We start from the raw sequence: 57671 nt of genomic DNA, 5'->3' as shown, positions 1-57671 counted from the left end.
GCGCCCCAGAGCAAACGAATGGGGAGGTGGATGCGCTGCAATGTCTCACTCTGAAGATCTCCCTCTCGATGTCGTAAAAAACGAACGAGCCCAGGAAAAATTTTCGGATGTTTAAAAGGTTCAGCATAGCCTTGAATCATCTCTGCTGTCACCGAGGAGCGGCGATAAACGACGTTGTAGAGATTCCCCTTTACACCAGTTTTGGCAAGTGCATATTTTAAGAGGTGTGAAAAGAAAGGGATATATGAGTAATAAATGAATTTTTTAACTGGTTTTAAGTAGCCGGATGAACCTAGAAGGGCTAAACCAGCCCAGCGATTTGTCTTTTGGGAAGCCGCATTTAATAGCACTTGCCCACCCATCGAATGGCCGATGCCAATACAGTTCATCCAATTCAGTTGAGCGATTAGAGCGTTCACGATCGCACCATAATTTTCATATGAATAAATCAGTCGTCTAGATTTTTCGGATTTTCCAAATGGTGGGAGATCGAGTGTGAGTATATGGTATTCTTGATGCAATAATGGCATTAAGTGACGAAAGCTAAACGAAGACGATAAAAAGCCATGAACGAGCACAGCTTTTGGAGCGTCTGGATTGGGGTGCGGCCAGTGCTCATAGTAGATGTTCGTTCTGTGATAGTCAATAAATCCGCGTATCGGTTTCATGAAACACCTCATCCTTTTTACACCAAGCTTCAAGTCTATTTTATCGTATTCCCCACGTTGTCGTCACGTGACACCATTGGACAAGATAGGCCGAGGATAATGTAAATATGGAATGAATCGATCTAGGGAAGAATAATCCATGTCGTAGCACACGTGTAGGTTTGTTATACTGTTTGTATTAGCTCTTCGTATGAGGTCATCATTAAAAGTGTAGGTGAGACAAAATGAATGAAAAAGAGATTGAAGTGTTAGAAATTATCGAACATAACGGCCGACAGTCAATTGACACGATTGCTAAGATGATTGACCTGTCTGTCGAAGAAACGGCAGAGATTATTAAACACCTAGAAGATAAGAAAGTCATCGTCGAATATGCAGCAGTGATCGACTGGGCTAAGGTTGAAGGGGATTCTACAATCAAAGCGATGATTGATGTCAAAGTGACGCCGAAGCGCGAAGTCGGTTTTGATGAAATCGCTCGCCGCATTTATCGCTACGATGAAGTAAAATCTGTGTACTTAATGTCCGGTGCCTATGATTTATCTGTCACCGTTGAAGGCAAGAGCATGGCTCAAGTGGCACAGTTTGTATCGGAAAAATTGTCTACGCTTGATTCGGTACTATCGACGACAACCCACTTTATTATGAAGCAATATAAGCATGACGGCACCATTTTTGATGAGGGTGATTCAGATAAAAGGATCGTGGTTTCTCCATGAGCGACCGCTTTCTATCCAAAACCGCGTCTGACCTTGAGCCATCAGGAATTCGCCGTTTTTTTGACTTGGCCGCGAGTATGGAAGGCGTGATCTCCCTTGGTGTGGGAGAGCCTGATTTTACGACTTCGTGGAAAATTCGTGAGGCGAGTATCCTATCACTTGAAGAAGGGTATACGTCATATACAGCAAATCCAGGCATTCCCGAATTAAGACAAGAAATCGCTTACTATTATGCATCGAAATATAATACAGCTTATGACCCGTTAGAAGAGGTTCTCGTGACTGTTGGTGCGAGTCAAGCGATTGATTTAGCGATTCGAGCCATCGTGAACCCTGGAGATGAAGTCATTGTTGTCCGCCCGAGTTTTGTGTCTTATCTTCCAGTTGTTCAATTGGTTGGTGGTGTGCCAGTGCCAGTAGATACAACTGATGTCACACACTTTATTCCGACAGTGGAGCAAATTGAGGCAGCCATTACAGAGCGGACAAAAGCCATTTTAATCTGTTCACCTAATAATCCGACTGGCACCGTGATGGATAAAAAGAGTTTAGCTGATCTTGCTGAATTATGTGTCGCACATGATTTGGTCGTCATCTCAGATGAAATATATTCAGAATTGAGTTATGATGAGCCGCACACGTCGATCGCTTCTCTTGATGGCATGAAAGAGCGCACCATTATTATTAATGGCTTTTCTAAAGGGTTTGCAATGACGGGCTGGCGACTCGGATTTGCTCTCGGTCCAGAAGCCATTGTGCAGGCAATGCTGAAAATTCATCAGTATACGACGATGTGTGCTTCGACAACTGCCCAATATGGCGCTTTAGAAGCGTTGAGAAACGGCTGGGATGATGTTGTGCACATGAAAAAAAGCTATCAGCGTCGGCGGAATTACATCGTGCGGTCTTTTGAGGAGATTGGCTTACCTTGTCATAAACCAGGTGGCGCTTTTTACGCTTTTCCATCCATTCGTCCGACAGGGCTATCGAGCGTCGAATTTGCTGAGGCGTTGTTAAACGAAGAAAAGGTTGCAGTTGTGCCGGGAAATGTGTTCGGGCCAAGTGGTGAAGGGCACATTCGTTGCTCTTATGCTTCCTCGATGGATCACTTGCAAGAGGCGATTCGTCGAATGGAGCGGTTTGTTAGCAGCTATCTTGCTTCCTCTCAAGAAGAAGCCTCTGAAGCGGTCTCGACAAAGCCTTAAGCATTCGCTTGTTGATAAACGAAAAAAAGTGAATAGCAAAAATGATGTTGTTATTTACCTTCAAACGTGAGAGGTTGTCAATCTCACGTTTTTTTATGGGGAAAAAATACCTTAAATGTGAAACAATTTCTCTAAATCGTCCGTTTACATGTGTGGAAGGGGGATCAATGAATGGATGAAGCAAATTTGATCCGTCGAGCTAAAAAAGGAAACATGGCAGCATTTCAAAGGCTGGTAGAGATTTATGCTCCGGTCGTTGAGCGTTTTGCTTATCAGCTCGGCAATCGACCTCATGAGGTTGAAGACATCGCACAAGAAGTATTTATTCGCGTATATCGATTTTTAGGGCAGTATCAACAAGCTAAATTTTCCACATGGTTATATAAAATTACATTAAATACAACACGAGATTTGGCACGGAAAAAAACACAATATGATCGTAAGGTCGTCAAGTTAAAGCAAGACCGACAGACTGAAGAAAGCTGTGCAGCTGCTGAAGAATCTGTTTTACAATCCGAACAAGACCGCATTCTGCATCAATGTGTGCAGTCATTAGATGAAAAATATCGTGTTCCGTTGGTGTTGTATTATTTTCAGGATCGAAAATACAACGAAATTGCTGAGATTATGCAAGTATCTTTAGCTACGGTAAAAACGAGAATGTTTAGAGCGAAGGAGCTCTTAAAGCAAGAGATTAAAAAAAGTCAGGAGGGGTCGCATCTTGGATGATCAACAGCTGGAAAAACAACTTCAACAGCTAAAAAATACATACAACCAAATGCCTCGCTTCTCTGATCAAGACAAGATAATGAAGGAGATACAACAGGAGCGGAGGGAGAAACCAGCATTTAAAGTTCGGCGATTTCGAAAGGCACCGCTTATTGCTAGCATCGCAGGGCTTGTCGTCATCGGGGGCATGCTTGGAAATGGTTTATTGCAATCCAATCTGACGTTATCTAATTCATCTGAAAATAGTGTAGAGACGACAAACCCTCAATTTGATGTTGAGCTTGATAACAAATTCGATGCCTTAGTGCAAGAGCTATTCATCGAGAAACTTCAGCTGTCTAAAGTACCAGCTGATCTTGAGTTTATCAAGGAAGCTGAAAAGTTTGCGGCACATAGTAAAGAGAAATTATCCGAGATGGGGGAGGAAGAAGCAGAGGCGCTATATCGAATTAGTGTTGAAGAGTTAGAAAAAAAACTTGAATCACCTGCAGAAACAATCCAAAGGCTGACAAATTCGACCAATCTAGGTGTTGACTTACGCTCAGATGAACTCACTCGTCTCGTGAAAAAGCAAATGGAATTAAGGCCGTTATTAGCAAGTCATATGGGAGAGTGGTCGGAAGAAGCGCTTACCTCTCAAGGCTATACTTTACAACAAACGGATTTACAAATTGATTGGTCATTCCTGGATCAGACATTTAGAAAGATCACAAATGAAAAGATTTCCAGATTTATTCAATTGCAAAATCATGTTGTTACTATACAAGCAGAAAACCTTTCATGGAACGATTTATCCGATCGAATTGTTGATATTGAGTGGTATTTACAAACATTTCCACAAGCTGATTTTATGTTGGTTGAAAAAATGCTACAACAATATCACGAGCACCTTTATCTTTATTTAGGTAAAGGAGAATCGCATTCTTCATTTCAAGAAAATGGATATTTAAAACAGGAAGTGCAATCAAGCTACGAACGCTTTTTGATTAACTACCCGAATACGTTAACCTTTTTTACTGTACAATCGTTCTATTCTCTATTAGAAAACAATGGCTTTCAAACGAGTGAAGAGGTTCAGGCTTTTGTCGTTAATGGATTAGCGCAAAATTTGGAAGTAGAGAGAAGTGCTGAAGATATTCAAGAGCCTATTTTGCCGTTAAAAGAGCCTTTAGATCAGCGTTACGAAAAATGGAAACTAGATCAATCTGCTATGTCGCTTGAAAAATTGCTCCCTATCGAAGTAGCCCAGTTTTTTGCTAAAGCGATTGAAGAAAATGCATTTGACTTAGCTGAGAAATTAGTGGTATCAAGGGAAAGTGAAGAGATAAATATCGAGAAATCTAGCCCTTATTTGTCGCCATATTGGCTCACGTTAACAGAAGGTAAAATAAAGACGCTGCCAGATGACATGGGGAAAATATTGATGTGGGTGACTGATGAAACAGCGATAAGTACGCCTTATTTCGTTCGCTTCCTTAAGGATGAAAACAGCTGGAAAATTGATTGGGATGCTCTTCTCTTTCAAGCAAGACAATAACGAGATGAAAGAAGGTGACCCTTTGGCCTATTGGCTGCAGGAGTCACCTTTTTGTTATGAATAGTTTCGGTCAGGCTCCGTTTCCGTCACTTCTGCTGGTTTAAAAAGTAGTGACAAGGCGATTAAGCCACTAATTCCTACTAAGCCATAGATGATGCGTGCTAAAGCAGCATCTTGTCCACCAAAAATAGCTGCGACGAGATCAAACTGGAAAAATCCGATAAGGCCCCAGTTGATCGCACCGATGATGATTAACAATAAAGCGATGCGCTGAAGTGTACTCACGAACATCCCTCCTTAAGGTGATTTTTTTCTTTTTTAATGTGCGCAAATCGATGGCATCCTATTCACTCGCGAGACGAAATGCTTTTCAAGTTCTATCAAGTTCATGCATAATGAGAAAAAGGCAAAAGGGAGAGATGAATTGCAATGCAAACATTTGTATATCATAATCCGACCCGACTTATTTTTGGCGAAGGGGTTACCGAACAGCTGATTGAACAGCTCGAACCATACGGCTCAAAAATTCTTCTCGTTTATGGAGGCGGAAGCATTAAACGCAGCGGTTTGTATGATCACGTTGTGAAACTTTTACAGGAAGCGAATAAGACCGTTTTTGAATTAGCAGGCGTCGAGCCAAACCCACGCGTAGAAACAGCGCGCAAAGGTGTGCAAATTTGTAAGGAAAACGATGTCGATGTCATCCTTGCAGTGGGCGGGGGAAGTGTGATCGATTGTACAAAGCTTATCGCTGCTGCGTCGCTTCATGATGCCGATGCATGGGACATTGTCCAAAAGAAAGTCACGGTTGAACGTGCAATGCCTTTCGGAACTATTTTGACGCTTGCTGCAACCGGTTCGGAAATGAACTCTGGTTCTGTTATCACGAACTGGGAGACAAAAGAAAAAGATAGTTGGGGCAGCCCACACGTCTTTCCAGCTTTTTCGTTACTTGATCCGCGACATACAGTAACGGTGCCAAAAGACCATACTGTTTATGGCATGGTTGATATAATGTCCCATTGCTTTGAACAATATTTTCATCATGATGAGAATACGCACGTACAGGATCGCTTTAATGAAGGGTTGTTAAAAACAGTCATTGCAACGGCACCTGAGCTATTAAAGGATTTGTCAAACATTACCCACCGAGAAACGATTTTGTATGCCGGTACAATGGCGCTCAATGGTACGTTATCGATGGGTGTTCGTGGTGATTGGGCGTGTCACAATTTAGAGCATGCGATTTCTGCGGTTCATGACATCCCGCACGCAGGAGGGCTGGCTATTATTTTCCCTCATTGGATGCAGCATGTGTTGCAAGAAAATGTTGAGCGCTTCAAACAATTTGCCATCCGTGTATTTGAAGTTCATCCACTTGGAAAAACTGATGAAGAGATTGCTTTAGAGGGGATTGAAAAATTACGTGTGTTTTGGACATCTCTTGGTGCACCAGAACGATTAGCTGATTATGGTATTGAAGAAAATACGCTCCCGACGATCGTTGAACAGGCAATGGAAAACGGACCATTTGGGCAGTTTTCTACGCTAAATGCTTCAGATTGTGAGGCCATTTTACGAGCCTCTTTGTAAGTGTGAGTGAGACAAATGTTTCGTATGGGTGGATTTTTTTGAAAGTATGCTAGGTTTTATGAGTGTAACGTGGTAAAATAAACATAGAGCGACTAGCATAATGGAGGTACATGATGACTAAACCACTACATTTTTCTTATGAAGAAGCACTGTCCTTTTTTCAGCCTCATGAAATTGATTATTTACAACAGACGGTCTCAACATTACATAAAAGTATTCATGAGAAAACAGGCGCAGGCGCTGATTATTTGGGCTGGGTCGATTTACCAGTTGATTATGACAAGGAAGAGTTTGCCCGCATTGAAAAAGCAGCAGCTCAGATTAAAGATCATTCCGATGTTTTGATTGTCATCGGGATTGGTGGTTCGTATCTTGGTGCCCGTGCTGCCTTAGAAATGTTAAACCATAGCTTTTACAATATCATTGACAAAGAAGACCGCAAGGCGCCGCAAATTATCTTCTTAGGTCACCACATTTCTGCACAATATGTAGCGGATTTGCAAGACGTCTTAAAAAACAAAGACGTTTCTGTGAATGTGATTTCGAAATCAGGAACGACAACGGAGCCCGCGATTGCATTTCGCCATATGAAAACGTGGATGGAAGAAAAATATGGCAAAGATGAGGCGAAAAAGCGTATTTTTGCAACGACGGATAAAGAAAAAGGGGCTTTAAAGACATTGGCGTCTGAAGAAGGTTATGAAACTTTCGTCATTCCCGATGATGTCGGTGGGCGTTACTCTGTGCTCACTGCTGTTGGTCTGTTACCAATTGCGGTCAGTGGTATTTCTATTCAAGATATGATGCAAGGAGCGGCAGATGCCCGTGAAGCTTACAGCGCGCCAAACGTTCACGATAACGAAGCGTATCAGTATGCTGCTGTAAGAAACGTTTTGTATAACAAAGGCTATACGATTGAAATGCTTATTAATTACGAGCCTTCTTTGCAATATTTCTCTGAATGGTGGAAGCAGTTATTTGGAGAAAGTGAAGGGAAAGACCTGAAAGGGATCTACCCATCTTCTGCCAATTTCTCAACTGACTTACATTCCTTAGGTCAATATGTCCAAGAAGGACGCAGAGATTTATTTGAAACAGTCCTCTCTGTCGAGGAGCCAGGTGCGCAAATTTTGATTGAGAAAGACGAGAATAATTTAGATGGCTTAAATTACTTAGGTGGTCGAGACCTTGACTTTGTAAATAAAAAAGCGCAAGAAGGTACTCGTCTAGCTCATATTGATGGCGGCGTTCCGAACTTGAACGTGCATATTGCTAAGCGCGACGCCTATCACTTCGGTTATCTCGTCTATTTCTTTGAGAAAGCATGCGCGATGAGTGGTTACTTGTTGGGTGTTAACCCATTCGATCAGCCTGGTGTCGAAGCGTATAAGCAAAACATGTTTGCTCTACTAGGGAAGCCCGGCTTTGAAGAGCGTTTAAACGAGCTAAAAGATCGCTTAACGTAAAATCTTCAAAAAAAGGTTTGACAGATGATTTTATCTAGTGCTAGGATATAACTCATAATTAAATACTCTCTTATTAAGAGCGGTGGAGGGACTGGCCCTGTGAAACCCGGCAACCATTCAGACGAAGATCTGAATAAGGTGCTAAATCCTGCAAAGCGATAGAGCTTTGAGAGATGAGAGCGAAGGAACGTGACCAGACCTCTCCGCTCTTAGGAGAGGTTTTTTTTGTTAAATGAATCAATGACTTACACAGACCGAGGAGGATAAGATGAAAACTGCAAACATTGGCTATCCACGAATTGGCGCTCACCGGGAATGGAAAAAAGCATTAGAGGCTTTTTGGAAAAACGAGACAACTGAAGAGACTCTCAAGGACGCGTTAAAAAACATTCGGATTGAAAATTTAGAAAAGCAACAAAAGAAAAACCTTGATTTTATTCCTGTAGCTGACTCTTCTTGGTATGATCATATTCTTGATACAGCATGGAGCTTAAATATTATCCCTGAAAGATTTCGTTCACTAGAAGACACACCCGGTTTGGACACATATTTTGCCATTGCACGCGGAACAAAAGACGGGGTCGCTTCAGAGATGACGAAATGGTTCAATACCAATTACCATTACATCGTGCCAGAATTTGATGACAAGACAAAGCCGGCACTTGTCCATAATCGTTGGAGTGATGCTTTTAACGAAGCAAAAGAAATTGGCATTGACGGCGGTGTACCGGTGATCGTCGGACCTTATACATTTCTTTCTTTATCCAAAGGTGTTGAGCAATTTTCAGAGCGTTTAAACGAGCTTAAAGCTATTTATATCAACATCTTTAAGCAACTGGAAAAAGACGGTGCTGCTTGGGTGCAAGTCGATGAGCCGATCTTGTCTACTAGCTTAACGACAGAAGAAGTTCAAACAATTGCTGAATTGTATAATGATATTAAAGCAGAGCTTCCGCAACTTAACCTCAAGCTACAAACGTATTTTTCAAATATTGCGCATTGGGAAATCATTAAAAAGTCTAATGTCGATGGCTTTGGACTCGATTTCGTCCACGATGGCGAAACACAGCTAAAAACCCTTACTGAGTCAGGGTTTCCTGAAGGGAAAACGTTATTTGCTGGGGTTTTAAATGGCCGAAATATTTGGCGGTCTGATATTCAAACGGTTGGTGTGCTCGTAAAAGCGCTGAACGCTCTTACGCCAGACATCGTGATTCAGCCTTCATGCAGTCTGCTTCATGTTCCGGTTACGGTTGAATTGGAGAAGGATTTGCCGTCGTGGCTGCGTGATGGACTAGCCTTTGCTGATGAAAAATTAACTGAGCTGTCAATCGTTAGTGATTGGGCGGCTGGGAAAACAACAGGTGCGGACCTCCAGTTAAAAGCACTAGCAACGCTTCAAGAAGCGCCAGGACGGCAAAAAAATGAAGTTCGTCAAGCAGTTGCCGCTTTGACAGATGAAGATTTTCATCGAGCTTCACCTTATGCAGAGCGAAAAGAAAAACAGAAAGAAGCATTTCAATTGCCTTTGCTACCTACAACAACCATCGGTTCGTTGCCACAGACGCAAACTGTTCGTCAAGAACGTCTCAAATGGCGAAGAAAAGAGAAAAGCAACGAAGAGTACGAAGCATTCATTCAAGCTGAGACGAAACGTTGGGTTGATATCCAAGAGGAGCTTGATATCGATGTCCTCGTTCACGGTGAATTTGAACGGACCGACATGGTTGAATACTTCGGCGAAAAGCTCGACGGCTTTGCCTTCACTCGGTACGGCTGGGTACAATCTTATGGTTCGCGTTGCGTAAAGCCACCCGTCATTTACGGAGATGTTGCGTTTAGAGAACCGATGACAGTTGCAGAAAGCAAATATGCTCAGTCATTAACGTCCCGTCCTGTCAAAGGAATGCTGACCGGTCCGATTACGATTTTAAACTGGTCATTCGTCCGTAACGACGTCTCAAGAAGAGACGTTGTCCTGCAAATTGGTCTTGCCTTACGTGAAGAAATTCGTCACTTAGAGGAGAATGGCATCACGATGATCCAAGTTGATGAGCCAGCGCTTCGCGAAGGACTTCCACTGAAGAAGAATTTACATGAAGCTTATTTGAATGATGCCGTAGAATCATTCCGCTTAGCGACGAGTGCTGTCAAGCCGACAACGCAAATTCATACGCATATGTGCTATAGCGAATTTGACAAAATCATTAAGTCGATTGACGCTCTTGACGCTGATGTTATTTCCATTGAAACGTCGAGAAGTCATGGAGAGCTTGTCTCTGCGTTTGAGGATGATCACTATGATAAGGGCATTGGTCTCGGCGTATACGATATTCATTCGCCACGCGTCCCGACGCAAGAAGAAATGGTGCAAAATATTAAGCGTGCACTCACCGTGCTAGACCCTGAACAATTTTGGGTAAATCCAGATTGTGGTTTGAAAACCCGTGCTGAAAAAGAAACCGTCGAAGCGCTTAAAGTGATGGTGAAAGCCGCCCACGACGTCCGCGAAAGCGTCCTTAGTAAACAGCAATAACAATATTAATGAAGAAAGCCGCTCGAGGTCGAGCGGTTTTTTCGTGCGCGAAACATCTATTGTATACATTTTAAGCGACCGGGAAGTTTAATACATAATGTCAATTTGATTAAAAGGGAGTGGGCTTCGGTGAGAACGATTCCGTCTGCACTTGAAGGCAAGCAAATGAAGATGCACCGTTTAGCACAAATGATGGAGAAAAAAGGGTTTGCGTTAGGCGGAAGCTGGGATTATGACCATGGCTTTTTTGATTATCGCCTTCCGGGAGAGGAAACGTATTATTTTGTTCGCATCCCGATCACTTCAGCAGGCGCTCCGTTAGATGAGCCTGAAGCGACTGTAGTGATTGGTCAGCCTTTTGTCCTTGGCCATCAGTACCAGCGGTCGATTGATTACAAAGCATCATCAAGCAACATTACGGCTTCCGTGAACCAATTTCAAAGTCCAGAGGATCCTGATACCGACGTGCCTGACGAGATGTATGAGCTAGGCGCGCAGCTGGTTCAAGAGATGGAGGCAGATTTTGTTTCCTAAAACGAAACTGTTGAAAACGTTGAATGAAGTGATTGCTAAGACTGATAAGGCATTGGTCATGCTATTTAAGCGTGTTTACAAACCAAGCATTGGAACATTCAACAAAATTTTTAGTGAATATTTCCAAACACAGTTGTGAGGAAAAATGAGCTCGTTTTTTATCCGTATATAAGAAAAAAGTGTTGCATTTTACCAGCATTTTCTCTATAATAATTGTTGTCGGATAAAACGAGGGGCCATAGCTCAGCTGGGAGAGCGCTACGCTGGCAGCGTAGAGGTCAGGGGTTCGAGCCCCCTTGGCTCCATACTTAAAGAAGCGCGCACACTTTATCTTTGAAGTGTGCGCGTTTTTTTTATCGCTTTTCCCATGCAGATTTGTAGGGATAGATTGTGCTAAAATGTTACCGCTCACATAAAAACTAAGGTAGTATCTAATTGAAAAGGTTCTTTGTAGGGAAAAAGCTAGTGTGTCTTTGGCAATTTACAGAGACAATATTCTTATGTCTCATGATCAAATTGGCGAAATGGAGAGAAGCTCGTTTACGAATGGTAAGCGCTAAATGAGAAGGACGTGTTTTATGATATAAAAGGCATTACTTTGTACATTCTCATGAGAGTAGGATCAATTGTACTAATACCTAGGAGGAAAACGATGATGGAGCAAAAAATTACAGATTATTTAAAAGACATTGATCGTGTGATTCAAAAAGGACGGTTTAAAGACAATTGGGATTCGCTATCGCAATATGAATTACCAAAATGGTACCGTGATGCGAAGTTTGGTATCTTCATTCACTGGGGGGTGTACGCGGTCCCTGCGTTTGGAAATGAATGGTACCCTAGAAATATGTACATTCAAGGCTCGAAGGAATATGAGCACCACATTCAAACGTATGGAAATCATAAGGATTTTGGCTATAAAGACTTTATCCCAATGTTTAAAGCCGAGCAGTTTAATCCAGATGAATGGGCCGAGCTGTTTAAAAACGCGGGTGCAAAGTATGTCATGCCTGTCGCGGAACATCATGATGGCTTTCAAATGTATAAAAGCGATTTCTCTCGTTTTAATGCCTATGAAATGGGACCAGAGCGCGACATCGTCGGTGAATTAGGCTCGGCATTAGAAAAAAGAAACATTCCGTTAAGTACCTCGTCACATCGGATAGAACATTGGTTCTTTATGGGGCACGGAAAAGAATTTGCTAGTGATATTAACGAGCCGCTTGAAAGAGGGGATTTCTATTGGCCAGCCATGCCTGAGCCGAAACACCATGATTTACATAGTCCGTCCCCGTCGAAAGCGTTTCTTGAGGATTGGCTCATTCGTACGTGCGAAATTGTTGATCGCTATCGACCGAAAATCATGTGGTTCGATTGGTGGATTCAGCATCAGTCAGTTAAACCTTATTTGAAAAAATTTGCGGCGTATTATTATAATCGTGCCGATGAGTGGGGAATTGACGTCGCGATCAACTATAAACACGATGCCTTTATGTTCGGTACGGCTGTGATCGATATAGAAAGAGGACAATTTGCCGAACAGAAGCCTTACTTTTGGCAAACAGATACTTCCGTAGCAAAAAACTCCTGGTGCTACACAGAAAATAATGATTACAAAACGGCGAATGAATTGATTTGTGACCTTGTCGATATTGTCAGTAAAAATGGGAGTTTATTATTAAATATCGGACCGAAGGCAGACGGAACGATCCCTGATGAGGATAAGGAAATTCTGCTCAAGATTGGTGACTGGCTAAACGTGAACGGTGAGGCGATTTATCATAGTCAAGTTTGGCGGAAGTTTGGTGAGGGACCTACAGAAGTCCAAGAGGGACAATTTACAGATGAGAAATCAAAACAGTTTACGGCCGAAGATATTCGCTTTACAGTGAATGGCTCCTACCTTTATGCGACTGTATTGAATTATCCGGAAGATGGAAAAGTCAACATTCAATCGCTAGCTGAGCAGGACGCGTCTAAGCTGCCTCATTTTCATGGCCTAATTAAAGACGTTGCTGTTTTAGGCTTTGATGAAAAACCGAATTGGGAGCGAACCGCTGACGGGTTAAAGGTGACAACGAATCACGTCAAAAGTGAAATGCCTGTGACAATCAAAATCCTCATTGATTAGAAAGATCAGCCATTAAATGTTTTTGGAGTGTATAAGAGCTTGGATTTGGTGACAATTCATTAAAAAGTAACGGAGAGAAACGGTCAAGTTAAATAAAAAGTGTCATAAAACCGCTAATTCTAAAAGAGACTTAGCGGTTTTACTATTATTTCCGATCGCTTTTTGGAGCTTTCGCTTGATCGCCATGATCCGTTCGAGGCAACACGATGACAAACGTCGTCTCAACGTTTCGTTCACTCTTTACATGGATGGTGCCATGGTGCGCTTCGACGATCTCTTGGACGAGGGAAAGACCGATCCCGAAGCCTTCATTTTTCCGCTCTTGGCTACCTTGGAAAAAGCGTTCAAAGATGAGCTTTTGCTGTTCTTCAAGAATGCCAGATCCGCGGTCTGTAATCGCCATGATCACTTGTCCTTTTTGTTCACACAATTGAATGCCAAGGTATTTACCGGAAGCACCATGAAGCATGGCGTTATCTATAACATTGCGGATGGCTCGGTCGATGAGCTGTCCATCAACTTCAGCGATGACGACTTGATCTGGAATGGATATCGACGTTTTAATGCCTTTATGATCAAGCATTGGGATATAATCAGCCAATGTTCTTCTAAGCAAGCCAACGATGTTGGTCGGTTTTTTAGTGACATTCATTCCGAGTGAGTCAAGATTAGAAATATTAAATAGTGTGTTCATTAATCTTTCCATATACTGCGATTGCCTAAAGATGAGTTGAGTGTAGGCGTGGAGCTCTGCTTCATCTTTGTACATTCCTTGATTAATCGTTTCCGCGTAGCCGAGAATGTTCGTTAACGGTGTTTTTAAATCGTGGGATAAATTTGATACTAACGCCTTTCTCTTCGTTTCTTGATCATGAATTTGATTCACTTGCTCGTGAATACGTAAAGCCATCGCATTAAAGTGCTCTGTTAAATCGTGAATTTCATCGTGTGCGGGCTTCATTTTCACTTGAACAGCCTCTGGGTGTTTCTGGGCGCGGTCAAGAGATAAATTTTTTAATCCATTATTTAATGTGGTGAGACGCTTACGTAAGCTATTGAAAAATGATATGAAAACAAGTACGGTGTCAGTAAAAATGCAAAAAAGGTATAAGCAGGGTGAGCCAGTCTTTGTTGTCTTCAACGTATATGAAAAATTGCGTATTTTGCATCGCTTTACTTGGAACATGGATATGGAGGAAAAAACGTCCGTCATCTACATTTGCCGGAAAGAGAAAATGGGCGTCTTGTTCTTTTGTCCATAGGCTGTACGGTTGTTCAACAAACAAGTTACTGTATTCGGAAAAGCTGTAAGGCGTCGTTCGCCCGGTCGACGAATAAAGGATCGTGCCATCATCGTGAAACCACTCAAATTGCAGTGAAGGGTGGTCATTTTCATAGGAAGTGAGAATTCTTTTAAGTGAAGACGTGTCGGTTGGTGTGTGGTTTATCTCATCAATCATTGCATGTGCCAGTGGTTTTACATCATTGTGTGTGTAACCAGGCTGTGATAATTGGCCAAGTGGTAAAGCGATCAATACAAATACGACAACAGCGACCACGCTGCTGATAAAAAAATAGAGCCACAGCTTCAACGACAGCTTCATGACATCGCCTCTTCAAAGCGGTAACCGATGCTGCGGATCGTAATGATATGTTGAGGTTTTTGCGGATCATCTTCTATTTTTTGCGCAAGTAATTCATATACACACTTAAGTTATTGGCATCGAAATGATCGTGCTTCCAAACCGCCTCATACATATCTTCTTTTGTTAAAATGTGTCCAGGATGACGCATTAAAAACAGCAGTAACTTGTATTCTGTCGGCGATAATGATTGGCGAACACCGTGCTTTTCGACCGTTTGGGAAGACATATGTAAGGTGATTTCTCCGACCTGAAGTCGATTGGTTGCCATCATGTTTCGACTTCGGCGAATGTTCGCGGTAATTCGGGCGACAAGCTCTGAAGGAACGAAGGGCTTTGTCATATAGTCGTCAGCACCTAATCCGAGGCTCTCGATTTTTTTGTCGATGTCGTGAAGGGCGCTTACGATGATTATCGGTGTGTTCAATTGTAATGAACGCGCATGACGAAGTACATCCATCCCATCCGCTCCATCCATCATTAAATCAAGCAAAATTAAGTCGAATGTTTCGTGCTGCATCATGTGAAGCGCAGACAGGCCATCCGCTGCTTCACGATATTGAAGACCTGCATTCGTCAAGTGTTTTCCAATTAAATGGCGAATGTTTTTTTCATCATCAACGATTAAAATTCGATCGCCTTCCATCATATCGCCTCCTCTGCAATCACTTCACTTTATTATAATGGAATTTTCATCTCTGTTGTTCTCTTGTGGATAAACCTTTAAGACTTCTCTAAGATTGGCTACTTCTCCCTCTAGTAAAATAATGGCAATGATAAACGAGTGACGCTCGACGATCCGGCGGGGAAAGGTATTGTTGTGAGCGCAGGACAGCGCTTTGACGAAGTCGTAGGTGTTCTATATCAACCAACCACTCAGTCAGTCACGTTTGTCCCAAGTAAACAAACAAAAAGGGCAAACGGTGCACAAGAGCTGATGATGCAAACACGTTATGATGGGTATTACGCATTCGTCAAGAAGGGAAACGTCAGCTTTCTCGATATGGCGGAGCATTGGGCGAAAGCAGACGTTGAAGACATGGCACAGCAGCTCATCATTCAAGGGGTGTCGGAAAAGCGATTTTCCCCAGATGACTTCATCACGCGTGGCGAGTTCACAGCCTTTTTGACAAGCGCCCTAGGTGTACAGCCTCAAGAACAAATCAGTGAGCAATTTATTGACGTTCATCAAGGCATGTTTTATGCCGGGGCAATCGAAGCAGCTGTGCAGGCAGGACTGATGCAAGGTGTGTCTCTTGAACGATTCTCCCCAAATGAGCCCATGACTCGAGAACAAATGGCTGTCATGATCGTAAAATCAATGCATTTTGCCGGTAAACCGCCAGTTGAAAGCGGCTCGCAAAAGCTGCGTTCATATTTGGATCATGAAAAGATTTCTGCATGGGCTAAGGAGGCTATGAGTGATACCGTCCAAACCGGTATATTGAATGGGGTGAGTGAAACTTTCATAGCTCCAAAGGACAATGTGACAAGAGCACAGGCAGCAGTCATGCTGAAACGATTGCTCCTATATGTAGAATACACCCGATAAAACGGTGTGATATAGTGTTTTTCTATAGAGCATTCTTTCATAAGAACCGAGACAGTGTAGATAAAGCTTAATTGACTTTATCTACACTGTTTTTTGCGGAGAAAGATAAGGAAAATCATAGCTGTATTCGTCATTTTACTTCTGCAATGTCGGGATGGCGAAATAGGGCAAACAAACGCTTTCTTTTTTTGTGCAATGTCTCATTCATCATGGTATAGTTAAAGAACCTATTCTTTCATTGGAAATAAAACTTGACGAAACTTTGAAAATGTGCGTTTGCAGGGTTAAATAAAGCGGATTGTGGGAATAGTATAATAAAAACATGATTGTTATATGAAAGGAAGAAAATCAGCATGAGAAAGAAAATTCCCTTGCTGGCGGCAGCCCTATCATTCATTTGGCCGGGCGTCGGTCAAGTGTATAATGACGATGGGCCAAAGGGTGTTTTGTTTGCTTTGCTGTATGGATTGTTATTTATCGCCTATGAACAGGTTCTACCGAATTTAGGTTACTTTCTAATGACCGCAGTATTACTTTATAGCATTTTTCATGCATATAAAATGGCCGATTATATGAATCAGGCAGGTCCTAGTCATTAGCTATACCGTTATAAACTTTGTAACAGGCTGAAAAACAACCGAGTAGTTGCTCAGTGAACACGAATAGACGGTCTTTACACGTGAACACCTTTTCTTTTCTGAAAAGGTGTTTTATCAATGTTGGACTTAAAAACCAAAGAAAAATACGGGTTTATCCTAAAAAAGGATCGGGTATTATTCGCCATGGAAAGGGGTTTGGTTTACGTTGTATAAAGTTGATAAAAAACATCGTCTCATTCACATTCATCGTGAGGGTCAAGCCGTATGCGGATTCGACAATTCGGACTCAACAGTAGCCATGTTAACTTATGTGAGGCAATTGACGACTTACAAAAGATATAAGTTTTGTTCGGAGTGTGTGAAAATCACGACAAACGTTCATTCCGCAGTCAGGTAACGTCAGCGATCGGAGTTTTTGAAGAACGTCCGATCTTTTTTATGCATAAATTTGGAAAGTTTACAGTCGTCACCAGCTTCATTATATAGTATACTGGATGAATTAAATGAAAAGGAGGAAAATTCGTGCAACAAACGTGGGAATTGGATTCCATTTTTTCAGGAGGTAGTGACTCTACGGCATTTCGCGATTTTTTAACGACTTTGGAAACAGACTTACAGCAGTTTAGTGAAAGTGTTCAAAGCTGGGACAGCAAAGATTCAAATGACCTTTTGCAACTGATTGATGAGATGAGTCATGTCGTTTTGTCGTTAAGGGAAGCTTCGGCATATGTCTCTTGCCTTCTCGCCCAAAATACGACAGATCAAGGTGCCAAGCAGCTGCAAGATCGTTTATCTAGCATCGCAGTAAAGGTGAAAAATGCAAACACTGCATTTGAAAGCAAAATCGCAAAAGTCGATGAAACGATGTGGAACACATGGATGGACTCAGAGGCATTTTCTGAGATGTCATTTTATCTAAACGAAAAGCGAGAGCAATCGAGTAGCACGCTGCCAGAAGCTGAAGAGGAGCTCATCAATGCCTTGTCAGTTGATGGGTACCAAGGGTGGGGGCAAATGTATCAGGTGCTCGTCCAATCTATTCGCATTCCTGTTGATGATAACGGACAGGAAAAGCTACTGTCTGCTGGGCAAGCTGCGAACAAAATGGTGTCTGCTGATGCGCACGTAAGAAATCAAGTTTTTTCGGCTTGGGAACAGGCATGGGCAGATAAAGGTCAACTCTTTGCTGAAACGCTGAATCATTTGAGCGGTTTTCGCTTACAAGTGTATAAGGCACGCGGATGGAATGATGTGATGTACGAGTCCTTGCAAAGGAATCGGATGAAAAAAGAAACATTGACGGCAATGTGGTCAGCTATTGCAAAACATAAACAGCCATTTGTCGATTATTTACACCGTAAGGCGAAGTTGCTTGGAAAAGACAAGCTTGAATGGCAAGATGTTGAGGCTCCTTTAGGAGAGAATGACAATCATATCCCTTATGCGCAAGGGGGAAAAATGATTATCACGCAGTTTGAATCGTTCGGCTCGACACTTGCTGCCTTTGCAGAAACAGCTTTTGCAAATTGTTGGATTGAAGCCGAGGATCGCGATAACAAACGTCCAGGTGGTTTTTGTACAACGTTTGGTCTATCTAAGGAATCAAGAATCTTTATGACCTATTCTGGGACGATGTCCAATGTGTCAACGCTGGCGCATGAACTGGGGCATGCCTTTCACAACTATGCTTTACGTGATGTGCACCCGTTCCGACGCTGGTATGCGATGAACGTCGCTGAAACAGCGTCGACGTTTGCGGAGCAGATCGTACATAACGCTGCCATAAAGCATGCGAAAACGAAAGAAGAGCAAATCGCCTTGCTTGATGATAAGCTTCAGCGTAGCGTAGCATTTTTTATGAACATTCATGCCCGCTACCTCTTTGAAACGCGTTTCTATGAGGTGCGTTCTCAAGGAATGGTGCCTTACAAGAAAATCAATGATCTGATGGTCGACGCGCAACAAGAAGCGTTTGCAGGGGCATTGGCTAGCTATCATCCTCATTTTTGGGCATCCAAGCTACATTTTTACATGACAGGTGTTCCGTTTTATAATTACCCATACACATTCGGTTATCTTTTTTCATTAGGTATATATGCACAAGCTCAGCAAGAAGGAAAATCGTTTGAACAAAAGTACATCGCTCTTTTACAGGATACAGCATCAATGAGCGTGGAAGATTTGGCAGCAAAGCATTTAGGTGCAGATATTACAACCGAAGCATTTTGGGAGCAAGGGATCTCACTAACGTTAACCGATGTGGAAGCTTTCATGGAGTTAACAGCAGCAGAACCGAAGCATTCATAAATTTTGAAAGAGGGACACGATTGGGATACGTCACAACAACGATATTTGCAGACGAACAATCCAATTGGGATTTTGGTTTACGGCAGGGCCGTGCGATGAAGTCGCATTTGCTTTTGCAATATTACGAGAAGCAGCTGAAAAAGATCAATAAACGCTCTAAAACAGATGTTGACCGTGCGCGAAAGCTGTTTTTACGCTATGCGCCTGGTGTCTGGGCTGAGATGGAAGGGCTTGCGGAAGGGCTGAAGTGGCCGTTTGTCGATGTTTTGCATCTGTTCGGAGGATACCGGGCGGATTGGAAAGCTTCGGGATGCAGTGCCTATACGAGTGCGGGGATTTATGCTCGTAATTACGATTATCATCCAAAAACATATGAAAACCGGCTCGTTTTTTGGAAGCCAGCAAAGGGATATGCGTCCGTAGGTCCGGCGCAGCGCTTGATCGGACGAATGGACGGGATGAACGAAAAAGGCTTGGCAGTAGGGTATCACTTCATTCATCGGCTACAAGCAGGTGAAGGATTTCTCTGCACGACGATTACCCGGCTTTTATTGGAAAGCTGTGCATCAGTGGAAGAGGCAATTGTCTTTTTAAAAGAAATTCCTCATCGTCATTCGTTTATTTACAGTCTTGCGGACCGTTTTCATCACTCCGCGCTCGTGGAGGCCTCGCCGCGAAAGGTCGCCGTTTTTTCAGGTGAAGCTCTCGTTTGTGCCAATCATTTTGCAGCACCGAGCATGCAGGATGAAAATCGTCGTGTGCTGACCCATTCACAAGAACGTTTGGATGTGTTAAAGGGTTTACCTGCTAGAATGAAGGTTGATGAGGCATATCAAAGATTTACTAACCCGAAGCACGGCATTTTTCAAGACCAATACGCAAATTGGGCGGGAACAATCCATACATCTGTATATGATACGACGAAGCTGACGCTTTCATTTGGCCTTGGGCCCAATCAACCACCGGCTCGGTTGTCGCTTAAAGAATGGTTGAATGGAAGTGTATTGCCTGAAGGTGTTATCTGTGGATGGCTACCAACGGATTTTAGTTTTCCTGCAGATAAAGCGTCCAATACATTTCCAAGTGTTTAATAGAAGTAAAAAAAGGCATCATGTCCAATGTTTTTAACCTCAGAAAAAGGAACATACTTTCTTTTTCCGAGGTTTTTTGTATGGAAAGGAAAGTCAGCTGCTAGGATTTTTATGGTATCATTGGGAATGACGTTGTAAAAGGGTTGGACGTCAATTTGACACTGGTTTTCAAGGCGACTTTTCAAAGTTATGAAGATGTTTTTCGTATAGTATTGGAAAAATGGTTCGTCTATCCAAGTAGTACTACATATTGCGTTAGAGGATGATGGAGGGAAACATAATGAAAAAACGGTATCAGTGGACATGGGTTTTTACCTTTGTCTTGTTGATCTGCAGCTGGTGGGCTGACCCTGTTCAAGCCGAAGAACCATTGCATATCGAGGTAGAGGCAGGAATCGACGGGTACGTTAAAAGGGATACAGGATTTCCAGTACATATCTCGATTTCAAATCAAAGTGACGAGGATGTGTCTGGTGATCTCGTTATTAAAGCCGCCGCTAATTACGACCAATTAGGAAATGTTGTTCAGGCGGTTGATTTACCTGCGGGGAGTACTAAGCATGTCACACTCTCTCTTCCAGGGGATCATCTGTGGTATAACGGATCACCGTCATTGCAGCAACAAGACATGATTCTTTTTTATGAAGGTGGGTGGGAAGAAGGAGCGCGGCTCGAATTATCAGGGGATAAGCAAGTACAAACGAGCCCGATTGAACCCTCAACGATCATGCTCGGATTGCTTTCATCATCATCAAAAACGTATGAAGGCATTGACACTCAAGAAGCAATGTCACGAAGAGCGTTGACGATGGAGCCGGAAGATGTGCCAGAAGATCATTTAGGGTTTGAAATGTTTGACGCCTTGCTTATTGATCGCTTTTCTTTACCAACGTTGTCTGACTCACAGCAGGAAGCGTTGGAGCAATGGCTGTATAACGGTGGTTTAATCATTATCGGAGCAGATGCAACTTTGGCTGAAAAAATGCAGCCGATTGCGAAACACTTGCCCTTATCTGACATGCAGTTGAGTGATGCCAAATTACAAGTTTTAGAGAACGGCATGCCTCTTGATCGTATGGATGTGTATCAAAGCACGTTAGCCGACGGTGCAGAGATTATTCAGAAAACTGGGGCGACAGGCGAGCTCATTTTAAGTGCGAAAAAAACGGTCGGTCAAGGGAGTGTTATACAGCTCGCTTTTTCCCCATCCGACCCAGCCTTTGTAAGTTGGAGCGACAAAACGGCATTTTATGATGCTTTGCTACAACAGAATCCTACGGACCCTTATCGAAATCATGCGGATATGCAATGGAGCATGAAAAATGCTTCAAGCGAATTTCAAGCGAACCTTATTCCCATTTGGGGCTTCGTTCTTATTATTCTCGCATACGTTGCTCTAATATATCCAATTGGTTATTTTATCTTAAAACGTCTCGATCGTCGTGGATATTTATGGTGGATCATTCCTTCTGTCGGCATTGCATTTAGCTTAACGATTTTCTTCCTTGGGGTACAAAATCATTGGAAGGGTGCCAAAATCAATGAGGTGTCGTTATTAACACTTCATGAAGACGGCGTAGCGACAGGGAATATGGGAGTTTCCTTTTTGTCGAGCCGTGACGGCGCTTATACGGTCGAATTAAATGATCGAGTACATGGTGCGTTTTCGTTTGAAAGCAACAATTCAATCACGATGTCTAGCCAGCCAACGAATCAGTCAATGGTTCGATATGGACCTGGGGAGTCGACAATGACTTTCCCAAAAACCAATTACTACTCGATATACAGCACAGTTGGCGATGTTTATCTGCCTGATGCTGGATCATTTTCTGCCGATTTGACCTTTGAAGATGGACAGCTTACAGGAAGCCTGCAAAACAATACAGCATTTTCAGTAGAAGATAGTTACATATTTGCTGGTCAAGAATTGGTTCAGCTTGGTGCAATCGGTCAGGGAGAGACGAAAGACATCGGTACACCGATGGCTGAGCAGCTTATTTGGAATCCGCCGAGCCGGGTCAGTCAAATGATTCCAGATAAAACAGCCTTAAATGAGCTAGATCAAGAAACGCTATCTAATTTGATGGATTTTTATGAGAGTAGTCATTTTATTGATAATAGACCAGTGCTTGTTTCTTTTGTGCGCGACCCACTATTTAGCGAGATGGAGAATGGGCGTGTTGAACGAGCATTACACGTACTTTTGCAGCCCATTGATATCGACATTAAAACGGATGGACAGGTCACGCTAAATCAAGAAGCTTTTTACATCAACACGTTGTCATTGGACGGGGGGCCACCTGGTGGCACGATTGACCAATTTGGTGCAGGGAAAAGAATTGTGCTGCATCGAGATCGAGTTCAGTTCTTTTATGAATTGCCGAATAGAGAAGCACTCGACTCGGTGCAATGGGAGACGTTGCAAATTTGGCCTGGTGAACATCCTCAGGCGTTTAAGATTTATAATGTATCAACGGACACTTGGGAAGCACTTCCTGAGGGAGAATTGAATCCGGAAGACTATTTGTCATCTGAATCTCAGCAAATATTGATGATGATCGAAAATCAACACGTAATGGATATCGGTGTTCCTGAAGTCCAATTGAAAGGAGTCACCTCAGATGATTGAAATCAATGAACTTACGAAGCGATATGGTCGTTTTACCGCTTTAAACGAATTAAATCTACACGTCGAGGAAGGCTCGGTTTTTGGTTTTGTCGGACAGAATGGTGCGGGAAAATCAACGACATTTTCAATTTTAGCCACGCTGCTAACCCCGACGTCAGGACACGCCCATATCGATGGTCATGACGTCGTCCAATCTCCAAATAAAGTTCGTCAAGTCATTGGCTATATGCCGGACTTCTTCGGCGTCTACGATCAATTAAAAGCCGACGAATATTTAGATTTTTACGGTGCAATGTACAATCTTTCTGTATCCGAACGAAAAGCGATGATACCGCAGCTATTAGAGCTTGTGAATTTGACGCATAAAAAAGATGAGTACGTTGATTTGCTGTCACGTGGGATGAAGCAGAGGCTTTGTCTAGCGAGAGCGTTAATCCATGATCCAAAGGTGTTAATTTTGGACGAACCGGCTTCCGGGCTGGATCCGCGGGCACGTGTTGAAATGAGAGAGATTTTGAAAGAATTAAAGTCGATGAATAAAACGATCATTATTTCCTCTCACATTCTTCCTGAGCTCGCTGAAATGTGTGATTCGATCGGGGTCATTGATCAAGGAGAGTTAAAAGCGGAAGGTTCCATTAACGACATCCGTCAGCAGTTAAATTCAAAACGTATTCTCAAAGTACGCGTCATTAGGGAACAAGAGAAAGCCATGCGCTTTTTTGAAGATCAACCGCTCACTTCTGCTGTCGATGTTGAGCATGACACCTTAATATTTGGGTTTCAAGGCTCGTTAGAAGATCAAGAGAAGCTTTTGCGTGATGCGGTTGCCTCAGAGATTAGTGTCGTCCAATTTGAGGAAGCGGAAACAGGTCTTGAAGAAATCTTTATGGAAATTACGAAGGAGGTGGACCTGTCCTCATGAAGCAGCTATGGATGAATCCAGTCCTTCAAAAAGAATTAAAGTTGCGCTTTCGTTCAGGAAAAAGTGCGATTGGCATGGGTTTGTATACAGGTATTTTATCATTGTCAATGCTATCCATTTTAGCTTTAATGAATGAGGGACAATCTTCGCTCGTTTATCAACCAGACAATGGTCGCGTGTTGTTTGTTATGATGTCGATGTTTCAGCTTGGGCTCATATTGTTTGTCGTCCCAGCGCTGACCGCAGGTGTCATTAGTGGTGAAAGAGAGCGGCAGACGTTACAAATGCTGCTCGTCACAAACCAATCTTCTATGAGCATTGTGATCGGAAAATTGTTTGCGTCTTTAGCTTATATGATTCTTCTTGTGCTCTCGACCGCACCAATTTATGCCATTATCTTTTTATATGGTGGTTTATCACTCGGTGAGGTGGCGCAAACCTTTTTAATGTATTTATTTATCATGCTGACCATCGGGGCAGTTGGTCTCGCTGTATCTGCGCTTATTCGCCGGACGATCGTAGCCATTATAACGACGTACGCCATTACGTTTGCTTTTTCAGTTGGAACTGTTTTTCTGACGTATGTCAGCATGGCGTTTGCTGAGGTCTCACAGCAGCAGACGGTGTGGGCGCCTTTTATTTTTTCGTCACTTAGCTTTCCGTTAATGTTGTTGGAAGTGATGGGGGTAGGCTTTATTGACGACATTATAATAACATTTGGTCACCAATCGCCTGGAATCTCTAGCTGGTTGTTGTTCTTCTCGGTTTATTTTATGGTCATTATAACAGGGATGATCATCGCCATAAGAAAGCTTCGCCCAAATATGAAACAAGGAAAAAGACGAGTGAGGAAGGGGGAGAGCGGTGGAAGAGAAAAAAGCATTTCATGATTTACTTAAGGAGATAGAGAAGCGTTTATGGCTGCGACATAGTGTACACTTCGTTCAATGGGCTCTTGGTTTACTGGCCGGTATGTTTTTCTTAAGTGCTGTCGTTTATCGAATATTTCCTGATTGGCCGTGGACATGGCTATGGCTCATTGGCACAGTCGTCGTATTTTTTGTGGTTGGGTGGTTTTCTTGGAAGCGACGCCCACACCGAAAGCAAGCGGCGAGGGTGTATGACGGTGAAACGAGTGATCGTCCGGTGACGACAGCTGTTGATTACCTTGAAGACGATGCATTTATCGCAGTGCTACAGAGACGAGAAGCGATCCGTTCGATGAAGCAGGTCAAGCCGCAAGTGCTGCAAAAAGCTCGACCACGCTTTGATTGGCGTCCGCTAACCATGCTTTTCGTATCTACGATCGGTACGGCGCTCAGCTTTTATTTTCCGAGCGACGGGATGCGTGAGGCTGCTTTAGCTAGTGATCATCAGCGCTTGGCTGCGGCTGCAAAGGAGCAAGTATCTACTTTGGAAGAGGAGCTGCCCGATGAGCGGTTAAAAGAGGCGCTAGAACGCTTAAACGAACGAATTGGAAAAGAACAGACCGCTAAAGAGACGCTGTCTGATGTCATGGAAGCTGAAAAAGAGCTTAATGCGCTTCGTGAGGAACAAGAACAACTCGCCGAAGAGGCAAAAAAGCAACAGCAGGACTTGGCTGAAGCCGGTTTATCTGAGCTTGTTGACAAGGCTAAGCAACAGCAGGTGAACGAATTAACGAAAGAATTACAGTCTTTGCAAGATGCTTTTTCGGAGTTGACAGATGCACAAAAAGCACAGTTGGCGCAAATGGCTAACGAGGCTGCCAATGACGCCTTTGCCTCTTTAAGTGAAGATCAGTTGAAGGCGATCGCAGAGCAGCTTGCTGAGCAAATGGCATCTCTTCAGCTTGCCAAACAGGTAGGACAGCTACAAGCAGATGTCCAAGCGCTTGCGCAATCGTTGTCACAGCAAATGGCAGCTGCAGGACTCGAGGGTGCGGAATCGCTCGCTTTTTCAGGAGATCCGACGCCATCATCTTCCGTTGATCCTTCGCAAGGCACCGGAGACGGTGACAGTCAAGGATCGAATGGTACGAGCGGAGGTCAGAGCGGATCATCAGGTGAAGGTGGGGAAGGTAGCGGTTCAGGAAGCGGAAGTGGTCAAGGCTCAGGAAGCGGTGGATCTGGCGCAGGCAGTGGTGCCGGTCAAGGCTCAGGTCAAGGTGCCGGTCAGGGGACGACTGAGATCGGTGAGCTCACCTTTCCTGAAAGGTTGGACGGACCTTCACAAACGGAGGTCGATACAGGAGAGCTTGGTGAGGGCGGCAGCGAAGTCCAACAGACGCCAGGAGCCCCAGCAACGAAAGGGTCTGTTCGACCGTACGAAGAAATGTACGAGACATATGAACAGGTGTATAGAGATAGTATGAACCGTCAAGCACTTCCTCCTCAGTTGGAGGAAGCGGTGAAAGGGTATTTTTCTGAAATACGACCAGAAGGAGACGAATAATTGATGACGATGGAGCAGGAAGAGCAACGGTTTAATGCTGTGCGGCAGCAGCTGATAAAGACAAAGGAAGCGATTCAAACCGTCATGGTCGGTCAAGAGAATGTCATTGATCAAGTGCTTTGGACAATTCTTTCGCAAGGACATGCCTTGCTAGAAGGAATGCCTGGACAAGGGAAAACCGTACTGATAAAAACCATTTCGGAAGTCATGGATTTAAGCTTCTCGCGCATTCAATTTACACCAGATTTAATGCCTTCTGATATTACCGGTACGATGATGATTCAACCGGATGATGCAGGGAGGCAGTCATTTACTTTTCATCAAGGTCCAGTGTTTTCGCAGTTACTGCTCGCCGATGAAATTAACCGTGCAACACCGAAAACACAGAGCGCGTTACTAGAAGCAATGGCAGAAAGAACCGTCACAGTCATGGGAACGACGCATCAATTGCCTGTGCCGTTTTTTGTTCTTGCTACACAAAACCCAGTCGACCTTGAGGGAACATACCCTTTACCGGAGGCGCAAATGGACCGCTTTCTTTGTAAAGTATTGATGGAGTCCCCGTCAAAAGCGCACTTGAAGGAAATGGTTAAACGTACTGTTCTGCATGAGCGTTCCGAGATTTCTAAGATGATGAATGGTGAGCAACTATTGGAGGCGCAACGTTGTGTACGGCAAGTCCTTGTCGGTGATGATGTGCTCGACTATGCCATTCATTTAATCGCCGCAACACAAGTGGATGAAGAAACAGCACCTTCGAGCGTGAAAAAGTATATTCAGTTCGGTGCGGGTCCGCGCGGGCTACAGAGCTTAATTCAAATTGCTAAAGCGAGGGCATTCATGGAAGGACGGTATCATATGTCAACAGGAGACATTGATATGGTCGCGCATCCAGTCTTGCGTCATCGTCTACTGTTAAATTTTGAAGGAGAAACTGAAAGCCTGACAATTGATGACATGATTGATGACGTTTTAAGAGCGACGAAAGAGGTTGTGCTGGCGCGATGAGAGATCAGAGTAAAACGCTGATCTCCGCGGCGTTTCAAAAAAAGCTGCGACGCAAAGTAATCCAACCAAATGCAGTGAAAACAGGCTTTCATTCTGGGAAAAGAAAGTCACGCTCAGCCGGACAATCTTTAGATTTTGCCGATTTTCGCGAGTATCATCCAGGCGACGACGTGAGACAAATGGATTGGAATGTCTACGCACGTACGAACAAGCATTATATTAAGCAGTTTCTCGATCAGCGAGAGCTGTCTGTCGTCCTCTACCTTGATGCGAGCTTATCAATGGCGCATGACGCAGAAAAATGGCTACGCCTCAAGCAGATTGCTGGTGCCTTAGGGTGTGTCAGTTTATTAGGCGAGGATCGGTTTAGTCTGATTCCTGTCGGCTCTTCGACGCGGCCGTGGCTTTTAAAAAAAGGCGGTGGGCATGCGGCGAATTTATTAAGCTATTTGGAGGGCGTCGAAAGTAGTCAGCAAACGTTTGCCGAAGGTTTAGCAAAGACAACGCTCCCGAAAACGTCGTTAAGCATCGTCTGTAGTGATTTCCTTGAGCCGGTTGAGCCAATGCTTCATGCTCTCCGCAAACTTCACCATCGCTCTGATGTGTGGCTGCTTCAGCTCCTCTCGAGCTCGGAGGTAACTCCGGCCTATGATGGCGATGTCCGGCTTATCGACGTAGAAACGTCTAACGATGTTCAAGTGAGTATGCATGAACGCATCATTCGGAAATATGAACAAAAGCTTAAGGATCACAGTGGAACATTACAGCAGTTTGCTTTGCAACGAGGGATGGGATGGCTCAGTGTGTCGACAGATATGTCGGTTGAGCAAATCGTTCTTGAAGCGATGGTTAAGCAAGGCTGGGTCAAGTAAGGGGGGATTAGATGGGTATCACTGCACCTTGGTTTTTATCATTAAGTATTTTTCTCATAGGTGTCATCCTTCTCTACTTTTTTCGTCGCCAGTATGTGCCTTTAACGATATCGAGCAATTTATTATGGGAACAAGTGATGGAGGAGTATCAGGCAACGCGTTGGTACAAAAGAATGCAGCGGCATTGGCTTCTCTTGCTGCAGCTGATTATTTTGAGTCTTCTCATTGGGGCAATGATACAACCGTATTTGTATACAGAAGGCATAAAGGGTGAGCAAATTATTGTTGTACTCGATACGTCTGGATCTATGGCGGCTAGTCATGGTGACGATGCAAATACGTTTCATGAAGCGATTCAGCAGGCAAAGGATGTCGTTTCGAAAAAAAACGCAACCCAGCAAGTGACTTTGCTTCTTACTGGACCGCAGCCAGCAATCGCTTTACAGGGAGAGACTGCGAAAGGAAAAATAAATAAAGCTTTAGATGAAGCCAAGCTGACGTATACCGGGGATCACATTCAAGAAGCATTGAAGCTGGCTGAAGCGCTATCGTCACGCATGCCGTCCTCCATTCACGTCTTTAGTGATGTAGCTCAAAGCGGCGACAGTGAGACGGTTGTATTTCATTCTGTCGAAAACCAAGCCCAAGCCAATGCTTATGTATCAGCATTTGGTGTTCGTAGGGAAGGTCAAGACATCGGTGGTGTCGTCAATCTACGTCAAACGGGTCGGCAAGAATTGAACGGCCAGTTGCGCGTATTTGCCGAGGACGAGCTATTTTATGATCAACCGGTGTCTGTGTCTGGTGAGAAGCCGACAACAGTCACACTGTCTACGGTGCCGCAAGCCTTATATTATAAAGCGGAAATCGTTTTTGAAGGCGATATGCTTCCTGAAGATAATGCCCGTTTTGCTTTTTTAGGAGATGAAGGTGCTGGTCCGGTCTATTTTATGGGCGACGTTCCTTATTTTGTAGAGAAGGTTTATCAACAGCTAGGACATGAGGTTATTCAATTACAGTCCGCAAATGAAGCGACCTCGATGGTCGACAGACGAGGCTTAACTGTCGTTGCGGAAGCGGATGAAAGCTCATGGCCTGACGGACCCAAAATTATTTTTGCTCAGGAAGGTGGGCCATTTCAGCTCGAAGAACCTGAATCATTAGAAGGACCACTTACACGTAGTGATACGAATGCACTCATGTCGTACCTGTCGACAGAGAACATTTACATTGATCAGGCGAGCCGTTCGGAGGCTGACGCTGAGTTGACACCCGTTTTGGAGAGTGGCGAGATTCCTTTAATTTTGTCCGGACAGTATCAAGGAGACCCGGTTGTCGTCCTTACCTTTGACATCCACGACAGCAACTGGCCCTTGCTACCGAGTTTTCCGATCTTTTTCTATAATGCCTACGAAACACTTCAAGTGCAGGAAACGCATCTTGGCTATACAACACCAGGTGAGGCAATGTCGTTGCCATCATTTGTTACCCAAGCAAAATCGATCGTCGATGAAGCTGGCGATGAGCGAGTATCTTTAGAAGGTGAGTCTGAACAAATCATTGCGCCTGAACAGCCCGGTTTATACAAGCTCCAAAGTGGCGATGAGCTCATTCACTTTGCTGTACATATGCCGCTGGAGGAGTCGCAGTTTACTACAGAAGAGATGAGTGCAGCTTCTGATGGGATGCAGGAGAAAGCTGAGGCTGAAGGGCGTTATGCATTATGGCCATGGCTCATCGCTTTAGGTTTAATTGTCTTAGTGATCGAAGGGGAGGTGTATCGTCGTGGCATTTGATGTGAATCACCTGTGGGTGTTGCTACTGCTCGTCCCTTGCACGATCTTACTCGCTCATTGGGGGAAGTCACTTGGTGGACGTCAAGCATCGCTCGAGCACCGAATCGCGATGATCATTAGACCCGTCGTGTACGTGCTTCTTATTCTCGCACTCGCAGGATCTTCTGTACTTTGGCCGATATCGCACAAAAACGTTATTTTTGTCGCTGATACTTCTGCTTCGATGGCTCAAACGAAAGAAGCTATACAGGAGCATATTGCTCAAGCTGTTGAGCATAAACAGCCTGAGGATCGTTTTGGTATTGTGACGACGGCGTTGAATGCAGTGATTGAACGATCTGCGCAAACGTTACCGAGTTTTGGCACGGACTGGTCGGACATGACTGGTACAGCAACAAATTTAGCAGAAGGCATTCAGCTTGCATCCTCACTTCTCGCTGAAGAAGGTGGAGGGCGTATCGTCGTCATGACTGACGGGCAGGAGAACATTGGCACTGCTTCACAACAGGCAGCCTTGGCGAACAAACAGAACATTACGACCGATGTTTGGGCGTATGAGCCAACGCAAGGGAAAGATGCCATGATTCAATCATTGAACTCACCAGCTTACGCATTTCAAGGGGAAATGATGCCACTTGACCTTTCGATTGTGAGTAATGTCAATGCTGAAGCCCGGCTGCTTATTTATAAAAACAGCACAATTATTGTTGATGATACAGTTTCACTTCAAGAAGGTAGCACAGAGCTGACGTATTCGACGAAAGCAGAAGAAGCAGGCAGCGCCTTATTTCGGGCAGAGATTGCCCTTCCTGAAGATTCTATGCCTGAAAACAATGAATCCTATGCGGTCACAGAGGTGGATGGACCACCGCGGATTTTAGTCGTTGAAGGGGAGAAAGGTGAAGCGAGCAATGTGACGCAAGCTTTAGCTTCGTCAGGAATTCGGGTCGACGTCCGCTCTGTATCAGGACTTCCGAAGGAGCTGAATGCACTGCTAGCATTTGATGCACTCATTTTTGCTAACGTGTCGGCTACGGATGTATCTGAACAGCAAATGACGTTAATTCAAACCGCCGTGCAAGATACCGGCATGGGTTTTTTAATGACTGGAGGCGATGAAAGCTTCGGTTTAGGTGGCTATTTTGATACGCCGATCGAAGATCTCTTGCCTGTGAAAATGGAGTTAACCGGCAAGAAAGAAATACCTTCGCTCGGCATCGTTTTTGTCATAGACCGCTCCGGAAGTATGGCAGGAATGAAATTGCAGCTGGCAAAAGAAGCTGCCGTTCGTTCCATCGAAATGCTTCGTGAAAAAGATCAGCTCGGGGTCATCGCCTTTGATGAACAACCACATACTGTGCTTGATCTTGCGCCGCTGTCTAATAAAGAAAAAGCGGTTGACGATGTGCTTTCTATGACGCAAGGTGGCGGCACCGATATTTTTCCAGCTGTCCGCGAAGCTTATGAACAGCTGTTGCCTTTAAATGTGAAGCGAAAGCATATTGTCCTTTTAACAGATGGACATTCAAGCGGTGGTGGGAGTTACTCCGCACTTCTTGCTGAAGGAGCTCAGGAGAATATTACGCTTTCGTCCGTCGCAATTGGTTCTGGAGCGGATGCATCTCTGCTGCAAAGGTTGGCAGATGAAGGAAGTGGCCGATTCTACAATGTACAAGATATTAGCACCATTCCTAGCATTCTATCTCGTGAAACGGCAATGACGAGTCGTACATATATTGTAGATGACCCGTTTTTTCCGGCGCCTCATCAAGTAGAACCGTTGGGACAGTGGTTTCAGCAAGGTGTTCCGGAAATGAATGCCTATATTGCAACGACATTGAAAAATCGCTCCTCACTTTTGCTAGAGAGCAATCGCGAGGATCCTGTACTTGCGACGTGGACGTATGGTCTCGGACGCACAGCTGCCTGGACGTCCGATGTCACGGGAGAATGGTCTGGCGCATGGCCGGGCTGGTCATCTTGGGCTTCCATGTGGAATGGACTAGCTACTTGGTTGCTCCCTTCACAAACGAAAGAGCCATTTTATACTGAGGTTTATCGCGATGAAGGTGATGTACTCGTTGAATTAACAGCCGAATCTTTTGAGGCACGTGCTTTATCAAGTGAGATTGTGACAGCATCGGGCGAGTCGGTCGCTTCTTCTTTTTCTGTCACAGGTCCAGGCACATATGAAACACGTTTTGCTGGAGAAGCAGGCTTATATTATGTACTACTGTATGAAGGAGACGGAGAAGAGCGTCGCCTCGTTTACCGAAAAGGATTCGCCGCACCTTACTCCAATGAGTATCAATGGGCTAAAACGGACCAAACGGTGACACATGACATCATTCGCTCTGGAGAAGGACAACGAATAAAAAATGCGTCCGATTCGTTCAGACCATTGGCCAATCCCCCTGTTCAACGCACTGAATTAGCACCTTGGCTTGTGTTGCTTGCGTTTCTGCTATTTTTTGCAGAAATTGCTGTTCGGCGCCTTGGTTGGCCTTCGTTCTTAACGATCAAGCGTCAAGACCGAACGGATCGCAATGAGCCTTCACCAAATGAAAGTCGCTCTCCATTCTCAAATAAGGTGAAAGAAAACAAACCTACAGGTAAGCAAAAGCCTGCTGTGCCTACAGATAAGCCACCGCAAAAAGCGGCTTTAGGGGAAAATAAAAAAACCGGCGCGTCCTCTTCCAATGACGTAGACCGTATGAAGAGATTACTTGATGCAAAAAAAAGACGTTCACGATGAAAAGAAGCCCGCCAGATTTCTGGCGGGTCAGCCTGTTGACAAACGCATTCATCCGTCGTTACTCGTCTCCCTCGTCCTCTCATGAACTGAAGGTTCTATTCGAGTCTTCGCTTGCCTTCGCGCCTAGGCTGCGAAGCGTTTTCAAGTCAGGCTGAGGCTGAAAAAGTTGACAAACGCATTCATCCGTCGTTACTCGTCTCTCTCGTCCTCTCATGAACTGAAGGTTCTATTCGAGTCTTCGCTTGCCTTCGCGCCTAGGCTGCGAAGCGTTTTCAAGCCAGGCACTGAGAAAATTTGTTAAGTGGACGCTAAAAAATGAACAACCGTCTAGAAAGACTTTAATTACATTCTAAACCCCGCCAAATTTCTGGCGGGGTTCGTGAGTTAAATGGGCGGTCATGATTGAAACGTAGCAAAGATGAGTTTACGCACACCTTCATTTTTCCTTCAAGTCAGAACAACTAAATCGCTTAAATTATCGCTCGTTCGTGACAGCTGCTTGCTGACTCGCTTCTTTTGTAAGCGGCAATGACTCTGACTGGACAGAGCCTTTTTTTGTCGGATCATTCACATTTTGTTTGGCGTCCGCAAGCGTATCTAATGTTTGCGACAGTTTATTTTCTAGCGTAGAAGATAGGGTAAATGTAGAATGAATGCTCTCATTCGTTTGATCAAAGATATCACTTGTAGCAGTAATTTCCGCAAGCACTTCTTCATTAGCCGCTTTTTGCTCATGAATGGTCGTCAACACGTGCGTGACATCTGTTTTCGTACGTTCTACTGAAGTGAGCACATGATCAAAAATCTTCGTCACCTCTTCAGACAAATTCATCCCATTCTGAATCATATCTAAGTTGTTTTCGGCATCCTTCAGTGCGCCATTGATTTCTTGTTGAATTCGTTTTGTTAATTCGTCAATATTTTTCGTGCTTTTTGACGTGCTTTCTGCTAGTTTCCGAACTTCATCAGCAACGACTGCAAAGCCGCGCCCGTGTTCGCCAGCCCGAGCCGCTTCAATGGAAGCATTTAAAGCAAGAAGGTTTGTTTGCTCGGCAATATCATGAATGACTTTAACAATATTTTCGATTTCTTTTGAGCGCACACCTAACTGAGTCATGCTTTCAGACGTTTGTCTCGATTGATTTACTAGCTGGCTCATTAACGCCTGGACTTCATTCACGGACGTTTTTCCTTCTTTAGAAATGGAATCCATTTGTTCTGTAGACTGTATCAGTGTTTCACTTTTATCAACCATTTGTGACGTATTCTCATTACATTGAGACATGAGCGCTTGGATCGTTGCAACACGATCCTTAATATTTTGCATGAGTTGATCAACTTCATGATGTTGTTGCGTCGTTGTTTCGTATTGTGTGAGTGTGGACGTAATATCTTCATAAAGCTCCTCAAGCCATTGGGCGGATTGCTTTTTATAGTTTTCATGCTCCGCAAGGACTCGTTGATGTTCTTTTAAAAGGCTTTCATATTGCAGTGATAAATCATTGTTTTTCCGCTTAAACAAAGCGTCCACTCCCTTTGTGTAATAATTATCTACGCCTTATATCGTCTAAACGATACGGCTTGTAAAGAGGGAGTCGTTGATTTTTGTATAAATGAAAGAAACGTAACTGTTATTCGAGAAACATAACATCAATCGGGCGATTACGGTGTTGGCGTCTAAATAGGCTAGGAGATGTTCCAACGATCTTTTTAAACACTTTATTAAAATAATTCGCTTCAGGATAGCCACATTTTTTTGCAATGCTATGCGTTTGAAGCGAGGTGGACGAGAGAAGAGCCATCGCTTTTTCAATTCGTATTTTTGTGACGTACTGCATTGGAGACATTCCTGTTGTCTGTTTAAAGCGTCTCGTAAAGTGGTACCGGGAGAGCTGTGAGACTTTTACGAGATCATCGAGCGCAATGTCTTGAGCAAAATGTTTATGAATAAAGCTTGTCGTTTGAACAATGGACAACGGCCAGTCTGTCGCATTTTTCTCTAAAGTCAGCACATGGCGGTAGAGCTCAGTCACAAATTGATACGCAAGTGAGGAGGCTCTAAACGAATCTTTAATATGGTTTTCAGAAGCCATCTGCCACATGGAAAATAACAGCTGAATGGGCGAGTGCTCTGGATGTAATGTGAGCACAGGCCCTTCCGCTTCAAGGATTTGTTTTTGATAAAACATGGCTTCTTCTCCCTGCAATGTAATATAGAGAAATTCCCAAGCAGGGCTGTCTTCTGGCAGATAATAAGCATGAGGGCTGGGAAACTCAACGAAAAAAGCTTGTCCTGCGTCTAGGGAATAGACTTTGTCATTGTATAAAATCTCTCCGCGTCCAGATAACGTATATTGAAAAGCAACATTTTTAACCTCAGCACGCTTTTCGCCGTCCCAGTAATACGAAGTTGATTGTTGTGTCTCCCAACCGATATTAGTGATATTTGCAAAGGCATTGGCTCGTGTTTCTTTAAAATGAAATCCAAATGAACGTTTCAGCGGAGAATTGAGCAATATTTTACCCTTCTTTCATCCGTATTTACCCTTGTGATACCGTTTTCTTTTTTCTATTCTTAGTATATCACCCGTTGAAAATGAAGTCACTGATCGCGGTGAAATGTGGATGAAGGAGGGCAATAGAATGCCTAAAATTACGTATCTCGGTGCTGGTAGTACCGCGTTTGCTAAGAACGTTCTTGGAGATTGCATGCTGACACCAGCATTAGCAGATGCTGAATTTGCTCTATTTGATATTGACCACCAGCGGCTGAAAGATTCGGAACAAATGCTATTAAATTTAGCAAAAACGCTTGGAAATACGACTGTGAAAATTAAGTCCTATCATGACCGTAAAGAAGCCTTACGTGGGGCAACATATGTTGTCAACTCCATTCAAGTCGGCAGATATGACCCTTGTACAATTACAGACTTTGACATACCGAAAAAATATGGACTTCGGCAAACGATTGCGGACACGATTGGGATCGGCGGCTTGTTTAGAGCCTTACGAACAATTCCAGTTATGCTTGATTTTGCGAAAGATATGAACGAAGTGTGTCCGGATGCTTGGTTTTTAAATTACACGAATCCGATGGCGGCTTTGACAGGGGCGATGATTCGTCACGGCGGCGTTAAGACGGTCGGTTTATGCCACTCTGTTCAAGTATGCGTGCCACACCTTTTGCGAGATCTTGGCATTGAAAATAAAGGAGTCAAATCAACGATCGCAGGCATTAACCATATGGCATGGCTTCTTTCGATCACAAAAGATGGAAAAGATTTATATCCCGAAATTAAACAGCGTGCATTTGCGAAAAATCGCACTGAAAAACATGACGATATGGTGCGCTATGAAATCATGAAACGTTTCGGTCATTACGTGACAGAGTCTTCTGAACATAATGCGGAGTATACACCGTATTTTATTAAACGACATTACCCTGAACTCATTGATCGTTTTAATATTCCGCTGGATGAATACATTAGACGCTGTATTGAGCAGATTGAACGGTGGGAAAGCATGCGTGAGGACATTGTCGAAAACAAAGGGCTGACGCATGAACGGACGAATGAATATGCTTCGTACATTATGGAAGCCATGGAGACGAATGTTCCGTATCAGATCGGTGGAAACGTATTAAACGAAGGTGGATTGATCTCAAATCTTCCTCGAAAAGCAGTCGTTGAAGTCCCATGTCTCATCGATCAAAACGGTGTGCAGCCGACGTATGTCGGAGAGCTTCCTGAACAATTAGCGGCATTAAATCGGACAAATATAAACACGCAACTACTAACCATTGAAGCAGCGATCACAGGAGATCGGGAGAAGGTGTATCAAGCTGCGCTCCTTGACCCGCACACCGCCGCTGAATTATCTATGGATGACATCGTTGCGATGTGTGATGAAATGATTGAAGTGCATGGCGACTGGGTACCTCAGTTTCAAGGGAAGCGGGTCCTTACTTAAGTATGAAATTTTAGCACATGCGTTATGCCCCCGATCATTTGGGGGCTTTGTTAAGTTAAGCGTGACCTTTTTCTTCCCCTTACAGTGGACTTCTGGTATGGTGAAGAAAAAAGGAGGCGGTCTATGATGAGAGACAAATTTATATATAGAAATGGTGTCGTGACGGAAGATGGAAAGGTAGATTTAGAAGAGCGAGGCTTTCAATTTGGTGATGGCATCTATGAGGTTATTGAAGTAAGGGAAGGCAAGCTGCTTTTCTTTGCCCAGCATTTTGCTCGTTTAAAACGCTCTTGTGCAGCTATTCAAATTGAGCACGGGCTTCAAGAGGAAACCTTTAAAGCTCAGTTAAAGGAGCTATTAACGAAAAATTCGTGTGATGACGGGATGGTCTACATTCAATTGACGCGGGGAACATATCCACGTGACCATGCTTTTCCACAACCAAGCGGTGCGCCTGGGGTGTATGCATACACGGTTCAAAAAGATTTTGCAAACATGTGGAGCTTACCTGCAACGGCTGTTCTAGCAGATGACATTCGCTGGCTACGATGCGATATTAAATCGTTAAACTTGCTTGGAAGCGTCTTAGCGAAGCAAAAAGCAGCTGAGGCAGGAGCGGACGAAGCGATTTTACATCGCGAGGGCATCGTTACAGAAGGAAGCTCGACAAATGTTTTTATCGTGAAAAACGGCTATTTGCAGACGCATCCAGCCAGTCACCTGATTTTAAGCGGTGTCACACGATCGCTCGTCTTAAAAATTGCCGCCGATGAAGGTATTCCCGTTCTCGAAAAAGCATTTACGACAGAGGAATTGTTCAGTGCGGATGAAGTATTTTTCACAGCAACGACCCAACGCATTCGCCCAATTTTATCTATAGATGGAACAACGATTTCGACAGAACCAGGTCCAGTCACAGAGGTTTTGCAAAAAGGAATGCAGACTTTATTGCAAAAGGAACTACAGGAAAGATAAAACTTAAAGCGCTTCGTAAGGAGGATTTTATCCTCCTCTGGCGAAGAAATACTTATGAAATCGTTTGCAATTTTCTTAAGACGACAATCTATTAAAAATATAGAGGTGAGCTAATGAGGACAATATCTCTTGCAAACATTGAAAAGCCAGTGACGCAATTGATTATGGGGTCTGATTATTTTCATTCAGATCGTGTCGAAGAAGTGAAAGAAATTATCCAATCTTATATTGATATCGGTGGTAACACGATTGATACGGCATTTATATATGCCGGAGGCGAAAGCGAAAAGGCGATAGGATTAGCTCTTGAACAAACGCCTGAATGGAAAGGTCGCCTAAATATATGGACAAAAGGCGGACACCCGAATCAGCAGGGGCCAACCATTAACCGCCAGGCCATATACGATCAGCTCCAGACGAGCCTTGAACGTCTTCGGATGGACTACGTTCCTTTGTATGCATTACATAGAGACGATCCATCGGTTCCTGTTGGAGCAATCCTCGAATGGTTGAATGAACATGTTGAGGCAGGGCGGATCGGAGCGTTTGGAGGTTCAAACTGGACGACACGTCGTTTAGAGGAAGCAAACGCGTATGCGGAAAAGCTTGGTTTACAAGGGTTCTCATTTTCCAGTCCCAATTTAAGCCTGGCGAAGGCGCAGGAGCCATATTGGGCTGATTGTATTAGTGCTGACAATGAAACGCTACGCTGGCACAACCAATCTCATCTGCCGATTTTCTCTTGGTCATCGCAAGCACGCGGCTTCTTTACCGGTCGTTTTACGAGGGATAACTTTGAAAATAAAGACCTCGTTCGCGTGTTTTATAATGACGAAAACTGGGAGCGTTATGACCGTGCTGAGGCGTTAGCGAAAGAAAAAGGTTATTCGACGATTCAAATCGCTTTAGCGTATGTGTTAAATCAAGCGTTTCCAACGGCAGCGATTATCGGACCGCAAAATGATGAAGAAATGAAGTCGTGTGGAGAAGGTGCGGGAATACAATTGTCACAGGAAGAGATTCTCTGGCTAAATCTAGACACGAATCAGCGACCGTTTTAAAAGGCAAGTGAACAGGCTTGAGCTTACAATAAGCTCAAGCCGTCAATGGTGAGTCAATGCATCGTCCTTGTATAAACGGACCTACGCATTGTTGTGAGGCTGTTTTAATGGTTTGTCATCAGCTGACATCGCAAAGAAGTTGAGAATGAGAATATAAAATGGATAAACAAACAATCCACCGAGAAGGATTAGGCCACTGGCAGGATTGGGCGCATCGCCGGGATTTGTAATAGGAAATAATGACACGAACACCCTCATGAAAAGTAATACATAGGGAATCCACAGGAGGGCTGTCCAATAGTTTGCTTTCCGTCGGTCTAGCCATTTTCTCGTTAAGAAAAAGAGGAATACCGTCCCAACAATGATGGTTAACCAGAGCAAAAGATTTACCGTCCCAAACCCTATATTTGTGAGCCTAGTGATTCTATAGACGTTTCCAGTCAGTTCAATGGGAATAAATATCATAAGGGCGTATAGCACACTCATGACATTCAACTTAAAGACATATTTCACGTTTCAATCCCCCCGATCATCTTCTGTTTGTTCCGCTTAGGCTCAATCGCTCCATGATTTTTGTTTTGACCACGCCATACGCTTTAGTGACATCCTTTTGTCTCATTTTTTTCTAATCCACTATCATTTAAATGTGGTGGTCACTCATGATCGTTTATCCTTCCACTCAAATGAGCTCTTTGAATTTTAACATAACTGACTGTTTAAATTGTTTCAGTCTGAGTTTAAAATGAAGTGAAGCAAAGAAAAAATGGGGGCAAAGACATGAGCGATCTGACATCATTGATCATTAAGGAATTAACGACGGAAAGAGAATTGACAGACGCATTTCCGATCATGAAACAATTACGTCCTCAGCATGATCTACAGGCCTATCTTGAATTAGTTATTGAGGCACAAGAAAAAGAGAATTATCAAATGAAGGCGCTATATGATCAAGGAGACATCGTTGCGGTGATCGGGTTCATGCCGATGACGACGTTATATTATGGTCGTTTTATCTGGGTGTGCGATTTCGTCACAGCCTCGACGAAACGTTCAAAAGGGTATGGAGACAAACTTCTTACATACGTTCATGAGCTGGCAAAGGAACATGGTTATGCATGTGTAGCCTTATCATCTGGACTACAACGAGCAGACGCTCATCGCTTTTACGAAGAGAAAATGGGTTATGATCGAGCGAGTTATGTGTTTAAAAAGGAGCTTCAAGAATAATGAAATGAGAATGACTTTATAGCTTGAAGTGAAGCGAGTAAGCGAAAGTGAGGTTGTATACTTTTGCTTACTCGTTTTTTAGTTATACTACACCATCTTTTTACTGCTCACTGCGATAGAAAAGAAGAAAGCTTATGGATAAAGACAAAGCAAAGAGGATATGTGCTCACTGAATGAACATCATATCCTCTGATTAATTATCGCTCTTCGATTAACGCTCTTCTAAACGCTGGATACGTTCAGCCAATGGAGGATGGCTAGAGAAGAGGGATACTTTATTTTTGCTATTAATCTTTAATGTCGCTAAAGATGTATCTTCTTCACGAACACGATCTGTGTAAGCTTGCAACGCACGTAAAGCGTGAATCATCTTATCTTTACCGGCAAGGTCTGCACCGCCACGATCGGCATGGTACTCTCGATAGCGTGAGTAAGCTAGAACGACGATGCTTCCGAGGATCGAGAACAAAATTTGAAACACGATAATCGCAATAAAATGAATGATTGGTGAAAATTCTTCGCGAATTTGTGATACTGCCCAGGCAGCTACACGAGCGAGGAATACGACAAAGGTGTTGACTACTCCTTGAAGGAGGGTCATCGTTACCATATCACCGTTAGAAATGTGAGCAACTTCGTGTGCTAGTACACCTTCAACGGCGTCGTCATCCATCTCTTGCAGCAATCCGGCTGAAACAGCAACGAGTGAACGGTTGCGTGACGGGCCTGTAGCAAAGGCGTTTACCTCAGGTGAATTGTAAATGCCGACCTCGGGCATTTTTGTTAACCCAGCCGCGCGTGCTAAACGATGAACTCGTTCAACGAGATCGCGTTCTGCATATGATAGTGATGGGTCATCTGGTTTCAGCACTTGGACACCCATCATCATCTTAGCCATCCAGCGTGAAATTGCGAGTGAGATAAATGCTCCGGAGAAGCCAACCACTGCACTAAAGATAAGGAGTGTCGTGAGGTTCAGGCTACCATCCATGTTGATGTAGCTGCCGACTCCAAGGACACTAAGTACAATGGAGATGGTCAAAATGACTAAGATGTTTGTCAGCACAAAAAGCATAATTCGCTTAAACATTTGGCGTTGTAATCCTCCCTAGTTTATAATAACAGTGCAATTTCAGGTTCATATGAACTTTTATGAGTCTTAGCGTTATTATATTCATTTTTTCCATCGATTTCAACACATAAACATTATGAAAGAAGGTTTTTCTTTTGCATGTGTGGTCAAGAATGGCAGTTGCTTCGCTTTTTTTAGGAGACGATGCATTGTTCCTTGAGCATGTCGAACCGGCTAGCAGAAAATCACAAATGGCTAGGCAGCTTGTGGGAAAGATGCTATCGGATGATTCAGCAGAAATTGGCTTGTCCATCACAGAGATTGTCTTGATCGGCAATATGATACGCGATGCAGAAATGAAAGAAACGTCCGTTAGAAACTGGCTCAAGCGTGACGCTAAAGCGCTCGTTGGAGCACCTGTACATGGGCGAAAATACGCTATTGATCAGGCTGTCCTCTTGTTGATGATTGAGGATATGCACGGCGTATTGGATTTGGCGACCGTGTGCCAAATTTTAGAGAATGTGTTTAACCAGCTAGACGATCGGAACGATGATTTACTCTCACCGAAATTGTTTTATCAGCGGTATGCGCAAACCTTTTTGCAAGCTGCCGACATTCAAAAAGAGACAAATTTGCTTGACAAGGAATACAACAGTGCGATTTATCAAGCCGTGCAGCGGACGTGTTACACACTGCCAGAGGATGTCCGTAAAACGAGCGAGCAGACGTTGGAAGTAATGGTGCATGCGGCTTTAGCAAATCACTTTCAGTATACAGCCAGATCGTTGGCCGAACGGCTGGAGTTTTAGAAGCGATCAAAGCAAAAATGAGCAGCAGCCAAGAGCCTTTAGCTGCTGCGTTAGCCAACTTTGCTTAGATGTACAGCTTTGGAGTGGATGGTCGTTCCGTGAGGTCGATGACCTTGTCAATGCTTTCTTCGCTGCCAGTCAATTCTGTAGGTATCGATTCATCTGGTGTAGAAGTGATATCACTCGCTGACTCTTTTACGTCATCGTCAATCGACGTTTCGTTATTTTCGGTGTCGTCTGCTGAATCTTCCGCGTTAATTTCGTTAAAAGATTGTAACATTTTAAACATTTGCGGAAGGTTTTTTAACATTGGCCCGTATTGTTGAACTTGTTGAAGAATGGGGGCGGCAGATTCAGCTAACTTTAACATGTTTTGTACGTTCCCAATCATTCCATCGATGCCGCCACTTCCTATGTTTTGTACCAAACCTTTTAATAAACCACCGCCTCCAGCAGTTGGAGGAGTGGCTGGTGGCATTGGCATTCCCCTCATAGCTGGCGGCATCATTGAGCCAGGGTTAATACCCGGACCCATACGCATGCCTCCGTGCATAGGGAAAGAAGGGGGCGGCCGAAAGGATGGAGGCTGGGGCGGGCCTGGAAACATAAGCGCCTCTCCTTTCAATGCTTTACGTTAAATGTCACGGCAACTATTTTTTATCCATCATTTTAGACAATGAAGAAAAATCGGTCGGTACGTTGTTTTTTAAGATGGACTGTACGAGTTTATCTTCTTTTTGCTTGCTTACTGGTTTATTTGCAATTTGAGATACTTGACGAATGACTTGGCGGACGGTTTTTTCGTCTTTAAAATTGGCATTTTGTAATTGATCAGCTAATTTAAGCACGTCATTCATGTTCACGCCAGTTTTTTTCTCGACGGAATCAAAAAATGGATTTTGTCCCATAGATGCTCCTCCTGTTTAATGAATTCACAATCATGTGATTAATCTCGTAAGTGGTCTTTAAGCTTTAACACTGATATCTTATTCATGAAGCTAAAAGGTGTGCATAGCAGTCTATTGCTGCTTTCTTTCCCAAAAAAGTGACGGCAATTGAATGAAGCCGTCACTACGTTTTAGGTTATGGTTTAACACTTACGTCGGGTTGTTTCTGGATAAGATCCTGGGGAACTTGTATTTGGATTTTAATTTGATTATCAGGGAGATTAAAGTCTTCCACTTGAAAAGAAACGCCTCCGGTTGAGGTGAATTCGGTTAGATTAATCGAAACGACGCGGCTATCCGGGCGCACATTGACCCATGAAGGAAGAGCATAATGTCTGTCGATGTACTCCAGCACCATTTTCACAGAGATGGATAAGTCCCCAACTTGTAAAACGGATTGATGTAGCTCGAGATCTCCATTCGGTAAAACACGAGGTGTAAAAGCCAACAGCAGGTCGACGTCGCGGCCAAATGCTTTAAAAGTGCCATATAAGCGAACGTCATTCTCCTCTAAACGTATTGTATATGGAATGACAGCTTCACGTGTTTGTTCTTCTAAAAACGTATCTATAACTTCATTTAAATCTGCTTTGGACGCTTCAATTGTAAAGGGGTAAAACTCACGTTGTACAACAGGAGATGGCTCCCTTTCTTGAGGTGCTGTAATTGGTCCGAAAAAAAGCCAAAGGCAGAAAACAATCACACCGGCATTTAGTGTGCATAAGACGATAAATAATCTTTTCCAGGGTGGTTTTTTTCGAGACGCTTTAGTTGGCATGTTGTCCATCGGTGTCAAGCCCTCCTGTAGGTAATCGATCGATATGATTGGCACTAAGCTCTTGTTGAATGTAATCATAAATGCGGCTGGCCATTTTTTTATATCCGAGTGTATTTGGATGAAAATAATCGGCGGAGAGCAGATTGTCTTCCGAATCTAAAAACAGATCACGTATCGGTATAAAAGTAACGTTTTGAAACTGTTGTGCGACGAATTGGTTTTCTTCGTCCCATTTGGAAACAATTGTATTCATTTCTTCAATGTCGCTAAATGATTTTGAGAAAGGGTTGTATAAACCGATTAAAAAAATGTGTGCCTCTGGATTGAGTGCTCTCGTTTTTTCTACAATCTCTTGAATTCGTTCGCCAAAAGTATCTTTTTCTAGTAAGAAAGGGGCTAAAGTTAACGACGTCAGGTTGTCAGAAAAAATACGGACGAGATCGTTGCCGCCAATGGTGATATAAATATGATCTGCTTTAGGAAGCTCATCTGTATAAGGCTCTTCGTCTAATCGAACGAGGAGTTCATCGGATCGTAAGCCAGTAACACCTAGATTGATCACGTTGATGTCGCTATAAATCTCCTCATTCCGCAAAGCCTGTTCAACATAATATAAATAACCTCCACGTTTCAGATGATCACCAACACCTTTCGTAAGCGAATCACCAATGGCCACAATCTCTAGCTCTTTTTGGAAAAAAGAAGGTGTCGGTACAGCGAAATAGGCATTTAACTCGTATTTTTCTGGTGCTTGTTTAGCCTGAAGTGCAGTTGGAGAGGTTAAAGTAATTCTGAGGGCAAGACTGCCTAAAGCAATAACAAAAAGCAGAAGCACGAAAAGGGATACCTTCTTTTTGTTTTTCAATGTAGATGACCTGCCTTCATACGAATTTCATAATACAGTTTATACGATGGAGCAGCCTGTTGCCATCGTAAATAAAGCTGCTTCAACTTTTTGGCAACCATCGAGGCTGTCATTTTTGATCTTTTACAGGGATTTTATGTACAAGTCCGCTTTGCAAATGATTATTTATCAACTAAAAAAGAGTGTAGACGAAGTCATTCTGGACTTTGTCTACACTCCGAACTTACCCTGAATGTATTTAGCTTAAAACCTCTCTCAGTTCGGAAACACTGTCTTGCGAGCCGGTAACAATTAACCGGTCTCCAGTCTTGAGTGTTGTGTCACCGTGAGGGACGATGGATTCGCCTCCCCGAAAAATACGAACGACGATCGCATCCCCAAAGAAAGGAAATTTTCGCAGCTCCACACCATCAAATTCATGGTTTTCAAGCTCAATTTCGTTAAAACCTTCTTCTGATGTTGAGAATATGCTAGCGACAGAAGGTGTGACAATAAGTGCCCGTAACATCGATTGTGTAGAGAAAAAGGATGAGAACGTGTGAACGCCTTGCTCAACTAAATTTTCTCCTTTTGATGGGTTTTCAACACGGGCGACAACATGCTCTACTTGACCCTCTAACGCTTTTTTAGCAATAAAGCTGTTTACCTCATCGTTGCCAGTGGCGGCTACAACGATGTCGCTCTCATGAATATCAAGTGCTTGCAGGGTATCGAGCTCATAATCTCTAATATAGTGGACGGTAAAATGTGAGCTACGTACCTTTTCAATCTCTTCTCTTTGTTTATTTTGCTCAGTATGGTAAAGGCTGACATCGTATTGCTCCCCGTCAAGGTCAGACGACAATGGAAGGGTGAGCTGATTTGCTCCAAATACCATGACTTTCTGTTTCTCGATTACAGAAGGTTGCTCTGGGAAAACCTTTTTAAACAAAATCGGCGAAATGATACATGCGACAACGGCAAGTAAAATCAATGATGAACCTGTTTGTGTTGAAATGACACCAATATCTTGACCAATTGTTGAAGCCGCAATAACGAGCGACAGCGTAGAGGTCAGCAGATAGCCTGATCCAAGGACTGTCTTCATGTCATACCAGCGCTTTAACACAAGAACAGGTACGACTTTTGATATTAAGAGAGCGAGTAATAATAAAGGAATTAAGATAAATACCATTGGATCAGAAAACAGCTCAATTAAATTCAGATCGACCCCAACCATGACGAAGAAAATGGGAATTAAAAACCCGTACCCAAAAGAATCTAATTGACTGACCAATTCTCGGTTCGGTGATAATAGTGAGACGAGAACCCCTGCTAAAAATGCACCAAGAATGTTTTCTGCACCGACACTTTCAGAAAGGCCGACGAGCAAGATAATTAATGTAAAAATCGCTCGTGTGCCAATTTGGATGGTCCCCGTAGACATTGTTTCGAAAAAAGTACGGCTTTTGAAAAACTTACCAATGAAGTAGAGAAGGATTCCAGCGACAAAAAGAATTAAGAGTAGCCAGATGTTTCCACCTTCTTGGTAAAATGACACAAATACAGCAAGTAGAATCATCGTCACAAGATCAGCAATGACAGCGACAAGTAAAATAATTTGCCCGATGCTTTGTTTCATAATGCCTGTTTCTTTTAACGTTGGCACGACAACGCCAAGTGAAATCGTTGAAATGACCAACGTCATGAAAAAGGCATTGTCCGTAAATCCTGCCCACACGAGAAGTAACGAAAGCAGATAGGAAATGAGGAAGATGCCAATAAAAATGATTGAAGCTACACGAAACGTATTCGGTTCATTTTGTCCATCCGAGAGTCGTTTTTGTTTCTTCTTGTTGAGAAATACCGAGAAGTCAATCTCCAGTCCACTTAGAAACATGAGAAAAATAAATCCGAGCGTGGATAAAGTTTCAAGCCATTGATCTTCTTGGACAAGGTCAAAAACACTTGGGCCTAGGATGAGACCAACAAGAATTTCTGCGACGACAACTGGAATAATTGTTAAGCGAAATTTTTTCAATAAAATGGGAGTTAAAAATGCAGCAAGCAGTACGACGACTAATGATGTAACAGAAGGTCCGTGTTCCATAATCCTTCACTGTGTATGATAAGAGCCGGTTTGGCCTCATCATTGCACAAGCGAGGCTCACCTCTCTTTCCTTACTATATGTTAAAAATTGTCTTTCAGCTATTTGTGGTCAAGATAAAAAAAGTATAAGGAGGATAAGGAAAGATTGCAATCAAAATAAATTAATCTTTATATATTGTTTAAGAAAAAGGGGATTCTCTTCATGCTGAAGAATACAGAAGAAACGACAAGAAATACATAAAGGGGTTGGCGACATGGCTATTTTTCACTTAGAGGATGTACATTGGAAACGCGAAGGGCGTCCAATTTTACAAAACATCAATTGGTCGGTTGAAAAAGGAGAGAAATGGGTCGTATTTGGGAAAAATGGATCGGGGAAAACAGCGTTACTAAACATCATTAGCGGGAATATGTTTCCTTCATCGGGGCATATTGATGTTTTTGGGGAAACGTTTGGATCATATCCGCTTTGGGAAATTCGGAAACGGGTTGGCTGGGTGAGCACCGCTCTACAAGAACGACTACGGAAGCATGACAGCGTTTTAAATACAGTAATTAGCGGGAAATTTGCCTCGATCGGGATTTATGAAGAGATATATGAAGAAGACCGGGCAAAGGCAAAAGAGATCTTACGTACGCTTAAAATGGAATCGTTTGCTGATCATCCGTACGTCACACTATCCCAAGGTGAAAAGCAACGGATCTTATTAGCTCGAGCCTTAATGGCAGATCCCGAATTACTCATCCTTGACGAACCTTGCACAGGTTTAGATCTTCCTTCACGTGAAGGGCTTCTTCAGTCGATAGAAGACATGGCTAGAGCGCGCGAGATCACTATCATTTACGTCACTCATCATACAGAAGAGGTCTTACCGTTGTTTAACAAAACATTGCTCTTACGAAATGGGATGGTCATGGAGAAAGGTGCAACGGCAGAGCTGATGACATCCGAGATGTTGACTAAAGCTTTAGACTTACCGATTGAAGTAGAAAAAATCAATGGCCGATATTATACGATGGTGGAAAATGCAGCAGCGTTTTCAAATACATATGAAGGCTGGTGATCATCAATCAGAAAGGGCGTTGCACATACGCATTCATTTTTAATAAAATCGTCCACGAACGAAGGTCATTGTCATGACCTTAAAGCGTACCTTTTTGCTGTAAATGGCAGCAACGAAGACGAGCACATTCATACGTTTAAAGGCGTAACAAGTTTTACTAAAGGACATGAACACATTTTTAATGGGCAAACCGGTCCGCCGATCCCATTGCCAAATGGAGGGCATGTGCATGAAGTAAAAGGTGTCGTTGAAAAAAATGGTACCAATGAAGATGTAAGTGTAGCGTACGATTTCTTCAAAAAAGCCAATCATCAGCATTCATACAAAGGCTTTACCGGTCTAACAATCGGTACATGGAGATAACACATACGTTTAAATATCGTTAGACACAGTTTACACTTAGCTTTGTCTATACGCTGACTGCATAGCATTTGCTGTGCAGTTTTTGCGTTCATTCTCGTTTGAAAAAAATGTCAGACATAGCCTCAAGGTCACGAGACAACCTAAGGTAAAGAATGCACCTGCTAAAAAGGAGGTTTTAAAAGTGAAATCTACATTTGTTCGGTTGTTGCTTATTAGCAGTATGATTATGATCGTCAGTGCTTGTCAAAATCAACAATCTGCTCAAGAGAGCGAACAGTTGCTTCATTTATCGAATAACTCGACGGCGATCGATCAAAGCCGCTCACATGAATATGAAGAAATCATTAAGCGTAACCCGGAGATTCAAGAAGCAGAGGCAGTAAATGGGGATAAGGAAATGCTTCTTGCCTATGCAGTGAAGCAAGCCAATCGCTTTCGGATGGAAGAAATCGATAAAAAGCTAAAAAGCCAACTGTCACATATGGATCCTCCACCAATACATGAAGTGACTTTGTCCAGTGATCAAAAGCTTCTGAACGAAGTGAAAAAGTTGAAGAAAGAGCTTGCTGAAAAAGACTTATCGAAAAAAGAGATGAATGATCGGATCAAAAAATTAATTATGCTCAGCTACGAAACAACTTAACAGAGAAAGGGAGGTCTTAACTTGGCAAAGGATTCAACTTTACCGCAGCAAAAAGCATATCAAGATTTTGCGAAAGAGCGTGAATTTAAGCGTCCAGTCGTGGCGAATTGTATACGAGCCTTTTTATTTGGTGGCACCATCTGTCTCATTGGTCAAGGCATTAGCTTATTTTTTATCACCTACTTTAATTTTACAGAACAAACGGTAGGAAACCCTACAGTGGCGGTCTTGATCTTTATTTCTATGCTGCTTACCGGTTTTGGGGTTTATGACAAAATAGCTCAGCATGCTGGAGCAGGGACGGCTGTCCCCGTCACAGGTTTCGGCAATGCAATGATCTCTGCAGCGATCGAGCATCGAACAGAAGGGTATGTCCTTGGTGTGGGCGGTAATATGTTTAAACTGGCTGGCTCAGTCATTGTTTTTGGGACATTTTCAGCGTTCGTCATCGCCATCATTAAGACGATATTGATTCAGCTAGGAGTGGTTGGATGAGAAAGGGTCAATTTACAGTGACATTTCCTACTGCTCCTACGATCGTTTCAACAGGTGTGACAGGCGGTCCTTTTGAAGGAAAAGGAAACCTATCACACAGCTTCGATAAGGTGTATGATGACTTTTATGTCGGGCAGGCTTCATTTGAAAAAGCGCAAAAAAAGTTACTTGAATCTGCGTTTAATATCGCTTTAGAAAAAGGAAATATCGTGAAGGAAGACATCCAATTCGTGATTAGTGGGGATTTGCTTAATCAGATTACGTCTAGCAGCTTCGCTTCAGCAGCAGTCGATGCACCATATTTAGGTGTATTTGGTGCATGTTCAACATCCATGGAAGGACTCGGACTTGCAGCCTTGATCGTTGATGGGGGCCATGCAGATTGTGTACTCACTGGAACAGTAAGCCACAATGGTGCAATGGAAAAACAGTTCCGTTATCCGACTGAGTATGGGAGTCAGAAGCCACCAACGGCGCAATGGACGGTGACAGGAGCAGGAGCAGCTATACTAAAAGCAAATGAAACCGGGCCAAAGGTCACCGCGGCCACGTTTGGTCGTGTTGTTGATATGGGGTTAACAGATCCTTTTAACATGGGAGGAGCAATGGCGCCCGCCGCGGTTGATACGATCTTGCGCCACTTAGAAGATACTGGCCGTACGCCAGCCGATTATGATGTCATCATTACTGGTGATCTCGGTAAGTTAGGTCATAGTCTTTCTTTAGAAATGCTACGAGATCGCGGCCTTGATATTCCCGATGATGCCTTTCAAGATTGCGGTGTGCTCATGTACAGAGAAAACCAAGGGGTACAATCTGGAGGAAGTGGCTGTGCTTGTTCGGCAGTGGGTATGTATGGTCACTTTTTACAGCAGATGAAAGAGGGGCATATTAAACGGATGCTTTGCGTAGCAACAGGTGCGTTGTTATCGCCTTTATCTTACCAACAAAATGAGTCAATCCCGTGCATAGCCCATGCGGTTGTCATTGAACAGGAAGGAGGCACAGTGTGATGGAAGCATTTTTCTGGGCCTTTCTCATAGGAGGACTGATCTGTGTCGTCGGCCAATTGTTAATGGATATAGGAGGACTAACACCAGCACATACACTTAGTTTACTTGTCGTCGTTGGAGCCGTGTTATCTGCTTTCGGTCTGTACGACCGCCTCATCGACTTTGCAGGTGCAGGTGCGACCGTTCCTATTGTTAGTTTTGGTAATTCTCTCGTCAAAGGAGCGATGGAAGAAGCTGCCCAAAACGGCTTGATCGGCGTCGTTTCTGGGATGTTTGAGGTCACTTCGGCAGGTATATCTTCCGCGATCATTTTCGCCTTTATTGGCTCTTTGCTTTTTAAAGCCAGAGGATAGAATGATTTATCCCTGGCTGTATTTACTATTGTCAAAAAAATCCATTGTCCGCTTACCAAATTTGGTAGCGGTTTTTTTACGTTTTGGGGGTATAAGCATATATAAAAAAGTGGATGTGTGTGTAATGCAAAGATTCTTTCTGCCTAAGACTGAAGCTGTATTTATCACGCACGTCGATGTACGTAGTATACAGATTTTATTTTAAAACCATTAATTACCACGGTGATGGTAACTATTACCGTGCATAAAAACGTCAACATTTCCCCTCCAAATGCCGAAATAAATAGTGAAAACAAATGGAGGTGGACGATGATGAAAGGAATTATTATTGGGTCGGTTCTTTGTACATCAGTCTTTGCAGGAGGACAAGCCACAGGAGAGCATCAGAATGTTGACGTTCCAAAATCACTCGATCGAGAAAAGATTGAATCAATTTTGGAAAATCATGATCTGAAACTTGCCGATTTGGAAGGAAAAACCATCAAGGAAATTTTGGCAGAGTTAAAAGAGCAAAAAAAGAAACCAGAACCTGAGCCAGAAAAAGAAACAAATAAGCCAGAAAAACCTAAGCAACCAGAAAAAGATACAGAAAAACCAGAAGAATCTGAAGTTGAAAATAAGCCTGAAGCTGATAAAGAAGGAAAAGAAGAATCTGAGCAAGTTACACAAAAACCAGATCCTGTTACACCTCCTCAAGGGAATGGAAATACAAACCCTTCTGAAGATCAAGGTGAAACAGTCAATGCAGAGCTTACTGCTGAAGAACAGCAAATGCTGTCTCTCGTCAACGAAGCGCGTCAAGCTCAAGGGCTTCAGCCATTAAAAGCTGATGCAGAATTGACAAAGGTAGCCCGTGTTAAAGCTCAAGATATGATTGATAATAACTATTTTGCTCACCAGTCACCAACTTACGGCTCCCCTTTTGATATGATGAAGCAATTTGGGGTTACGTATCGGACTGCTGGCGAGAATTTAGCAGGAAATCAAACTGTTGAAAAAGCGCATACAGCGTTGATGAATTCGCAAGGGCATCGTGAAAACATCCTGAAAAGCGAATATACAAATGTAGGTATCGGTATTGTTGATGGCGGACCTTACGGCAAAATGTTTGTACAATTATTCAAAGGATAATATGTATTATTCATAGCAAATCTCCTAACGAGACAGCGTTGTCTTGTTAGGAGATTTTTTTTAATGTAGATTTTATTAATTTCGGCACCTAATGTCTTCATTGTTTTATTTCGATATTTTGAAAAGGACCGTTGCCTTTACAATATCAACGGCTGAATCTTTTTTTTATAGGACTAAAACATGACATTTGTTTTAGAAAAAAGAAAAAGCGTGACTTTATGCTTAAAGCTATTTCATATATACTAAAGGTAATGCATATTAGAAAATGAGGTGCGCAAAATGATGAATCAAGATTTGGTCGTGCTTCAAGAAATATTAGATAGTGTCTTATTTCAGAAAACCAATCAAGGTATGGTGATTACGACGTTGGAAGGGCGCATCCTCGCGGTTAATCATCAATATGAAAAGCTTTCAGGTTATAAAGAAGATGAATTGATTGGACAAATGCACAACATACTGCAAGCCGATTCTGATGACCCGATTTGGAAAGAGTTATGGGAAAAAGGGAATTGGAATGGTGAGCACGTTAGCTTTAAGAAGGACCAAACGAGATATCATGAAGGACTTAATATTAGAACCATCTATAAAAAAAGAGACGAGCCAATATTCTTTCTTCTAATGTGCTCGGATGTTACAGAAGTACGAAGGAAAGAGCAGTTACTGGAGCTGGCCGTAAAAGTGTTTGAAAATATGCTTGAAGGGATCATCATTATTGATAAAGAGCATAAAGTTCATCACGTGAATCCGGCATTTACAAAAATTACAGGGTATGATCAATCTGACGTCTTAGGAAAAGGCTTAAATTTTATGTATACCGAAAAGAATGGCATCGACTTTTTTAAAAAAGTGCAGAGTATACTTAAGGAAAAAGGTGAATGGAAAGGTGAAGTATGGAGTAGACGAAAAGACGGGGGATTGTATGCGAATCGGGTTTCTGCAACAGGTGTCTTAAATGAAGAAGGGGAAATCGCTTATTACGTAGCAGCGTTTTCAGATTGCACGACACAAAAAAACAAAGAGGATTATTTATATAAGCTTGCGCATGTTGATGTAGTAACACAGCTTCCGAATCGTCGCTCTTTTGAAGAACGTTTAGAGATGGCGATACATACAGCCAGAGAATACAACAAAAAAGTGGCGCTGATCTTTATCGACTTAGACTGTTTTAAAAAGGTCAATGATGAATATGGGCACACTGTTGGAGACAAGCTGCTTCGAATGGTCGGTGAGCGATTGGAGAAATTGCTTGGTGATCACGCTACTGTTGGCCGCTGGGGTGGCGACGAGTTTACGTTAATTTTAGAGAACTGTCATGATCTCTCTGAAGTAACGGCTACGGCAAAAAGCATCCATGATGCGCTGGCTAAACCTTTTTTGTTAGATGAGGGCTTGCAGCATATTAAGCCGAACATCGGTATATCTGTGTATCCGGAAGACGGGCTTCAGGCAGATGAATTAATCGAAAAAGCAGATAAAGCGATGTATATTGCCAAAAAAGAAGAACACCGTTTTCGGTATTACTCAAAAAGTGTCGTCGACGTTCATTCGTCAGTGAATCAATTATCTGATCGAATTAAGCAAGGAATGGCAGACAATGAATTTTTCCTTCTCTATCAACCGCAACTATCTTTAGCCACGGGAAAGCTTGTCGGAATGGAAGCATTATTGAGGTGGAACAAGAAAGGTGAAGGGCTTGTATCTCCAGCTGAGTTTATCCCACTTGCCGAAGAAACGGGGCAAATTGTTGAGCTTGGTGCTTGGGTCATTCAAATGGTTTGCGAACAAATTCAATGTTGGGCTGAGGAAACGCGCTTAACCTATCCGGTGTCAATTAATATCTCAGCATTGCAATTGGAGGATCCACATTTTGTTGAGAAAGTAAAGCATATCATTTCTTCGACAGGCATTGAAGCAGCGTATTTACGTTTTGAGCTGACAGAGAGCGTGTTTATTAAAGACCAGGAGCGGATGATCCAACGTCTAAATGAATGTAAGGAATTAGGCATTCAATTTGCTTTAGATGATTTTGGAACAGGGTACTCTTCACTATCCTATTTGAAAAGGCTGCCAGTTAATGAGTTAAAAATTGATCAGTCATTTTTAAAAGATATGCTCCTTGATGGAAGCAATGCGACGATTGTTTCTGCAGTCATAGACATTGCTCATTCTCTAGGCATTCGTGTTGTTGCTGAAGGAATCGAATTAGAGGATCAGGAACTCTTTCTCAAAAAACAAAATTGTGATGTCGGACAAGGATATTTGTACAGCCGACCTATCCCTGGTGAAGAAATTAAAAACAAGTGGTTACGATCTTCTTCAAGAAAAACGCGTGTAACATCTGTGACTGTGAAGTAGCTAGCAGAAAACTTAAAAGTAAAGGGATCTCTCTGTCATTTAATTGAAATAAAACTGTAACACAAATGAATGATATTTTCTTCCTCTTCCTGGGTATGTATGTAATAAGCGGGACCGAAACAAGCACCCGACTTTTTTATGGATGGATTAAAGGAGGATGAACGTTTTGAGTCGAAAAAAATGGTTAATGTCAATGGCATCATCAGCACTAGCGCTAGTACTAATTACAGGTTGCGGCGGAGCAGGTGGCGATACTCCAGCAGATGAAGGTCCTGCTGAAGAAGAAACAGGTACAGATACGGAAGGTGAAGGTACGGATACCGACACAACTGAATAATAAACATACAAAAATCCTAGTGGTGACCACTAGGATTTTTTATATGACTAGCCAGTGCTTAGGTGGTAGCTCGACCTTCCGTCATTAAATGTTACCATCGGTACGTACTGAGGAGGGCAAAAAGCTAAGGTAAGTGGAGGTCGATAAAAAGCGTAGCCATGCCTGAGATCGCATGGCTACTAAGAAATATGACGGTTATTAAGATCAACCTGTATTACGTAATCCTGCAGCTAGACCATTGATCGTAAGAAGTACTTCGCGAAGAAGCTCTTCGTTTTCTCCTTCATTGGATCGAAGTTGGGCGATCAGTTCAACTTGTAAGAAGTTTAGTGGGTCTACATATGGGTTACGAAGAATGATCGACGACTTAATATTAGGGCTGTTATCTAATAACGCTTCCTGTCCAGTAATTTGAAGTAGCACTGAACGCGTTAATTCATATTCGTCACTGATGATCTTAAATATACGCTCCGCCATTTCTTTATTTTCAACGAGGCTCGTATATTCTGTTGCCGCCATGACATCTGCCTTTTTTAGCGCCATTTGTAAGTTTTCAATCGTTGATCTAAAGAAAGGCCAATGTCTGTACATCTCTTGAAGTAAATCTAAATGTCCTTGATCAATGTACGATCTTAAACCGGAGCCGGCCGCGAACCAGGCTGGTAGTAATTGTCTGCTTTGTGTCCAGGCAAACACCCATGGAATTGCACGAAGGTCTTCAAATCGATTACTGTTTTTTCTTCGTGAAGGACGCGAACCAATATTTAGCTCACTTATCTCTGGCAACGGCGTAGATTGGCTAAAATATTCAAGAAAGTCTTCGTCACCAAAGACGAGAGATTGGTACGTTTTTAAGGATACTTCAGACATCTCATCCATGGCTTGTTCCCATTCAGGTTTACGATTATGCTGATCTTCTGATTCGGACGAAATGTGAGCAGATGCGGCTAAAAGTGCAGAAGCAGCTTGTTCTAAGCTACGGTGGGCAATGTCAAATAATAGATAACGTGATGAGAGAACTTCGCCCTGTTCAGTAATTTTCACACCGTCACCGAGCGTTTCTGCCGGCTGAGACAAAATGCTTCGGTTTAATGGTCCGCCTCCTCGTCCGAGAGAGCCACCGCGTCCATGGAAGAACTTCAAGCCAATGCCGTAGTTTTTAGCCAAGTCGTGAATTTCCTGTTGAGCTTTATAGAGCTTCCAATTCGCTGTAAGTGTACCGCCATCCTTGCTGCCGTCTGAATAGCCGAGCATAATTTCTTGAGTATCTTTACGGCATTTTAAGTGTTGACGATAAAAGTCCAAATCAAATACGGTTTTCATAATGCTTGGACCGGCAATCAGGTCATCAATTGTTTCTAGTAAAGGCGCAATCGTTAAATGACTTTCGATTTTGCCATCTGGATGCTTTCGGAAAATACCAGCTTCCTTCGCCAGTACCATGACTTCGAGTAAGTCACTCGCTGCACATGTCATACTAATCAAATACGTTACAATTGAACGGTGACCAAATTCTTTATGGGCGGCACGAATCATATCGAAAACACCGACTACTTTCTGTGTTTCCTTTGATAAGTCCTCTTTAAACGAGATGAGCGGACGCGGGTCATGGATGACAGCTGTCAAAAGCTTAAGTTTCTCATCTTCAGATAACTCAGAGTATCGATCTGTCAATTGTGCATGCTTAAAGATTTCGTTCAAGGCCGCCTCATGCTCACCGCTGTGGTTCCGAATGTCCAAAGAGGCTAAATGAAATCCAAATATTTCCACTTGTTGAATAAGAAGGCGCAGCTTGTTCGATTCGTGTGCTCGCATTTGATGTTTTTCAAAGCTGCGGCGTATGAGCTGCAGATCTTCGAGAAACGCATCTGCATTGTCATAGCCAATACTGCTATAGCCTGTTTCCCGCAGTTTCTTCAAAATAATAGCTAGTTTATTACGGTACACTTCATATTCAACGACCCATTTTTCATCTGCATTCAGAAGGTGCATCTCATCGTTTACTGAATCAATGAGCTCTTGACTGATACACACATACTTAGAAGAGTGACTGAAGTGACGGTGCAGGCCTTGAATTGCATCGATATATTTTCCAATAGCTAGTTCTCTATGTTTTTCAAGTGTTTGCCATGTGATCTGAGGCGTCACATTCGGGTTGCCGTCTCGGTCTCCTCCAATCCAAGATCCGAAGGTTAAAAAGTTAGGGACGGTCCACGTTTGGTCAGGATAATGCTTATTGAGGCAGTCCTCGAGCTCTTGGTGAATCAATGGAAGAATGTCAAAAAGTGTTTCATCGAAATAGTAAAGGCCATTTGCTACTTCATCCATGACAGTAGGCTTACGGTGGCGTAGCTCGTCCGTTTGCCAGAGGGTCATAACTTCATTAAATAAATCTTCATCAAGCTCCTGAATCTCACGGCTTGTTAAGCTTGGCTCATTTCGTTTAATTAGTATGTCAGCAATGCGACGGTGAATTTGTAATACTGTACGCCGCGTCGCTTCCGTTGGGTGAGCGGTAATAATAAGCTCGAGACTCAAGTTTTGTAACACATCGGAAATGACAGTGTTACTCATATTATTTTCTTTCAACCGGACAACTGTATTTTCGAGTGATCCCGGCTGCATTACGTTATCTTCCTGTTTTTGGTATTCCTTTCGACGCCGAATTCGGTGGGTTTGTTCAGCAATATTCACGAGGTGGAAGTAAATCGTAAAGGCACGAATCACGTGTGTTCGTTGCGGGGGCTCAAGCTTCCTAATGTCATCTTTTAAGCTATGTACATCTGGCTTCATGTCTGCGTTATTGCGCAGCTCTTTTGTCTGCTCACGAATTTTTTCTACTGTGTTTAAGAGGTTTTGTCCTCCTTGCAATAACAGGACATCTCCTAAAGTCTTTCCTAACATCTTGACATCCCGGCGGAGGGGTGCACTGTTATCTTGACTAGTTGCATTAGAGCGAGTCGTCATAAAATCACCTTTCTATAAAAGTCGTTATTTAAAACAAGATTCCAAGCGAAGTGGTTCTTTCATGCTCATGACGACATGCGTGTATAGTTTCACAAGCCGTTAAATATTTATAATATTTTTATAGTACCATAGCTCCGTCAAAATTTCACGTCTGAAAAGGCGGTGGTATGTTTTGGCTACATGTATGCTAGAATGAAAATAAAACATCAAATATTCAATTCAGCTTATAGGAAGATGGTGTGAAAATAGTGGAATGGTATCAAAAATCGTGGTTTAAGTATATGGTCGTCGCGACTCTTGCATTAGTCATTATTTGGTTTTATGGGCATGTGCAATTTTTTATTCAGCCATTGCAAACTTTTTTAATGACAATGCTGATACCGATTATTCTAGCTGGCATTCTATATTATCTGTTAAGACCAGTTGT

Annotated in this window: 51 protein-coding genes, 1 tRNA gene and 1 riboswitch (2 of these 53 running past the window's edge); of the genes, 37 read left to right on the top strand and 15 right to left on the bottom strand. The window is 43.1% G+C overall.

Features of this window, described 5'->3' with window-relative positions; translation table 11 throughout:
* Positions 1 to 668, bottom strand: partial view of an alpha/beta fold hydrolase gene (locus tag G4V62_RS04745; RefSeq protein WP_165199731.1) — the 5' portion only. Its footprint begins 181 nt before the window's first position; the window shows 668 of its 849 coding nt (coding positions 1–668); the start codon lies at positions 666 to 668; the stop codon falls past the left edge of the window.
* Positions 669 to 892: 224 nt separating this feature from the next.
* Here G4V62_RS04745 and G4V62_RS04740 point away from each other — a divergent pair, with 224 nt between their 5' ends.
* From G4V62_RS04740 to G4V62_RS04725, 4 genes are all read left to right on the top strand, one after another.
* The gene (locus G4V62_RS04740; RefSeq protein ID WP_165199729.1) at positions 893 to 1387 is read left to right on the top strand and encodes an Lrp/AsnC family transcriptional regulator; all 495 of its coding nucleotides are present in this window, start codon (positions 893 to 895) and stop codon (positions 1385 to 1387) included.
* Positions 1384 to 2592 carry an aminotransferase gene (locus tag G4V62_RS04735; RefSeq protein WP_165199727.1) on the top strand — a complete coding sequence of 403 codons (1209 nt, stop codon included), beginning with the start codon at positions 1384 to 1386 and terminating at the stop codon, positions 2590 to 2592. The genes G4V62_RS04740 and G4V62_RS04735 overlap by 4 nt, the downstream gene beginning before the upstream one ends.
* A gap of 171 nt (positions 2593 to 2763) precedes the next feature.
* Complete coding sequence (locus G4V62_RS04730) at positions 2764 to 3321, top strand: RNA polymerase sigma factor (protein ID WP_165199725.1); 558 nt, start codon at positions 2764 to 2766, stop codon at positions 3319 to 3321.
* Entirely contained in the window at positions 3314 to 4858 is a 1545-nt protein-coding gene (locus tag G4V62_RS04725; RefSeq protein ID WP_165199723.1) for a hypothetical protein, read from the top strand. Before G4V62_RS04730 ends, G4V62_RS04725 begins: the two co-directional genes overlap by 8 nt.
* Positions 4859 to 4912: 54 nt before the next feature.
* Here the strand turns inward: G4V62_RS04725 and G4V62_RS04720 are convergent, their stop codons facing one another.
* Positions 4913 to 5143 carry a DUF378 domain-containing protein gene (locus tag G4V62_RS04720; RefSeq protein ID WP_165199721.1) on the bottom strand — a complete coding sequence of 77 codons (231 nt, stop codon included), beginning with the start codon at positions 5141 to 5143 and terminating at the stop codon, positions 4913 to 4915.
* Positions 5144 to 5287: 144 nt separating this feature from the next.
* Between G4V62_RS04720 and G4V62_RS04715 the strand changes: the two genes are divergently transcribed.
* The 6 genes from G4V62_RS04715 (at position 5288) to G4V62_RS04690 (ending at position 13118) form a co-directional block, all read left to right on the top strand.
* On the top strand, positions 5288 to 6451 hold the full coding sequence (locus G4V62_RS04715) for an iron-containing alcohol dehydrogenase (protein ID WP_165199719.1): 1164 nt from the start codon (positions 5288 to 5290) through the stop codon (positions 6449 to 6451).
* Between the two features lie 113 nt (positions 6452 to 6564).
* A complete protein-coding gene (locus G4V62_RS04710) occupies positions 6565 to 7917 on the top strand; it encodes a glucose-6-phosphate isomerase (protein ID WP_165199717.1) in 1353 nt (450 codons plus the stop codon).
* A gap of 67 nt (positions 7918 to 7984) precedes the next feature.
* Positions 7985 to 8097: riboswitch (SAM riboswitch) on the top strand.
* An 88-nt stretch (positions 8098 to 8185) separates the two neighbouring features.
* The gene (gene metE, locus G4V62_RS04705) at positions 8186 to 10453 is read left to right on the top strand and encodes a 5-methyltetrahydropteroyltriglutamate--homocysteine S-methyltransferase (RefSeq protein ID WP_165199715.1); all 2268 of its coding nucleotides are present in this window, start codon (positions 8186 to 8188) and stop codon (positions 10451 to 10453) included.
* A 129-nt stretch (positions 10454 to 10582) separates the two neighbouring features.
* Positions 10583 to 10987 (top strand): YugN family protein, encoded by a 405-nt coding sequence (locus G4V62_RS04700; RefSeq protein WP_165199713.1) that lies wholly within the window; start codon positions 10583 to 10585, stop codon positions 10985 to 10987.
* A 232-nt stretch (positions 10988 to 11219) separates the two neighbouring features.
* Positions 11220 to 11292 (top strand) — tRNA-Ala (locus tag G4V62_RS04695).
* A gap of 347 nt (positions 11293 to 11639) precedes the next feature.
* Positions 11640 to 13118 carry an alpha-L-fucosidase gene (locus G4V62_RS04690; RefSeq protein ID WP_212508661.1) on the top strand — a complete coding sequence of 493 codons (1479 nt, stop codon included), beginning with the start codon at positions 11640 to 11642 and terminating at the stop codon, positions 13116 to 13118.
* Positions 13119 to 13263: 145 nt separating this feature from the next.
* Here the strand turns inward: G4V62_RS04690 and G4V62_RS04685 are convergent, their stop codons facing one another.
* The 3 genes from G4V62_RS04685 to G4V62_RS04675 form a co-directional block, all read right to left on the bottom strand.
* A complete protein-coding gene (locus tag G4V62_RS04685; protein ID WP_246218264.1) occupies positions 13264 to 14079 on the bottom strand; it encodes a sensor histidine kinase in 816 nt (271 codons plus the stop codon).
* A gap of 124 nt (positions 14080 to 14203) precedes the next feature.
* Positions 14204 to 14722, bottom strand: coding sequence for a hypothetical protein (locus tag G4V62_RS04680; protein ID WP_165199709.1), 519 nt, complete (start codon positions 14720 to 14722; stop codon positions 14204 to 14206).
* A gap of 73 nt (positions 14723 to 14795) precedes the next feature.
* Complete coding sequence (locus G4V62_RS04675) at positions 14796 to 15407, bottom strand: response regulator transcription factor (RefSeq protein ID WP_165199707.1); 612 nt, start codon at positions 15405 to 15407, stop codon at positions 14796 to 14798.
* Positions 15408 to 15581: 174 nt separating this feature from the next.
* Between G4V62_RS04675 and G4V62_RS04670 the strand changes: the two genes are divergently transcribed.
* The 12 genes from G4V62_RS04670 (at position 15582) to G4V62_RS04615 (ending at position 32728) form a co-directional block, all read left to right on the top strand.
* Positions 15582 to 16313, top strand: coding sequence for an S-layer homology domain-containing protein (locus tag G4V62_RS04670; protein ID WP_165199705.1), 732 nt, complete (start codon positions 15582 to 15584; stop codon positions 16311 to 16313).
* Positions 16314 to 16666: 353 nt separating this feature from the next.
* Positions 16667 to 16912 carry a hypothetical protein gene (locus G4V62_RS04665; RefSeq protein ID WP_165199703.1) on the top strand — a complete coding sequence of 82 codons (246 nt, stop codon included), beginning with the start codon at positions 16667 to 16669 and terminating at the stop codon, positions 16910 to 16912.
* A 522-nt stretch (positions 16913 to 17434) separates the two neighbouring features.
* Positions 17435 to 19219 carry a M3 family oligoendopeptidase gene (locus tag G4V62_RS04660; RefSeq protein ID WP_165199701.1) on the top strand — a complete coding sequence of 595 codons (1785 nt, stop codon included), beginning with the start codon at positions 17435 to 17437 and terminating at the stop codon, positions 19217 to 19219.
* A 20-nt stretch (positions 19220 to 19239) separates the two neighbouring features.
* The gene (locus G4V62_RS04655) at positions 19240 to 20310 is read left to right on the top strand and encodes a C45 family autoproteolytic acyltransferase/hydrolase (protein ID WP_165199699.1); all 1071 of its coding nucleotides are present in this window, start codon (positions 19240 to 19242) and stop codon (positions 20308 to 20310) included.
* A 280-nt stretch (positions 20311 to 20590) separates the two neighbouring features.
* A complete protein-coding gene (locus G4V62_RS04650) occupies positions 20591 to 22939 on the top strand; it encodes a tripartite tricarboxylate transporter TctB family protein (RefSeq protein ID WP_165199697.1) in 2349 nt (782 codons plus the stop codon).
* Positions 22932 to 23864, top strand: coding sequence for an ABC transporter ATP-binding protein (locus G4V62_RS04645; protein WP_165199695.1), 933 nt, complete (start codon positions 22932 to 22934; stop codon positions 23862 to 23864). Before G4V62_RS04650 ends, G4V62_RS04645 begins: the two co-directional genes overlap by 8 nt.
* Positions 23861 to 24754: an ABC transporter permease gene (locus tag G4V62_RS04640; protein WP_165199693.1), complete on the top strand. Its 894-nt coding sequence runs from the start codon at positions 23861 to 23863 to the stop codon at positions 24752 to 24754. The genes G4V62_RS04645 and G4V62_RS04640 overlap by 4 nt, the downstream gene beginning before the upstream one ends.
* Positions 24729 to 26297 (top strand): DUF8809 domain-containing protein, encoded by a 1569-nt coding sequence (locus tag G4V62_RS04635; RefSeq protein WP_165199691.1) that lies wholly within the window; start codon positions 24729 to 24731, stop codon positions 26295 to 26297. The genes G4V62_RS04640 and G4V62_RS04635 overlap by 26 nt, the downstream gene beginning before the upstream one ends.
* A 3-nt stretch (positions 26298 to 26300) precedes the next feature.
* Entirely contained in the window at positions 26301 to 27305 is a 1005-nt protein-coding gene (locus tag G4V62_RS04630; protein ID WP_376768268.1) for an AAA family ATPase, read from the top strand.
* Positions 27302 to 28177: a DUF58 domain-containing protein gene (locus G4V62_RS04625; protein WP_165199689.1), complete on the top strand. Its 876-nt coding sequence runs from the start codon at positions 27302 to 27304 to the stop codon at positions 28175 to 28177. The genes G4V62_RS04630 and G4V62_RS04625 overlap by 4 nt, the downstream gene beginning before the upstream one ends.
* Positions 28178 to 28188: 11 nt before the next feature.
* Positions 28189 to 29973 carry a vWA domain-containing protein gene (locus tag G4V62_RS04620; RefSeq protein ID WP_165199687.1) on the top strand — a complete coding sequence of 595 codons (1785 nt, stop codon included), beginning with the start codon at positions 28189 to 28191 and terminating at the stop codon, positions 29971 to 29973.
* Positions 29963 to 32728, top strand: coding sequence for a VWA domain-containing protein (locus G4V62_RS04615; protein ID WP_165199685.1), 2766 nt, complete (start codon positions 29963 to 29965; stop codon positions 32726 to 32728). The genes G4V62_RS04620 and G4V62_RS04615 overlap by 11 nt, the downstream gene beginning before the upstream one ends.
* A gap of 475 nt (positions 32729 to 33203) precedes the next feature.
* On the opposite strand, the gene G4V62_RS04610 is transcribed toward G4V62_RS04615, so the two are convergent.
* Positions 33204 to 34250, bottom strand: a complete 1047-nt coding sequence (locus tag G4V62_RS04610) for a methyl-accepting chemotaxis protein (protein WP_165199683.1) — start codon at positions 34248 to 34250, stop codon at positions 33204 to 33206.
* A 109-nt stretch (positions 34251 to 34359) separates the two neighbouring features.
* On the bottom strand, positions 34360 to 35244 hold the full coding sequence (locus tag G4V62_RS04605; protein ID WP_165199681.1) for a helix-turn-helix domain-containing protein: 885 nt from the start codon (positions 35242 to 35244) through the stop codon (positions 34360 to 34362).
* Between the two features lie 127 nt (positions 35245 to 35371).
* Here G4V62_RS04605 and G4V62_RS04600 point away from each other — a divergent pair, with 127 nt between their 5' ends.
* From G4V62_RS04600 to G4V62_RS04590, 3 genes are all read left to right on the top strand, one after another.
* The gene (locus G4V62_RS04600; RefSeq protein ID WP_165199679.1) at positions 35372 to 36697 is read left to right on the top strand and encodes an alpha-glucosidase/alpha-galactosidase; all 1326 of its coding nucleotides are present in this window, start codon (positions 35372 to 35374) and stop codon (positions 36695 to 36697) included.
* Positions 36698 to 36823: 126 nt separating this feature from the next.
* A complete protein-coding gene (gene dat, locus G4V62_RS04595) occupies positions 36824 to 37672 on the top strand; it encodes a D-amino-acid transaminase (protein WP_165199677.1) in 849 nt (282 codons plus the stop codon).
* Between the two features lie 113 nt (positions 37673 to 37785).
* Complete coding sequence (locus G4V62_RS04590) at positions 37786 to 38733, top strand: aldo/keto reductase (RefSeq protein WP_165199675.1); 948 nt, start codon at positions 37786 to 37788, stop codon at positions 38731 to 38733.
* Between the two features lie 81 nt (positions 38734 to 38814).
* Here G4V62_RS04590 and G4V62_RS04585 read toward each other — a convergent pair whose 3' ends face one another.
* On the bottom strand, positions 38815 to 39246 hold the full coding sequence (locus G4V62_RS04585; protein ID WP_165199673.1) for a hypothetical protein: 432 nt from the start codon (positions 39244 to 39246) through the stop codon (positions 38815 to 38817).
* Positions 39247 to 39510: 264 nt separating this feature from the next.
* Here G4V62_RS04585 and G4V62_RS04580 point away from each other — a divergent pair, with 264 nt between their 5' ends.
* Positions 39511 to 39960 (top strand): GNAT family N-acetyltransferase, encoded by a 450-nt coding sequence (locus G4V62_RS04580; RefSeq protein ID WP_165199671.1) that lies wholly within the window; start codon positions 39511 to 39513, stop codon positions 39958 to 39960.
* A gap of 211 nt (positions 39961 to 40171) precedes the next feature.
* On the opposite strand, the gene htpX is transcribed toward G4V62_RS04580, so the two are convergent.
* Positions 40172 to 41050, bottom strand: a complete 879-nt coding sequence (gene htpX, locus G4V62_RS04575) for a protease HtpX (protein WP_165199669.1) — start codon at positions 41048 to 41050, stop codon at positions 40172 to 40174.
* Positions 41051 to 41193: 143 nt separating this feature from the next.
* On the opposite strand from htpX, the gene G4V62_RS04570 reads away from it, so the two are divergent.
* On the top strand, positions 41194 to 41844 hold the full coding sequence (locus G4V62_RS04570) for a DUF1836 domain-containing protein (RefSeq protein WP_312855429.1): 651 nt from the start codon (positions 41194 to 41196) through the stop codon (positions 41842 to 41844).
* A gap of 64 nt (positions 41845 to 41908) precedes the next feature.
* On the opposite strand, the gene vrrA is transcribed toward G4V62_RS04570, so the two are convergent.
* The 5 genes from vrrA to G4V62_RS04545 all read right to left on the bottom strand — a co-directional run bounded on the left by vrrA (position 41909) and on the right by G4V62_RS04545 (position 46523).
* The gene (gene vrrA, locus G4V62_RS04565; RefSeq protein WP_165199665.1) at positions 41909 to 42451 is read right to left on the bottom strand and encodes a VrrA/YqfQ family protein; all 543 of its coding nucleotides are present in this window, start codon (positions 42449 to 42451) and stop codon (positions 41909 to 41911) included.
* Between the two features lie 43 nt (positions 42452 to 42494).
* Entirely contained in the window at positions 42495 to 42752 is a 258-nt protein-coding gene (locus G4V62_RS04560) for a stage VI sporulation protein F (RefSeq protein WP_165199663.1), read from the bottom strand.
* A gap of 175 nt (positions 42753 to 42927) precedes the next feature.
* On the bottom strand, positions 42928 to 43578 hold the full coding sequence (locus tag G4V62_RS04555; protein ID WP_165199661.1) for a YpmS family protein: 651 nt from the start codon (positions 43576 to 43578) through the stop codon (positions 42928 to 42930).
* Positions 43559 to 44434, bottom strand: a complete 876-nt coding sequence (locus G4V62_RS04550) for a GDSL-type esterase/lipase family protein (RefSeq protein ID WP_165199659.1) — start codon at positions 44432 to 44434, stop codon at positions 43559 to 43561. The genes G4V62_RS04555 and G4V62_RS04550 overlap by 20 nt, the downstream gene beginning before the upstream one ends.
* Before the next feature lie 238 nt (positions 44435 to 44672).
* A complete protein-coding gene (locus tag G4V62_RS04545) occupies positions 44673 to 46523 on the bottom strand; it encodes a monovalent cation:proton antiporter family protein (RefSeq protein WP_165199657.1) in 1851 nt (616 codons plus the stop codon).
* A 254-nt stretch (positions 46524 to 46777) separates the two neighbouring features.
* Here G4V62_RS04545 and G4V62_RS04540 point away from each other — a divergent pair, with 254 nt between their 5' ends.
* From G4V62_RS04540 to G4V62_RS04500, 9 genes are all read left to right on the top strand, one after another.
* Positions 46778 to 47587: an ABC transporter ATP-binding protein gene (locus G4V62_RS04540; RefSeq protein WP_165199655.1), complete on the top strand. Its 810-nt coding sequence runs from the start codon at positions 46778 to 46780 to the stop codon at positions 47585 to 47587.
* Between the two features lie 6 nt (positions 47588 to 47593).
* Positions 47594 to 47950, top strand: coding sequence for a YmaF family protein (locus tag G4V62_RS20260; RefSeq protein ID WP_165199771.1), 357 nt, complete (start codon positions 47594 to 47596; stop codon positions 47948 to 47950).
* Positions 47951 to 48131: 181 nt separating this feature from the next.
* Positions 48132 to 48593 carry a YhcN/YlaJ family sporulation lipoprotein gene (locus G4V62_RS04530; protein WP_165199653.1) on the top strand — a complete coding sequence of 154 codons (462 nt, stop codon included), beginning with the start codon at positions 48132 to 48134 and terminating at the stop codon, positions 48591 to 48593.
* A 21-nt stretch (positions 48594 to 48614) separates the two neighbouring features.
* Positions 48615 to 49088, top strand: coding sequence for a stage V sporulation protein AC (gene spoVAC / locus G4V62_RS04525; RefSeq protein WP_165199651.1), 474 nt, complete (start codon positions 48615 to 48617; stop codon positions 49086 to 49088).
* Positions 49085 to 50101, top strand: coding sequence for a stage V sporulation protein AD (gene spoVAD / locus G4V62_RS04520; RefSeq protein WP_165199649.1), 1017 nt, complete (start codon positions 49085 to 49087; stop codon positions 50099 to 50101). Before spoVAC ends, spoVAD begins: the two co-directional genes overlap by 4 nt.
* The gene (gene spoVAE, locus G4V62_RS04515; protein WP_212508660.1) at positions 50101 to 50454 is read left to right on the top strand and encodes a stage V sporulation protein AE; all 354 of its coding nucleotides are present in this window, start codon (positions 50101 to 50103) and stop codon (positions 50452 to 50454) included. Before spoVAD ends, spoVAE begins: the two co-directional genes overlap by 1 nt.
* A gap of 309 nt (positions 50455 to 50763) precedes the next feature.
* Positions 50764 to 51585: a CAP domain-containing protein gene (locus G4V62_RS04510; RefSeq protein WP_312855428.1), complete on the top strand. Its 822-nt coding sequence runs from the start codon at positions 50764 to 50766 to the stop codon at positions 51583 to 51585.
* Positions 51586 to 51864: 279 nt separating this feature from the next.
* Positions 51865 to 53940 (top strand): sensor domain-containing protein, encoded by a 2076-nt coding sequence (locus G4V62_RS04505; protein WP_165199645.1) that lies wholly within the window; start codon positions 51865 to 51867, stop codon positions 53938 to 53940.
* A 166-nt stretch (positions 53941 to 54106) separates the two neighbouring features.
* Positions 54107 to 54277 (top strand): hypothetical protein, encoded by a 171-nt coding sequence (locus tag G4V62_RS04500; protein WP_165199643.1) that lies wholly within the window; start codon positions 54107 to 54109, stop codon positions 54275 to 54277.
* Positions 54278 to 54481: 204 nt separating this feature from the next.
* Here the strand turns inward: G4V62_RS04500 and ppc are convergent, their stop codons facing one another.
* Positions 54482 to 57244, bottom strand: a complete 2763-nt coding sequence (gene ppc, locus G4V62_RS04495; RefSeq protein ID WP_165199641.1) for a phosphoenolpyruvate carboxylase — start codon at positions 57242 to 57244, stop codon at positions 54482 to 54484.
* Between the two features lie 248 nt (positions 57245 to 57492).
* Here ppc and G4V62_RS04490 point away from each other — a divergent pair, with 248 nt between their 5' ends.
* Positions 57493 to 57671, top strand: the 5' end (the start) of a protein-coding gene (locus tag G4V62_RS04490) for an AI-2E family transporter (RefSeq protein WP_165199639.1). Its footprint extends 901 nt past the window's final position; 179 of the gene's 1080 nt are visible here — the first part of the coding sequence; the start codon lies at positions 57493 to 57495; the stop codon falls past the right edge of the window.

The organism is Litoribacterium kuwaitense, from assembly GCF_011058155.1.
Classification (GTDB): domain Bacteria; phylum Bacillota; class Bacilli; order Bacillales; family DSM-28697; genus Litoribacterium; species Litoribacterium kuwaitense.
This window is presented reverse-complemented; position numbering and strand designations above follow the sequence as displayed.

Bases quoted from the DNA above. Each gene is read 5' to 3' on its own strand.
- G4V62_RS04730 (WP_165199725.1), top strand. From the start codon at position 2,764: ATGGATGAAGCAAATTTGATCCGTCGAGCTAAAAAAGGAAACATGGCA.
- G4V62_RS04625 (WP_165199689.1), top strand. From the start codon at position 27,302: ATGAGAGATCAGAGTAAAACGCTGATCTCCGCGGCGTTTCAAAAAAAG.
- G4V62_RS04680 (WP_165199709.1), bottom strand. From the start codon at position 14,722: ATGAAGCTGTCGTTGAAGCTGTGGCTCTATTTTTTTATCAGCAGCGTG.
- G4V62_RS04580 (WP_165199671.1), top strand. From the start codon at position 39,511: ATGAGCGATCTGACATCATTGATCATTAAGGAATTAACGACGGAAAGA.
- vrrA (WP_165199665.1), bottom strand. From the start codon at position 42,451: ATGTTTCCAGGCCCGCCCCAGCCTCCATCCTTTCGGCCGCCCCCTTCT.
- G4V62_RS04640 (WP_165199693.1), top strand. From the start codon at position 23,861: ATGAAGCAGCTATGGATGAATCCAGTCCTTCAAAAAGAATTAAAGTTG.
- spoVAD (WP_165199649.1), top strand. From the start codon at position 49,085: ATGAGAAAGGGTCAATTTACAGTGACATTTCCTACTGCTCCTACGATC.
- htpX (WP_165199669.1), bottom strand. From the start codon at position 41,050: ATGTTTAAGCGAATTATGCTTTTTGTGCTGACAAACATCTTAGTCATT.
- G4V62_RS04675 (WP_165199707.1), bottom strand. From the start codon at position 15,407: ATGGAAGGCGATCGAATTTTAATCGTTGATGATGAAAAAAACATTCGC.
- G4V62_RS04690 (WP_212508661.1), top strand. From the start codon at position 11,640: ATGATGGAGCAAAAAATTACAGATTATTTAAAAGACATTGATCGTGTG.
- G4V62_RS04545 (WP_165199657.1), bottom strand. From the start codon at position 46,523: ATGGAACACGGACCTTCTGTTACATCATTAGTCGTCGTACTGCTTGCT.
- G4V62_RS04540 (WP_165199655.1), top strand. From the start codon at position 46,778: ATGGCTATTTTTCACTTAGAGGATGTACATTGGAAACGCGAAGGGCGT.
- G4V62_RS04685 (WP_246218264.1), bottom strand. From the start codon at position 14,079: ATGAAGCCCGCACACGATGAAATTCACGATTTAACAGAGCACTTTAAT.
- G4V62_RS04560 (WP_165199663.1), bottom strand. From the start codon at position 42,752: ATGGGACAAAATCCATTTTTTGATTCCGTCGAGAAAAAAACTGGCGTG.
- G4V62_RS04600 (WP_165199679.1), top strand. From the start codon at position 35,372: ATGCCTAAAATTACGTATCTCGGTGCTGGTAGTACCGCGTTTGCTAAG.
- dat (WP_165199677.1), top strand. From the start codon at position 36,824: ATGAGAGACAAATTTATATATAGAAATGGTGTCGTGACGGAAGATGGA.
- metE (WP_165199715.1), top strand. From the start codon at position 8,186: ATGAAAACTGCAAACATTGGCTATCCACGAATTGGCGCTCACCGGGAA.
- G4V62_RS04505 (WP_165199645.1), top strand. From the start codon at position 51,865: ATGATGAATCAAGATTTGGTCGTGCTTCAAGAAATATTAGATAGTGTC.
- G4V62_RS04645 (WP_165199695.1), top strand. From the start codon at position 22,932: ATGATTGAAATCAATGAACTTACGAAGCGATATGGTCGTTTTACCGCT.
- G4V62_RS04620 (WP_165199687.1), top strand. From the start codon at position 28,189: ATGGGTATCACTGCACCTTGGTTTTTATCATTAAGTATTTTTCTCATA.
- ppc (WP_165199641.1), bottom strand. From the start codon at position 57,244: ATGACGACTCGCTCTAATGCAACTAGTCAAGATAACAGTGCACCCCTC.
- G4V62_RS04510 (WP_312855428.1), top strand. From the start codon at position 50,764: ATGATGAAAGGAATTATTATTGGGTCGGTTCTTTGTACATCAGTCTTT.
- G4V62_RS04650 (WP_165199697.1), top strand. From the start codon at position 20,591: ATGAAAAAACGGTATCAGTGGACATGGGTTTTTACCTTTGTCTTGTTG.
- G4V62_RS04665 (WP_165199703.1), top strand. From the start codon at position 16,667: ATGAGAAAGAAAATTCCCTTGCTGGCGGCAGCCCTATCATTCATTTGG.
- G4V62_RS04715 (WP_165199719.1), top strand. From the start codon at position 5,288: ATGCAAACATTTGTATATCATAATCCGACCCGACTTATTTTTGGCGAA.
- G4V62_RS04735 (WP_165199727.1), top strand. From the start codon at position 1,384: ATGAGCGACCGCTTTCTATCCAAAACCGCGTCTGACCTTGAGCCATCA.
- G4V62_RS04630 (WP_376768268.1), top strand. From the start codon at position 26,301: ATGACGATGGAGCAGGAAGAGCAACGGTTTAATGCTGTGCGGCAGCAG.
- G4V62_RS04740 (WP_165199729.1), top strand. From the start codon at position 893: ATGAATGAAAAAGAGATTGAAGTGTTAGAAATTATCGAACATAACGGC.
- G4V62_RS04555 (WP_165199661.1), bottom strand. From the start codon at position 43,578: ATGGACAACATGCCAACTAAAGCGTCTCGAAAAAAACCACCCTGGAAA.
- G4V62_RS04590 (WP_165199675.1), top strand. From the start codon at position 37,786: ATGAGGACAATATCTCTTGCAAACATTGAAAAGCCAGTGACGCAATTG.
- G4V62_RS04710 (WP_165199717.1), top strand. From the start codon at position 6,565: ATGACTAAACCACTACATTTTTCTTATGAAGAAGCACTGTCCTTTTTT.
- spoVAE (WP_212508660.1), top strand. From the start codon at position 50,101: ATGGAAGCATTTTTCTGGGCCTTTCTCATAGGAGGACTGATCTGTGTC.